Here is a 57671-nt window from a genome sequence, read left to right as displayed (position 1 = left end):
TGCGTCAGCTGGGCACGGCATGAGAGTCGACCGACACAGCGGTAGATGGATCCTTCACTGACCTGTTCGCGCCCCTTGCCTCGCTTGATCAGCCGAGTACGCTCCACATCCGACCCACATACCGGACAGGATGAAGGGATGCTGATGCTCTGTTCAGTGCCATCGCGACGCTCCTTCAATACCTGTACGATTTGCGGAATGACATCACCGGCACGGCGTACCGTGACCCAGTCACCGGCATGCACATCAAGCCGGGCGATCTCATCCATGTTATGCAGAGTTGCGTTGCTAACGGTGACCCCACCCACAAATACCGGCTCCAGTCTGGCGACCGGTGTGATTGCCCCGGTTCTGCCGACCTGAAACTCAACCGCCTTGAGGCGAGTAATCTCTTCCTGAGCCGGAAACTTGTGCGCAATGGCCCAGCGCGGGGCACGGGCGACATAGCCCAGTGCTTCCTGCTGATCAAGCCGATCCAGCTTGAATACAATGCCATCGATGTCGTAGGGCAGCCGGTCACGCTTATCCGCCAGTAAACGGTAACTTTCCCGGCACCCCTCCAGTCCATCCACACGCCGCATTTCCGGGTTGACCTTCAGTCCCCAGCGGTTGAGCTGTTTCAACCGCTCGATATGGCTGTCGGGCAATTCACCACCGTCAACCACACCGGTGCTGTAACAGCAGAACTCCAGCGGCCGCCGAGCCGTAACAGCCGGATCCAGCTGACGCAGACTGCCGGCGGCCGCATTACGCGGATTGACAAAGGTCTTTTCATCGGCGGCGCGCGCCTGTTCATTGAGTCGCTCGAAACCGGCTCTGGGCATGTAGATCTCGCCACGCACTTCAAGCCGTTGTGGCCAGCCTTCACCCAGCAACCGCAGAGGCACGCTGGGAAGGGTCCGTACATTGAGGGTGATATCCTCGCCTGTATAGCCATCGCCACGGGTAGCGGCGCGTACCAGCCGACCCTGTTCGTACAGCAGGCTGACCGCCAGACCATCCAGCTTCGGTTCACTGACAATGGCCAGCGGTGCATCGGCACTCAGCCCCAGACGCTCACGGGCACGGCGGACAAAGGCAGCCATCTCGTCATCACTGAAGGCGTTGTCCAGCGACAGCATGGGCTGCTCATGACGCACCTCGGCAAAGCCTGAGTCCGGCTTTTTCCCGACCCGCTGTGTCGGTGAGTCTTCACTGATCAGCTGCGGATACTCCGCTTCCAACTCCTTGAGCTCATTAAACAGCCGGTCATATTCCGCATCCGGAACACTCGGTTGGTCCAGCACGTAATAACGGTAGTTGTGTTGTTCGATCTCGGCGCGCAGCTGCTCAGCACGGGTCACAACGGATTCAGGCAGGGTCATGGAGTCTGGGTCTGGTCAGAGGTGAAACGAAAGCGGGTATCAGTGTACCCGCCGGGTGCGGTTGTGCATCTCGAACTCGCGAATGCGCTCGCGATAGTGTTCCTTGGTTTGCGGACGCATGACGGAACGATCTTCATCCAGCAGATCGCCGTCAAGGTGCTTGGCCAGCGTTTCGGCAGTCGCCAGCATGCATTCATAGGCGTTCATCGGATCATCCGGTTCGCTCATGGACATGAAAAAGGACACGGCCGGCGTTTGCAGTGATTCGAGATGAGCTGGATCGAAGGTGCCCGGCGCTACAGCATTGGCCATGCTGAATTGCACGGCGGCATCAGGCGTGTCGGTTTCACTGCGGTGATAGATCGACATTTCGCCCCACTCCATGCCACAGGCCGTTACGATCTTGTGCAGGGCTGGCCCCGGCAGCAACTGACGGTTACGGCCAACGACCGTGATCACCAGAACGTGCTCGGGATCGGGTGCACTGCGCAATCCGGGTCGTGGCTTTTCAGGGGCGGAAGCCTCTGATGCTGCAGCGGTGGAGTCCGCCGCAGTATCGGGTATCTCCTCATCCAGGCCCAGCTCAGTACTGCTGAACAGGGATTCATCCGGCTCCGCCGGCAGCTCAGTGGCTGTCAGCCCCTGCAGGGGGTCGTTGTCAACGCTGCGGCGGGCATCCGTTTCCGCCTGCTGGTCCAGTGAGCGTTTATAGGCCGCAAGGGTATCGTCCGGCAGATCGGCTGCATCAGGTGAGGGTACCTTATCGAACAGGATCGGAATCGGCTGCTCAAAATCCAGTTCCATGCGGCCATCCAGAGTGTTCTTGTCCCGGTTATGGCCCTCGTCATGCTCGCTGTCGCAATCAAGTGAGCCACCCTGCAACTCGCCCTGCTCGACGGCACGCAGCAGCTCCGGATCCTCGTCAATGGTTTGCTGTACCGGTACAGGTGTCGAGTCGTCCTCGGCCATTGATCTCTTTCTGTTGCGTACCTGACGGGCGCGGGCCGGCTCGGTATCGGCAGGGATATCATCAAACAGCGGATCCATCTCACTGAGTTCTGCCTGTACCGCCGTGGCAGCCGGTGGCTGTTGCGTATTTTTTGGTTGAGCAACCGGCTCGTTGAAGACCGGTTCGCGCCGCACCGGCTTCGATGCGTTGCGTGCCGTGGTTGTTTCAGGCTTCGCTGCTGTTGCCGTCTGCTCCGTGGTTTCCTGTGCAGCCTCCAGACTGCGCCGCCGGGCACCACCATTAGGCAGCTCAGGATTGTGCTGCTGCGACTCAGGTTCGCCCAGCTCTGAAAGAGTACGGTCAATTTCCAGACGCAAACGATTGCGGTTGGCACTCACACGGCGCCAGCCGTCAATCAGAATCAGCACTACGATCAGTATACCGCCGATGATGAGCCATTCGCGCAGACTGATATCCATACCCTTGCCTTTTACCCTGTTGGATTTTCGCCAGAAGGTTACTGTACCACCTGGTCGATGATCAGTGTAACTGCCTCGTCACCCTGACGAGTAGAAACCTGCAACGGACGGCTTTCGAGATCACCGCTGCTGGCCTGAGGTTGGCCGGAAAGACTGATCCGGGCCCCCACTTCAACCTGATCATGCAGTGACAAGCGCGCCTGGGGCATCATCGCCATGCTGTCATCCAGTACCACCTCCACTGGCAGGTCCGATACCGTATAGCGCGCGGCTGCCAACGGCATGCGACCGCCTACCGGCCGTGCGTAGATGAATACGACCTGATCCGGCTGCGCCTGTTCGGCCAGCTGGGTTGACAGAGAGACCCGCAGTTTTACTTCAGCCTGTGCAGCCTGCTCGATATCCGGAACCGGCTCACCTCGCGCCTCCAGCTCGGAGCGTGCACGCTCGATACCGCTGCGAAGAGAGTCAGCCGCCTGCCCTTCGGCACCGGCCAGAGCCTTGCTCCAGTGCTCAATGGCCGCATTGAAGTCCTGTTGTTCAAAGGCATCAATGCCGAGCAGCCCCAGCGCCGCAATTTCGGTCGGGTCAATGGCCAGAGTTGCATCGATCTGAGCACGCACCTCATCCGTCATCCGCGCCTCACCGGCAAAGTAAAGTGCCTGCGCCAGCTGTCCCATCACGCTGGCGTACTGCGGCGCATCCTGTGGCAGCACCTGAAGCAGTTCACGGAACGCTTCTGCACCACCGGCATAGTTGCCCATGCTCATGTAGGTATTGGCCAACAGGTACCAGCCTTGCGCGTTATCCGGATTTGCCGCCAGCTCACGCTCCAGCCCGGCAACAGCCTGCTCAAGAGTCATCTGTTCACCTTGAGAGCCTTGGCTGGCCGGCGCATTGAGCGCCAGAGCCAGGTCGTCGGCACGGCCAAGATGGTTGTAAAGCCCCAGGGCAGCAGCCGGGATCATCAACGCCAGCAAGGTGACGGTGACCAGCTGTGCCTGGCCAACCCGAGCCAGGGGCTTGCTCCGCTTTGGCATATCCTCTGCGTCGATCAGCAGGTTGCGCTCCAGCTCAAGCTTCAGGGTGGCAAACTCCTCCGCTGCCAACGTTCCCTGCTCGCGCTCGGACTCCAGCTCAGCCAGGCGTTCACGGAAAATGTCGATATTCTGCTGCTGACGGTGCGTAGCCTCTGATTTTGCCAACTGCTGGTGACGCACCAGCGGCCAGAATACACAGGCCAGGGCAATCAGTGTCAGGACAGCGATGCCGATCCACAATGTGCTCATTTATCTGAATCCTGTTGCAGTAACTTCTTCAGGCGCTCGGCTTCGTCCGGGTCAAGACCCGGCTCCGGCGTATACTCGCCCGTCCGGTTGGCTGACTGGCTGATTCGATCCGCTTCCTTTCCGGTGGTGGATCCAGCCTGCTGGCGACGATTGCGACTGATCAGCACAACCGCCAGCACACCGACGCCCAGCAGAATAAAGGGACCGTACCAGAGCAACCATGTCACCTCATTCACCCGCGGACGGTAGAGTACAAAATCACCGTAACGGGTCACCATGAAATCGATAATGCTCTCATTGGGTTCCCCCTGTTCCAGCATACGATACACTTCACGCCGCAAGTCTGCCGCCAGCGGCGCATCGGAATCAGCAATGTTCTGATTCTGACACTTGGGGCAACGCAGCTCTCCGGTCAATTCGTGAAACCGCTTCTCATGCTGTTCGTCACTGAATTCATAAGCGTCGATTGTCGCCTGAGACAGCCCCGGCAGCATCAGCAGCAGAGTCAGGAAGAATGCTCTCATGGGGTGTTCTCCTGCTCCACACTTGCCATCACCTGTTGCAGGGTCTGCCACACATCGGCATCAACGGCACCCACATGGCGGTAACGAATACGTCCAACCGCATCCAGCACATAGGTTTCAGGCGCACCATAGACACCCAGATCAAGTCCCAGTGAACCATCCTGGTCCAATACCACCGCTTTGTAAGGGTCCTTGTAGCGGCGCAGCCATTCACGGGCTTTCGCCGGATCATCCTTGTAGTTGATACCGTATATGGTCACACCCTGCTCAAGAGCGAGCATATTCAGAAAATCATGTTCCTCCTTGCAGGTCGGACACCAGGTCGCCCACACATTGAGCAGAGCGACTTCGCCCGTCAGATCCGCTTCTGTCAGGGTACGTTCGGGATCCGTCACCGACGGCAGACTGAACTGCGGCACCGGGCGCTTGTTTTTTGCCAGCTCGGAGGGCAGCTCCCGGGGATCAAGATAAAGACCGACCCAAAGAAACACCCCAAGCAGGATGAAAACCAGCAGCGGAACGAAAACCAGTATCTTGCGGTTGTTCATCTCAAACCCTCATGCGTCAGCCTGCGCCGCTGCCGGGCGCAAACGTTTACGGTAACGCGGATCGGAAGCGGCCAGCAGACCACCGGCGGTCATCAGCAACCCACCCAGCCAGAGCCAGCGCACATAGGGCTTGTACTGCATGCGAACAGCCCAGGCGCCATTCTCGAGCGGCTCGCCGAGGGCCACATACAGGTCACGGGTAAAGCCGGGATCAATCGCCGCTTCGGTCATCACATTGCCGCGTGCTGTGTAGAGTCGCTTCTCGGGCTGCATGAAGCCATAGGGCTCGCCCTTGTGCAACACCCTGATCTGCCCCTGGTCAGAGGTGAAATTAGGGCCTTCCACATGCTTGCTGCCTTCAAACACGAAGGTGTAATCACGGAAACTCAGGGTATCGCCCGGCTGCATGCGCAGATCTCGCTGTTCGGTATAGACCGATACCAGAGCGACGCCCACGACCGTAACGGCCACACCCACATGCGCAAGCACCATGCCGTAGTAGCTGCGTGTTTGCTTCAACAGACCTTTCAGCTTCTCGCTGCGGTGGCGCAAACGGTTGTACAGATCACGCATGCCAGCCAGTACCACCCACCAGGACAGCACCAGCCCCAGCACTACCCAGGGATTCAGCTCACCGGCATAGAGCCAGGCACTGCCTGCTCCCAGCACCAACGCCAGCACACCCGGTAGCCAGAGCTGTTGCACCATCAATAAAAACGGCGTTTGTTTCCAGCGGCTGACGGCACCAAACCCCATGGCCAGCATCAGGATCGCCATCAAGGGGTTGAACAGAGCGTTGAAATAGGGCGGCCCCACAGACAGCTTACCCAACCCCAGCGCATCAACAATCAGCGGATAGATGGTACCCAGCAGTACCATGGCGCAGACAACGACCAGCAGCACATTGTTCACCAGCAGCATGCTTTCACGGGACATCAGGCCAAAACTTGACTCACTTTTCATCTGGCCTGCACGCAGTGCATACAGCAAGAGGGAGCCACCAATGACAATCACCAACATGATCAGAATGAACAGACCACGCTCCGGGTCAGAGGCAAAAGCGTGTACCGATGTCAGTACGCCAGAGCGCACAAGGAAAGTACCCAGCAAACTCAGTGAGAAAGTGAAGATTGCCAGCAGTACCGTCCAGCTTTTGAACACCCCACGCTTCTCGGTCACGGCCAGACTGTGCATCAACGCTGTACCGACCAGCCAGGGCATGAGGGATGCGTTCTCAACCGGATCCCAGAACCACCAGCCGCCCCAGCCAAGTTCGTAATAGGCCCACCAGCTGCCCAGCGCAATGCCAAGGGTCAGGAAAGCCCAGGCAACGGACGTCCAGGGGCGTGACCAACGCGCCCATGCCGCATCAAGCCGGCCACTGAGCAGAGCCGCAATGGCGAATGCAAAGGAAACGGCAAAGCCCACATACCCCATATACAGCATGGGCGGGTGAACAATCAGGCCAAAGTCCTGCAGCAGTGGGTTGAGGTCTGCCCCCTCCTGCGGGAAACCGGGCAAATAGCGTTCAAACGGGCTGGAAGTAAACAGGATAAACAGATAGAAACCGACCGATATCAACCCCATCACCGCCAGCACGCGGGCAATGATGTCCTGTGGAAGATCGCGGCTTTTTACCGCTACCGCCACTGTCCAGCCCGAAAGAATCAGCGCCCACAACAGCAGGGAGCCTTCATGACCACCCCAGACCGCACTGAGACGGTAATACCAGGGCAGTGCCGTATTCGAGTTGCTGGCCACATAGACGACAGAGAAGTCGTTATCCAGAAAGGCCCAGCTCAGACACAAAAAGCTGAACAGCGTGAACAGAAACATACCCTTGCTCAGCGGACGTGCGAACCCCATCCAGAGGACATTACCTCGGCTTGCGCCGACCATCGGCACCACTGTCAGCAAGACGGACAGGCACAGCGCCAGAATCAGTGCATATTCACCCAGTTCGGGAAAGATCATTTATTGAACTCCTGTCCCTCAGGCATCGGCATCTTGCCTGCTTTGGCCAGTGCATCAGCCACTTCAGGCGGCATGTAGTTTTCGTCATGCTTGGCCAGTACTTCAGCCGCATTCAGTACGCCACGCTCATTCAGCGTGCCCTGAGCCACAATGCCCTGCCCTTCACGGAACAGATCCGGCAGAATGCCGACATACTCAACCGTCACGGTCTTGTCATAATCGGTTATATCAAACTGTACGAACAAAGAGTCGGGATCACGTTTGATACTGCCATCCACTACCATGCCACCGGCACGGATACGGGTATTCTGAGGCGCCTCACCCGATGCGATCTGGGTGGGTGAGTAGAACAGATTGATGTTCTGATTCAGTGCAAAAAGCGTCAGCCCTACGGCCACGCTTACACCTGCCAGAATGAAGATCACGATCATCAGGCGCTGTTTGCGTTTTGGGGTCATGCGGTTTCCTCCCGGCGCAGGCGGCGTTTTTGCTCCGCCAACAGACGGTTACGGCTCAATTTCGGCAGGATCAGGTTGGCTGCAATCACGCCAGCCCCCAAACCGTAGCTGAGCCAAACGTAGAGACCATGTCCACCCATGGCCAGAAACTCGGAGACACTGTTAAAACTCACCTGAACCTCACTGCTTATTCAGTAGTTCGCGAACCCAGCTGGCACGACGCTCGCGCCAGATTATTTCGTTACGCAGCCGCTGCATCAGGCTGACGGCAAAGAAGCAGTAAAAACCAATCACCATCACCAGTAGCGGCAGCCACATCTCCGGCGGCATGGCCGGCTTTTCTGTCAGCTTGAACGTGGCGGGCTGATGCAACGTGTTCCACCACTCCACCGAATACTTGATGATCGGAATATTGACTACCCCTACCAGCGCCAGTACGGCAGATGCCTGAGCAGCAGTGGACTCGTTTTCGATCGCAGAGTTCAGTGCCATCACGCCCAGATAGAGAAAAAGCAGAATCAGCATGGAGGTCAGACGTGCATCCCAGACCCACCAGGAGCCCCAAGTCGGCTTGCCCCAGATTGCGCCGGTGGCCAGCGCCAGTACAGCCATGGAAGCACCGATCGGCGCGGCCGACTTGAGCACCATATCGGCCACCTTCATTTTCCAGATCAGACCGATGGCCCCGGCAACCGCCATCAGCATATAGGCCGACTGCGCCAGAATGGCCGAGGGCACATGCAGATAGATGATGCGGAAACTGTTGCCCTGCTGATAGTCCGCCGGGGCAAACAGCAGTGACCAGACAGTCCCCCCTGCCAGCAGTATCAGGGTTGCCAGCAGAAACCAGGGCAACAGACGTCCGGTGATCTGGTAACACCACCGAGGTGAAGCAAGCTGGAAGAACCAGCGCGGCAACCATTTTTTGTCAGCCATAGTCTCTCTTCTTGTTAACTACTGATTGAGATCCGCAATGCGGCCGCAACAGCCAGTGGCGCAAGCGCAAGCGCAAGTGCCAGCAGCGCCCCCAAAAGCGCGAGGTACCCTCCCAGCGGCAACCCCGTTACGGCAGCCTGCACAGCACTGGAGCCAAAAATCAGTACCGGAATATACAGCGGCAAGACCAGCAGGGAGATCAGCACACCGCCCTTTTTCAATCCAACTGTCAAAGCGGCGCCAATGGCTCCCACCAGACTGAGCGTGGGTGTCCCCAGAAGCAGGCTCAGCATCAGCCCCGGCATCCCTTCCGCCGGCAAAAACAGCATCACGGCCAGCAGGGGCGCCATCACTGTCAGTGCCAGCCCGGTCATACACCAGTGAGCACTGACTTTCGCCAGCACCACCACAAACAGGGGTTGAGGGCTGAGCAGCAACTGCTCCAGCGAGCCATCCTCATAGTCCGACCGGAACAGGGCATCCATCGACAACAGGGTAGCCAGCAGGGCCGCCACCCATACAACCCCGGGTGCAAGCTGAGCCAGAAAACCGGGTTCAGGACTCACCCCCAGCGGGAACAGCGTTGCCACCATGAGAAAAAAGATCAGCGGGTTCGCCAGATCACTCTTGCGCCTGAACGAGAGTAGAAACTCACGCCGCATGGTGGCCATAAACAGCGCCAGCACTGACACCTTCTGCATATTCTCGGGGTTAGTCCCTGTGCTCATGCTGAAGTTCCCGCCAGCTGATCAAGATTGATTTTACGGACCGGCCCCTCGATGCCCAGCTCATGATGCGTCGTCAAAATCACGCTGCCACCTCGGCGGGCATGCTCAAGCAGCAGTTTTTCCTTGGCTGCCACCCCTTGCTTGTCGATCGCAGTAAAGGGTTCGTCCAGAATCCAAAGCGGCGCACGGCTGAGATACAATCTGGCCAGACTGACGCGCCGATTCTGTCCGGCCGAAAGCGAATGGCAGGGAACATCTTCGTAACCGCGCAGACCAACCTGCTCCAAAGCCGCCTGAATATCGGCTGCGGCAATACTGGGTTGCAGGGCCGCATACCAGCGCAGGTTTTCTTCAGGCGTCAGTACCGCCTTGACCCCTGCCTGGTGACCAAAATAGAGCATCTCACGGCAGAACTGTTCACGCACGTCCTGAACCGGGTCGCCCCGCCAGAGAATCTCGCCTTCATAACTGCGTGACAGGCCACAGAGAATACGCAGCAACGTGGTCTTGCCGCTGCCGTTCTGACCCTCGATCTGAACGATTTCGCCGGCAGACAGCGCAAAACCAAGCTGACTGAACAGTACCCGATCATCGCGTTCACAGTACAACTGACTTACTTTGAGCAGGGGTTCAGACAAGCCTCTATCCTTCAAAAATCGCCGAGCTGGCCGATAGCACATTAAGGCGCCATTATATACAGATAGAGACTTGATCGTCAGGTTCCAGATGCAATATCAGGGAGTCATGCGGTGTTAACACCCTCCACCAGTCCGTCCACACCTTCAGCCGGTACCAGCAAGGGCGGCGGGATCGACAGTCCGCTACCCGCTGCCGGGCGTGAGCTGGCTGCAACTGTTCGCAGCGTGGCCGCCAACGGCGGTAATGGTGATGTCTTCCGCATCCAGGTGGAGGTCAACAGCCGCCTGCTTGAACTGACTACCCGTGCCCCACTGGCACAGGGGGATCGTATCATTCTGCAACGGGGGAATACGGGGGAATTGCAGATTCGTCTGCCTGTGCCCACCCAGCCGACAGTACAGGGCAGCACCACCCCGCCTTCACCAAGCGGCATGCTACTGCAACTGGCCTCGACCGACAGTGCTCGCCTGCAACAACTGCTACCCCTGAACGTACCTCGAAATGCACAGGTAACCGGGTCAGAGCCCGTTACCGCGCGCCAGCCTGCCACTGCAGCCAGCCCTCAACCCGGAACAGGAGCGGCGCCAACCGAAGCGGCTGCCAGACCGACCACAGCATCCCCACAGCCACCACCCGGCGGCAAAGCCCCCCAAGGGACCGTTCAAGGCAATGCAGCTGCTGGGGGGAATAGCAACCCGGTGCAGGGTCAGACACCGCCGGCCAGCGGTGCGCCAACACCTGCACGCAGCGAAAGTACTGCCACGCAGGCAACCAGCGACTCACGTCAGCCGGTCGGCGCAGCGGCGCGACAACAGGCCTCCCCGGGCCAACCCTCTTCTGCGGCACCATCACCACTGGCCACTCAGACAAGTACCCCGGTGGCAGCAGGCCCTCAGGCTCAGGTCTATTCGGCTCAGCTGCAATCATCCGCGGCCGGCCAGGTCAGTGCCCAGCCCGCCACGGCCGCACCAGCCCCTCAACCCGCTGCACAGGCAGCGTCAGCTGCAGTTGATACTCGGCCAGTCCCTGCACCAACTGCGCAAACGGCCGCACCCAATACCGCGGCCAATACCCAGGCTGCCAATCCCCCATCAGTCGACAGCGCACCTCGCGCACCGGGTACCCCTGCTGCACCTGCCGCCGCAGCTGCACAGACTGCACAGACTGCCCAAACCGCCACTCAGCCCGGCGTCAGCCACACGGGACAGGCTCTGCTGCAGACACTTGGCAAGCAGGCCCCGGTGCAGGCAGAAAACCATATGATTCGGCTTAACCTCAACAGCCAGACGCTCAACCTGATCAGTCCCAAACCCATGCTCAGCGGTCAGCAGGTGATACTGACTCGAGTGGGTGAACAGCAGGTTAACCTGCAGCCGGCACCCTCCCCCTCAACCCCTGCCCAAGAGGTCACGGCACAGCAGCAGATGCAGCAGGCCCTGCGCGAAGCCCTGCCACGACAGATCCCCTTTGGAGATGCGCTGAACCAGCTGGTGCAGCTGAGCCAAAGTCCGGCGGGTCGAAGCCAGGGCGCCATTGGCCAGCTGGTGCAGTCGATGTTGAGCATGTTCTCTGTCAGCCCCGGCAGTGCCGATGCGGAGCAGGCGATTCAACGCAACCTGCAACAGGGCGGTCTGTTGACCGAATCAAGGCTGGCCCAGGGTGGAGGTGCCGAGCGCGGCACAACACCAGACCTGAAACAGCAGTTGGGCCAACTGCTTAAGGCGGCAGAGCAGCTGCCGCCGGATGCTCGCCAGCAAATGACACGTCTGGTTGATGCCCTGCAGGCGCGCAGTACCACTCAGCAGGTCAACAGCCTGCAGGCGTGGAAAGAACAACCGGACGGCACTCAGGAGCGTGTCTACCGCCTTGATCTGCCGATCCGTCAGGCTGATCAGCACGACAACGCGGAGCTGACCATTACGGAGCAGCGCAGACGCAGCAGCAGTGGTGAACCTGAGACCCTTTGGGGTGTCGCCCTGCATTTTGATCTTGAGCAACATGGCAGTGTCGATGCTCGCTTAAGTTTGAGTGAAGGCTGGCGTTTGCAGGTACAGCTCTGGGCCGAACAGGCCTCTACCCTGCGCCAGATTGAGCGCCGTCTGGATGAGTTCAGCGATGGTCTGCATCGCAAGGGGTTTCTGGTGGAGACATTGCAGGCACGACAAGGCCGCCCAAGCCAACCGGAGCTGACTGATGTTCAGCGCCGACTTGTGGATGTACACACATGAGTGAGCATGACCCGAAACGCAGTGCCGTAGCACTGCGCTATGACCAGGGAAAAGGGACCGCACCGAAGATAGTGGCCAAGGGCCGAGGCCTGATCGCCGAGCAGATACTGGCACTTGCCCAGGAGCATGATATCCATATCCATGAGAGCCCGGAGCTGATCGAGGTACTGATTCGTCTTGAGCTGGGTGAGGAGATCCCCGAAGCGCTGTATCGCGCCATCGCGGAAGTGATTGCCTTCGCCTATGGACTCAAGCAGTCGGGCAGCACCACCTAGTGACGCTGATGCTGCTCCGGCAACATTTGAGTGGAGTGGAGTTCGCGGTGCAGCAGGGCCATCAACTCCGCTTCAGGGCGACCGATACCGCAGTTGCGTACCAGATCATCCACCGATGCCCCCATCTCCATGAGTTTGGCGGCCTGATTGTAGGCCAACACGCCCGGATCACGGTTTTCCAGCTCCTGCTGTTTCTCAACAGTTATGTTGAGCGTTCGCTCGATCGCCAGCAGGCGTTTGCCCATGCCGATGGAACCGTTGGTCATGGCGCGAATCTCATTGCGCAGGACATTGATCAACGCCTGTTGCTGCCGCTCCTGGCGCTTGATGCGCACCAGCACATAGACGCAAATCATCGCTGACAGTACAGCTGTCAGTGTCAGCACAAGCAACAGTATCGACGTATATTCGGCCACACCCGGTCCCAGCCCAGTTAGCAATGTTCACGCACAGCCGGTCAGTCTACCCCATCTGTCTCAACGGTTCACGGCCTTCAGGCACTGCAGGCTTCAAACTCAAGCAACAGTTGATCAATATCCAGTATGGCACAACGCTCCGGCATGTAGGTGCCCAGCAACCATGAACGGTGGCTTTTGTCCTGATGCCAGTTGATCTGACGGGTATCGACGCGTACCGACTTGACCAGTTCATCACAGGCAATGGCCCAGCGGCGGCCCTTCAGAATAATCACCTCGGTATACTTGGAGTATTCCGGCTTGTAACGCTCCGGTATCAGCCAGCGAGCAGTGTCCACCACCCGAGTCCAAACCGGCTCTTCACCGAAACGGCCCAGCATCCAATCAGGCCCTTCCAGGCTCAGAGAGAGAGACTCCAGCTGCAGAGCGCCTTCCACATAGTCGAACGGCACTGCCAGCTTCAAGCCGTGCATATCAAGCAGTATGCAGTTCATCTCCCCGCCTGAAGCCACCTTCGGTATAACGGGTTCAGGTTCAGGTTCAGGTTCAGGTTCAGGTTCAGGTTCAGGTTCAGGTTCAGGTTCAGCAATGACAGTGACTTCAGACTCGACCTGGGGCAACGCTTCCTGAACAGGCTCTGGCTCTGGCTCTGGCTCTGGCTCTGGCTCTGGCTCTGGCTCTGGCATGATGCTGACCTCAGGCTCGGCCTGCGGCAACGCTTCCTGGACAGGTTCGGGTTCAGGCAATGTCTGCTCGCTGTCCTGCATAACAGGGTCAGTGGGTGTGGTGTCTGTCGTTGTCGGCGCAGCTTCAATCGCATCCTCTTCCGCTTCAACGACAGGTGCATGCGCCTCTGGCTGTTCCACTGGCTGTTCCGCTTCAGGCACCTGTGAATTCACGACGCCCGGCTCAACCCCAGGCTCTGTAGCCGGCTCGGCGGTTTCTTCTGTTTCAGCCGGGATTCGATCTTCCTCAGCTTGAGGGTCGTGCAACAATGCCTCAAGGTACTCGAATACGACTTTTTTCTGGTCTGCCATCAGCTCACCCCTGTTTACGCCGTTCCAGCAGGCTGCGCAGAAGGCGTGCATACGCGTGCACGCCACGGCTGCCTGCATCGAGTGACGACGGCACCAGCCCTTTCAGACTGGCATTTCTGAATTTGGTATCAACCGGTACGACCGCATTGGAAATATGATCAGGGTAGCGGTGGTGCAGCTCGCGCAGACTGCTCACGGATGCCTGAGTACGACGGTCGTAAAAAGTGGGCACGATGGTATAGGCAAGCTTGTTCTTGCGCGCACGGTTGATCATTTCAATGGTTCTGACCATCCGTTCCAGCCCCTTGAGGGCCAAAAACTCGGTCTGTACAGGCACCAGCAGGTGATTGCAGGCCGCCAGCGCATTGACCATCAACACCCCCAGCACAGGCGGGCTGTCCATGATCACAAAATCATATTCGGTTTTCAGATGACGCAACGCTTTCGCCACCTGCAGCCCCATGCCTTCCTGGGCAACAGCCTTGCGTTCAAGCGTGGCCAGCGCGGTGGAGGCCGGAATGAGCTTGATGCTTTCATGGGAGGTATCGAGAATCAGGCCGTGCACCCGCTCGGAATCCACCTGAATCTGTTCGAACAGGTCGTAAACGCTGTGCTCAAGCTCATCCGGATCATAGCGGAAATAGCTGGTCATCGAGCCGTGGGGGTCCAGATCCACCAGCAGAACCCGATATCCGACCTCTGCCAGCAAGCCTGCCAGGGTAATGGCGGTTGTCGTCTTGCCCACCCCGCCCTTCTGATTTGCGACTGCCCATACCTGCATCGTTATTGTTCCTGTTGTTGCTCCGGTCGTGCCTGCCGAAACAGAATGCCGGACTCAGTATCGACCTGTTCCAGTGTAGGCGGTTCGCCTGTCTCTTCGTTCTCGTCTGTGGTCAACAGTGCCCGCACTGCATCTTCACTGACACGCTGACTGCCAAAGGCCTGTACCAGGCGTCGGACACGCTCGTCACGTGCGATCACGATCACCAGACGCCGGTTGCGCTGCCGTCCCTCTTCGGTACGGTTGCTGTAGGCGGGCTGGTACTCACCGTAACCGACCGCCGCCATCCGCACAGGATCCACGCCCTGCAGCTGCAGCATGCGGACCACTGCCGCTGCGCGGGCCGCTGACAACTCCCAATTGGACGGGAAACGGTCGGTACTGATCGGCCGGTTATCCGTAAACCCTTCCACATGTACGGGATTATCCTTGCCGGCAGCAAGTGCAGCAACCTGCTGCAACAGCGGCTCCGCCTCGATTACCGGCAGCGAATCGCCACTTTCAAACAGCAGACTGGCATTGAGCTCAATGGCGACCCACAACGCGTTGCCGGTCACCTGCACACTGCCGTCCTCAATCCAGTCGCGAAACTGCTCCTGGGCCTGTCGCTGCAACTGCTCCAGTGCCTGCGTCTGCTCTGCGTCCGGCGACTGTACGGTTACCGGCGGTGCCTGCAGCTGCTGTCCGCGTTCAGGCAAAAGCCCCTCCCCTCCGTCCGGGGATACGACCCGGCCACTGCCCTCAGCCCGAAACACCTCGGACAGGGATTGGGCCAACTGTCGGTACTTCTCTTCGTGCACACTGGACAGACCATACATCACCACAAAAAAAGCAAACAGCAGAGTGACAAAATCCGCCCAGGATATCATCCAGCGATCCGTACGCAGGTCCGTCTCAGGCCGGCGACGTCTTGGCATCAGACCGCTCCAGGTAGCCCTGCAGGCGCAATTGTACGTTCTTTGGCCCCTGCCCTTCCGCGATGAACAAAAGCCCTTCGAGCATCATCTCCTGATATAGACTTCGACTGTCAATAATCTGGCGCATCTTGCCGGCAAGCGGCAGCAGCAGTAAATTGGCCAGCGCAATACCATAAATGGTTGCCACAAAAGCAGTGGCTATACCGGCGCCGAGCAGGGTCGGATCTTCCAGATTCACCATCACCTGAATCAACCCCAGCACTGCACCGATGATACCGAGAGTCGGGGCATACCCCCCCATGCTTTCAACGACCCGAGCGGCCTGATAGTCTCGCTGTTCCTGAGCCACCAGCTCTACCTCCAGCGTGGCACGGATCAGCTCAACCGACTTGCCGTCGGCCAGCAGCTGCAAACCGTTCCGTATCAGTGGATCCTCAACTCCGGCCAGCTCATGCTCAAGCGCCAGCAGCCCCTTGCGACGAGCCGTGATGCACCAGTGCACCAGTTGGCCGATACCGTCTGCATGGCGCGGCTGAGGATCGCGCAGGGCCAACTGCACCAAATGCAGAGTACGCAGCAGCAAGTTTTTGGGTGTTTGTACCAGCGCGGCGCCACAGGTCCCGCCCAGCACGATAAGCGCGGCTGGCAGATTGAGCAGCTCCTGCAGCTGGCCGCCTTCAAGGTAGTTGGCCCCCAGGATGGCGACCGTACTGAGCAACAGGCCCAGCAGCACCCACATCAGCGCGAACCTCGTCCCGCCAGCAACGGGCCGATATCATCCAGATCAAGGATCGCATCCGCCAGTCCAGCATTGATGACCGCCTGAGGCATTCCGTAGATGGTGCAGCTTTCACGGTTCTGCGCCCACTGGGTAGAGCCGGCCTGCTTCAGCAGGCGTGAACCATCACAGCCATCGGCCCCCATCCCGGTCAGAGTGATGCCCAGTACCTTTGCGCCATAGGTTTTGGCTGCCGAGGCATAGGTTACATCGGCGCTGGGTTTGTAGGTCAAACGTTCGTCACCCGGCAGGATACGCACCCGATCGGTTTGTTTGGAGTCAATGATCATCTGCAGCCCACCCGGTGCAAGCAATGCCTGCCCGGGCTGAAGCCGATCGCCGTCTTCCGCCTCCTTGACACTGATGTGACACTGCTGATTCAGCCGCTCGGCAAACACCTGAGTAAAGGTCTTTGGCATGTGTTGAACCAGCAGAATGGGGTAGGGGAAATTCGCCGGAAGGGCCGTCAGTACCTTCTGCAGGGCAGCCGGACCACCGGTGGAGGCCGCAATGACCACCAGTTTGCAGTCCGGAAAACGTACCCGTGCAGCCGGTGTCGTGGCGGCGCCCGCGGGCTCCCGGGCAGGTGCCGGAGCAGCCGTTGGCGCTGACACCGGACGCTCACGACGTGCATTCAGGCCATCCGATACCGAGGGACGAGCCGGCTCGGCTGCGGGTGTACGGCCAGATACGGCAGAGCGACGGGGTGGAGGTTCGGGGTCATCCGGACGGAACACCATGGTGGTGCCCGGCTTGGCCTTACCCGGGAAATCACGTTCAAAAACGGAACTGCGCTGAAAACGACGGCTGCGGCCCAGCGCAACCAAACGATCGATCAGCTGGCTGCGCACATTGCTGCCCTTGTCCATCCAGGCGCGAATATCCTTGGGCAGATAGTCGGCTGCACCGGCTTCGAGGGCCTGCAGGGTCACACGAGCCCCCTCGTGGGTAAGCGAAGACAGCATCAGCACATTGGTGGGTGCTTCGCGCATGATGATACGGACCGCTTCAATGCCGTTCATTTGCGGCATCTCCACATCCATGGTGACCACATCAGGACGCAGCTGCTTTACCTTTTCGACGGCCTCGCGTCCATTCACGGCCGTACCGACAACTTCCATCCTGGGGTCATCGCTCAACATCTCTTCGATGCGGTGGCGAAAGAAGCCCGAGTCATCGACAATCAACACTTTTACCGGCATAGCGCTCCCTCAGTCACACCTGCCGAATCAGGTCGATGCGTAGTGTTTCAGCAGATTCGGTATATCAATGATCAGTGCGATGCGACCATCGCCCGTGATGGTCGCACCCGACAGGCCCGGCGTTCCATGCAGAATACTGCCCAGCGGCTTGATCACGACCTCTTCCTGTCCTACCAGTTGATCGACAACAAAGCCCACTCTGGATGTACCGACACTGACGATTACGACGTGCCCCTGATCCGGCAGCCGCGCACTTTCATGCCCTGTAATCAACCAGCGCTTGAGATGGAACAGCGGCAACGCCTGATCTCGCACGATGATCACCTGCTGACCATCCACGATATTGGTTTTGGTCAAATCCAGGTTAAAGATCTCGTTCACGTTGACCAGCGGCAGTGCAAAGGCCTGACCTTCAAGTACTACCATCAGCGTTGGCATGATCGCCAACGTCAGCGGTACCTGAATCGCAATCCTGGTCCCCTGCCCCATCACCGAATCGATACTGAGTGTGCCGTTAAGCTGAGTAATCTTGGTCTTGACCACATCCATGCCGACGCCGCGGCCGGATACATCAGACACCTCAGTCTTGGTGGAGAAGCCGGCCTGGAAGATCAGGTTGAAACATTCCTGATCGGTCAGACGCCGGGCGGCTTCCACATCCATCATGCCGCGTTTGACCGCCAGGTTACGCAGCACCTCCGGGTCCATACCGGCACCGTCATCCTGAATGATCAGCAGGATGTGATCACCTTCCTGCTCGGCGGAGAGCAGCACGTTACCCTCGCGCGGCTTGCCTGATGCCGCACGTTTTTCAGGTGACTCGATACCATGGTCAACAGCGTTGCGCACCAAGTGAATCAGTGGATCCGCCAGTGCTTCCACCAGGTTCTTGTCCAGATCGGTTTCTTCACCGCGCAGCTCAAGCCGCACTTCTTTCTTGAGATTGCGTGACAGATCACGGATCAAACGCGGGAAACGGCCAAATACCTTTTTCACCGGCTGCATACGGGTCTTCATGACCGAGGTTTGCAGATCGGCGGTGACCATATCCAGCGTGCCGAGTGCCTTGCCCATCTCTTCGTCTTCACGGGCACCGCCCAGACGTACCAGACGGTTGCGCACCAGCACCAGCTCACCGACCATATTCATGATCTTGTCGAGCAGGCGGGTATCAACACGAACATTGCTCTCGGCGGCCGGTTTGTTGCCAGTAGCCGGTTTGCCTTTTGCCTCTTTTGCGTCATCTGCAGCAGCAACGGCTGGCGCAGCAGCAGGGGGTGGCGGTTCAGCCGGTGCGGGTGCGGGTGTAGGGGCAACAGGTGCAGCTGCCGGCTTGACCGGTTCAGCGTCCGGCATATGCGCAAAGGCACCCTGGCCGCTGGATTGAAGCTCATCCAGCAGCGCTTCAAACTCATCGTCGGTGATCAACTCACCATTGCTGTTGGTCGCTGGTGCAGCCGCGGCCGCTTCAATTTTCGGGGCCTTGCCGGGGCCATGCAGCTCGTCCAGCAACGCCTCGAATTCGTCTTCAGTGATCAGCTCATCGCCACCCGATTCAGATTCGCTCTGCTGATGGCTGCCCGCCAGATCACCCAGCAACATCTCAAATTCATCATTCGGTGTATTCGGATTGACCGGTGCCGCCTCCGGTTGAGGGGCAGGTGCTGCCGGTTTCGGTGCGGGTGCGGGTGCGGGTGCAGATGGCGCTACTTCACCACGCCCTTCGGCAAAGTCCTGCAAACGCTGCAGCAATGCGGCCGATGCATGTTGAGGCTCTTCGCCATTGCGTACCGCTTCAAACATGGCATTAACGGCATCAAGTGCCTGCAGCACCACATCCATCAGCTCGGAGCTGATACTCAGCTCGCCGTTGCGCAGCAGATCAAAGAGGTTCTCCGCCTTGTGGCAGCACTCCACCATCGCTTCCAGCTGCAGAAAGCCGGCACCACCCTTGACGGTATGAAAACCGCGGAAGATCGCGTTCAGCAGATCCTTGTCGTCGGGGCGCTGCTCCAGATCGACCAGCTGCTCAGACAGCTGCTCAAGTATCTCGCCGGCTTCGACGAGAAAGTCTTCCAGTATTTCCTGATCGACATCCAAACTCATAGGGAGCTCCTATCAAAATCCCAGGCTGGAAAGCAGGTCATCAACATCGTCCTGATCACACAGCGTATCTGTTTTCCCTGTCGGAAGCTGGGGCCCTTCCGCCCGGATAGGATCATGTTTTTGTTCTTGTTCAGCCGGTTGGCCCTTGCGCCGCACCGGCTTGTCATCAGAGGCTGCTATGTCCTCTGCACTTTCCAGGCTGCTCAGCCGTTCTACTCTGGCCGCCATATCCATCAGTTTAACCAGCTGGCCCTCGACTTGAGTCACCAGCGTGATCACCCGGCGGATCAGCTGACCGGTTATGTCCTGAACCCCCTGGGAGACGAGGATATCAGTCAACGTACTGCGCAGTTCATTAATGGTTTTTTCGGACTGATCCTTCAGGGTGCAGGTACGATCATAAACCCCGTTCAGTGCCTCGAACTCACCTTCAAGCTGCCCCACCAGCAACAGCAGATCCTTGAAACGTTCACTCTGCTGGTCCAGCTTGTCCACCAGACCGAGGGAGCGATCCACACGGTCCATGGTTTCATGGGCATTCTTTTCAGTCAGTTCAATTACGTAGTTGAGTCGATCTGAAGCATCACCGATGGCAGAGACTGTACTTTCCGCTTCGCTCGGCATTTTTTCACCGACATCGCTGGAAAATGACTTGATCGCCTCATGCAGCCCGCGTGTCAGATGACCGACCTCGTTGTAGAACACCTGGTGACGGGCAAACTGAAGCTCATTGATCAGCCCCATCGCCTCTGCCATGTTGCCGGCCTCAAGTTCGGAAACCAGTGCCTGGGCACGGCTGCGCAGAAACTCATCGAAGCCGTTGAAGTCCACTTTACTGGCCGTTTGCGCTGCCATCTGTCTTCCCCGCTTCCGGTTAACCCTCGATACGCTCGAAGATCTTGTCGATCTTTTCTTTCAACACGGCGGCCGTGAACGGCTTTACGACATAACCGTTCACACCGGCCTGTGCTGCCGCAATAATCTGCTCGCGCTTGGCCTCTGCCGTTACCATCAGTACCGGAATGGACGCCAGCGCAGGATCGGCCCGAACCGCCTTGAGCAGGTCGATGCCGGTCATTTCCGGCATGTTCCAGTCGGTAATGAGGAAGTCGATACCCCCCTGCTTGAGAATCGGCAACGCCGTCTTGCCGTCATCGGCTTCATCGACATTGGTAAATCCAAGGTCTCGCAGCAGGTTCTTTATGATGCGTCTCATGGTGGAGAAATCATCCACAACGAGAATTTTGATGTCTTTCTTCAAGACACTTCTCCCAGTTCAGAAAACACCTTCAAGAGTCGTCCTTTTCCAGACCGTAACCGGTCAGCGCCAATCCCTTAGCCGGCCCTTGAGCCTCAGCGCAGCCTGGCTATGGATCTGGCTCACGCGCGACTCACTCACCCCAAGAATCTGTCCTATCTCTTTAAGGTTCAGCTCTTCATCATAATACAGCGCCAGCACCAGCCGCTCGCGCTCCGGCAAGGCACCTATCGCCTGTGCCAGTGCATGCCTGAACCCTTCCCCCTCATGCGCATGCCCGGGGTCAGGGTCAGAGGCGACAAACTGCTCCGAGGGTGTTTCTTCGGAGCTGTCAGTCAACTGATCATAACTGAACAGACGGCTGTCGAGTGAATCCTGCAGCAGGGCATGGTACTCGGCAACCCCTATTCCCAATTCGGTCGCGACTTCTACGTCTGTCGCATCACGCCCGGTCCGGTTTTCAACCTGGGCAATCGCTTCGCTGACCCGGCGCCCATTACGGTGCACTGATCTTGGCGTCCAGTCACCCCGCCGCACTTCATCGATAATGGCACCGCGAATACGAATGCCGGCGTAGGTCTCAAAACTGGCGCCCTTGCTGGAGTCATATCGTTTGGCGGCTTCGAGCAGCCCCATCATGCCGGCCTGAAGCAGGTCATCCAGCACGACATGAGACGGCAGGCGTGCCATCAGATGATGCGCAATACGGCGCACCAGAGGGGTGTATTCCTCAATCAGCTCCTGCCCTGACTTAAACTCCAGCTCGTTGTACATATACGCTTCTTTTCAGTGTGCCCGCGCTCCCTGCACGAGCCGCTCGACAAAGAATTCAAGGTGCCCACGCGGGCTGGAACTCACAGGCCAGCTGTCCACCTTGTTCGCCAACTGGCGATAGGCCAACGCGGCCTTGTCCTTGGGAAAGGCTTTCAAAACAGCCTTTTGCCTCTGCACCGCTTTGCGCACCGTTTCATCATAAGGGATTGAGCCAACGTATTGAAGCGTAACATCCAGGAATCTGTCGGTCACCGTCAACAGTTTATTAAACATGTTACGCCCTTCGGATTCGGTTCTGACCATATTGGCCAGCACTCGAAAGCGCGTCATCTGGTAGTCACGATTCAAAAGCTTGATCAGCGCATAGGCATCGGTAATTGAGGTCGGCTCATCACAGACCACCACCAGCACTTCCTGAGCGGCGCGTACAAAACTGACCACCGAGTCGGAGATACCCGCTGCGGTGTCAATTACCAGCACATCCAGCTCGTCCGCAATATCGTTGAAAGCGTGGATCAATTCGGCATGTTCATGGGCACTGAGCGCAGTCATTTCCTGAGTACCCGAGGCCGCGGGCACTATCCAGAAGTTGTCCCCGGCCGGCACCATGACCTCCTTGAGACTGCAGCTGCCGGCAAGCACATCCGATATATTGCGCTGCGCCCTGAGACCGAGCATCACGTCGACATTGGCAAGGCCCAGGTCGGCGTCCATCAGTACCACTCGCTGCCCCATCTCACTGAGAGCCGTGGCCAGATTGACGGACACGTTGGTCTTGCCAACACCGCCCTTGCCGCCTGTTACTGCAATCACCTTGACCGGGTGGGTCTGCTTCATCAAATGACTCCTCAACCCGCCCTGAATAATGAACCGTCGGCAGCTTGATCTGTATCATGCTCCCCCGACTTTTGTGCAATCACCACCGCACGACTGACCAGATCATGCCGTTTGGCGATACCGATATCATCCGGAATTTTCTGTCCGTCTGTCACATAGGCGATCGGCAGCTGCTTTTCAATCGCCAGCGTAAGCGCTTCGCCCAGACTTCCCGACTCATCTGTTTTGCTGAGTACACAACCGTTCAAGCCCAGCTCTCGATAGTTGTCAAACGCACTGCGCATCAACTGACGCTGACTGGAGCAGGACAGCACCAGCAACTTTTTCAGGCGTACAGTGACACTGGAAAGCATCTGCATCTGCACCAGACCCTGCGGATCGGATGCACTCATGCCTGCGGTATCGATCAGCACCAGACGCTTGTTGCGCAGACTCTGCAACACCTCCTCCAGGCTGTGGTTTTCATCCACCACCCGAACAGGCACATCCAGAATACGGCCAAAGGTTTTCAGCTGCTCATGGGCCGCGATGCGGAAACAGTCCGTCGTGACCAATGCCACACTGGAACTGCCGTGCTGCAGCACATGACGAGCAGCCAGCTTGCCGATGGTAGTGGTTTTGCCGACACCTGTCGGGCCGACAAATGCGATCATGCCGCCTCGCTCCACCAGCTCTTCCCCCAGCACCGGCAGAGCATCGGAGAGGCGGGCCAGTGCATTGCGCCAGGCCTTGTCAGCGGCAAGCTCAGGCTCAACGCCACTCATCAGCTGCTGCACCAACTGCGAACCGAGGCCCAGCTGCTCCAGGCGGGCGTGTACAGCTGATCTTTCCTGCACCGGAGAAGTGGCGGGAGCAGTAAACACGGGCGCAGCAGGTTCGGGACGTGCCACCTGCTGCTGCAGCATGTTGCGCAGCTCCTGGATCTCCTGCTGCATGCTCAGCAGCGCGTCGTCATCTGCAGGCAGGGCATCGTTATCAACAGGGCGGACTTTAGGCCGGGCTGCCTCGACCTGACGGGAAGACGGAGAGGAGACCTCACGCTGGCGGTTGCGGGCACGAAGCGATTCAAGAATGGAACGCAGATCCTCGTCATCTTCGTCATCAATTTGACGATTGGCGCTGCGATCTGCCACCGGCGTCGGCTCCGTGATGCGCCGACTGGCTTCAGCAATACGGGCACGGGTACGGTTCAACTCCTCTTCAAGCACGGCATTGCGACTGGCCTGTTCCGACTGGTGCGAATGCCCGCCCGTCAGAATCCGTATTTGCTCATCCCGGTTCTGTGGCTGACGACTGCGGCTGCGACTGCGCTTGAGTTCAGCCTGAGCGGCCTCGTACTCATCTTCACGAGCGGCCACAACCTCAACCCCACCCGCCACGCGGTGGTTGGAGATGATCACGGCATCAGGGCCGATTTCGTCACGCACCCGGCGCATTGCCTGGCGCATATCCGGTGCAAATATGCGTTTTACCTTCATACCCGTCCCTTATCGGCCGCCAGCCGCCAAACCCTAGCCATTTTGTCCACCTACAGTGGCCACAATCGTGACTTTCTTGTTCTCCGGGATCTCCTGATAGGAGAGTACATGAATCTGGTGTTCTCCATAACGTACAAATTTGGCCATCAGAGGCCGAACAGGGGCCGCTACCAGCAGAATGGATGGCTTGCCGGACATCTCCTGCTTCTGTGCGGTCTCGCCCAGCGAACGTTGTAGCCGCTCAGCCATTCCCGGCTCCAGTACCATCCCCTCTTCCTGCCCCTGCTGCATGGACCCCAGCAACATCTGCTCCAGTGACGGGTCCAGTGTAATGACGGCAAGCTCCGGTTCCGAGCCGTTGACCGTCTGCACAATCAGGCGCGACAGCGCTACCCTTACGGCTGCGGTCAGTGCCAGAGGGTCCTGCGTCCGGTTGACCGCTTCAGCCAGCGCCTCGGCAATGGAGCGAAAGTCCTTCAACGGCACCTGTTCCATCAACAGATTCTGCAACACCTTCAGCAATGCACTGATCGACAGCTTCTTCGGTACCAGCTCCTCTACCAGTTTGGGCGATGACTTGCCCAGCAGATCCAGCAGCTGCTGCACCTCTTCATGCCCCAGCAGCTCATGGGCGTGAGTCTGCAGTACCTGGTTGATGTGGGTTGCCACCACCGTACTGGCGTCTACCACGGTATAGCCCAAAGTCTGCGCATGCTCCTTGTGGCTTTTTTCGATCCAGACCGCCTCCAGACCAAACGCCGGGTCACGCACACTGACCCCTTTCAGTTCACCGAACACCTGGCCAGGGTTGATCGCCAGCTCGCGGTCGGGGTAGATTTCAGCCTCACCGGCGATAACCCCCATCAATGTAATGCGGTAGGCGCCGGGCAACAGGTCCAGGTTATCCCGGATATGCACAGACGGCACCAGAAAGCCCAGATCCTGAGACAGCTTCTTGCGCACCCCCTTGATCCGTCCCAGCAACTGCCCACCCTGCATTTTGTCCACCATCGGAATCAACCGGTAGCCAACTTCCAGTCCTATCATGTCCACCGGCATCACATCATCCCAGCCCAGCTCCTTCTGCTCCTCCGTGGCCGGCTTGCTGTCCACTGGCGTCTCGGCTTCTTCCGCCTTGGCCTGCTCAAGCTTCTGCAGCTCCTGACGCCGAATCCACCAGGCAATACCGGCTGCTGCCATCGCCAACATCAGGAAAGCAAAGTGCGGCATGCCAGGCACTATACCCATGATAAAGAGTATGGCAGCTGCCACAGTCAACGCACGCGGTGAGGCGAACATCTGACGGAACACCTGCGACCCCATCGCCTCCGAGGAGTTGGCACGGGTCACCATCACCGCAGCCGCCGTAGACAGCAGCAGCGACGGGATCTGAGCCACCAGCCCATCACCAATGGTCAGCAGTGAGTAGTATTGCAGGGCCAGGCTGAAATCCAGACCGTGCTGCACCATACCGATCCCCAGACCACCCAACAGGTTGATCACCAGAATCATGATGCCGGCGACCGCATCCCCGCGCACAAACTTCGAGGCACCGTCCATTGCACCGTAGAAATCGGCTTCCTGCGTCACTTCTCGGCGCCGGTCACGCGCTTCATCCTGACCGATCAGACCCGCGTTCAAGTCAGCATCGATGGCCATCTGCTTGCCCGGCATCGCGTCCAGGGTAAAGCGGGCACTCACTTCGGAGATACGGCCGGCACCCTTGGTGACCACCACAAAGTTGATGATCACAAGAATCAGGAACACGATGATACCGACGACATAGTTACCCCCGACCATCACGTCGCCGAAGGCTTCGATCACCTTACCGGCGGCATCTCCCCCCTCATGGCCGTACAGCAGCACCACTCGGGTTGACGCCACATTGAGTGCCAGTCGCAACAGGGTGGCGGCCAGCAGAATGGTCGGAAACACACCGAAATCAAGCGGCCGCAGGGCGTAGATCGCCACCAGCAGCACCACTATCGAAAGGGCAATATTGAAGGTAAAGAACACGTCGAGCATGAACGGAGGAACAGGCAACGCCACCATGCCCAGCACGACAAGCAACAGCAGCGGAATCCCCAGATTCCCCTGTGACAGGCTGCGCATGTTGCTCAGGACGGCTTGGCGTTCCACTCTTCCTCCGGATTCGTCAAAAAAACGTCAATCCACAACATTAACGCCGCAACCCGGATCAATCCGACTGCAGACAGAGAAAAAACGCTGCTTTTCTGACGCTTAACGTACTTCAAGAGGGGATATATGCAAGAATCTGGCCAAATCCTTACTCGTCCGGATCCTTGCGATACTCTTCAGGGATATCAATATCCTCATCCCGCAACGGCTCCGGCGCTTCCTCCAACCGCTTGCGATAGCGCTTGAGCTGAAACACATAGGCCAGCACCTGGGCAACCGACTGGTAGAGCCCCGCAGGAATCTCGTCACCGATCTCGGTGGCGTGATATAGCGCACGCGCCAGTGGCGGAGCCGACAACAGCGGCACATCATGCTCCTGTGCGATCTCGCGGATCTTGAGGGCAACAAAGTCCCCCCCCTTGGCAACAACACGCGGAGCACCACTGCCACCCTGATCATACTTCAGCGCGACCGCATAGTGGGTCGGGTTTGTGATCACCACATCGGCCTCAGGCACTTCAGACATCATTTTGCGTTGTGAAATTTCACGCTGCAGCTGGCGGATACGCCCCTTGACCTCGGGCTTGCCCTCGGTGTTCTTCATCTCATCCTTGACTTCCTGCAGCGTCATTTTCAGCTTCTTGTTGTAGTCGTAGAGCTGAAACGGCACGTCAATCAACGAGATGATGATCAGCGACAGGCTCATTACCAGAAAGGACCAGCCGAGGATCTGCAACGAATGGGCGATGGCCGGCTCCACGGCCTCTCTCGCCAACGCAAACAGGTCAGGCCGATCCAGCCACAGCACCATGATTGCAAAGGCCCCCACCAGCAAAAACTTGGCCAGCGCCTTGAACAGTTCAATCAGCGCCTTGAGCGAAAACATTCGCTTGAGCCCACTGAGCGGGTTAATACGACTGCCCTTGGGCTGAATGGCCTGGCCGCTGAAGTTCCAGCCCCCCAGGGCGATGGGGCTCAGCAGCGCCGCCAGCAACGTCAGCAGATAAAAACCCCACAGGCTCAAAAAGCCCTCATACAGCGCCTCACCCAGATGCGTGAACATGAGCGCCGTATCGAAAGCGTCCCGCCGATCAAGGGTAAAACTTTCCTGCATGATGCCTATCATGGTGGCGGCCACATTACCGCCAAACAGAATGGCTGACGCGGCAGCGGCCAGCAGTAACGCCGTGGAAGCAAGCTCGCGTGAGCGGGGAATATCGCCTTTTTGACGCGCATCCTTGATGCGCTTCTCCGTGGGTTGTTCTGACTTTTCCTGACCTGTCTCTTCAGCCATTTCAGCGCCCTGCCTTCAGCAGCTGGCTGACATTTTCCAGCGCCTCAGCCGAGAATGTCTGATAGTGACTGAAGAAGCCCGACAGGCTGACCCAGACAATGAAAACCCCCATCAGCATGGTGAAGGGGAAGCCAATCGCGAAGATGTTCAGCTGGGGCGCCGCTTTGGTCATGATGCCGAACGCAAAGTTGATCACCAGAAGCGCGGTCACGGCTGGCAGCGCCATCATCAGAGCGGCCATGAACAACCAACCTCCCCAATGGGCGATCTCCCACAGCGTCATTTTACTGACACCTTCCAGCCCCACCGGAATGACATCAAAACTGTCCACCATGATTTCGATCAGCACCAGGTGCCCGTTCATACCCAGAAACAGCATCATCACCAGCATCAGGTAAATTTGAGACAGGATCACCGTACTGACACCATTGGCAGGATCGGTCATGGAGGCAAAGCCAAGCCCCATCTGCATCGCCATCATCTGGCCACCGGCGACAAAACTCTGCAGCAGAATATTGGCGGAGAACCCAAGCAGTGAGCCGATCAGCACCTGCTGTGCCACCACTATCCAGTTCTGCAGCGACAGTCCATCGAACTCAGGCATGGGAGGCAGCACCGGCACGATCAGGACCGTCACGGCCAGTGCCAGCCCAAGGCGCAACCGCATCGGCAGCATCTGGGTACCGATGATCGGCATCGCCATGAAGAAGGAAGAAACCCGAAACAGCGGCCAGAGAAAACTGCTGACCATTTGTTCGACCTGCAGCAGGGTAATTTCCATGGCCTAGGAGATCAGTCTGGGAATGTTCATGAACAGGTAATTGAACAGGTCCGATATGTTGGTGACAATCCATGGACCTGCCCACATGACCGCCAGCAACGTCACGATCAGGCGGGGCAAAAAGCTGAGGGTCTGCTCGTTGATCTGGGTTGCGGCCTGAAACACCGATATGATCAAACCAACAGCCAGTGCCGGGCCAACGATCACGGCGACGATGATCACCACCAGCCAAAGGGCCCGACCAAAGAGGTCAAGCGTCATGCCCGGATCCATAACACCTCCCTAAACACCAAAGCTTGCCGCCAGTGTACCGATCACCATGGCCCAGCCATCCACCAGCACAAACAGCATGATCTTGAACGGCAGCGAGATGATGACCGGAGACAGCATCATCATACCCATGGCCATCAACACACTGGCAACCACCAGATCGATCACAAGAAAGGGGATAAACAGCATGAAGCCGATCTGAAAAGCGGTTTTCAGCTCACTGGTGACAAACGCAGGTATCAGTATAGTAAAGGGAATCTCTTCTGCCGTTTCCACCGCCGGCGTTTCCGAGATCCGCATGAACAGCTGCAGATCGCTCTCGCGCGTCTGGTTCAGCATGAACTCATGAAAGGGGACGCCGGCCGCCTCGAAGGCCTCCATCGGCCCCAGCTCTTCCGCCATATACGGCTGCACGGCGCGGACATTCACTTCCTCCAGCACCGGTGACATGATAAACAGCGTCAGAAACAGCGATAGGCCGATGATGATCTGGTTGGAAGGCGTCTGCTGCAAGCCCAGCGCCTGTCGCAGAATGGCAAATACGATGATGATGCGCGCAAACGAGGTCATCATCATCAGCATGGCCGGCAGGAACGTCAGCAGCGTCATCAATGCCAGGATCTGGATGGTGACGCTGTAGTTGCTGGTACCGTCCTCGCCGGTGACCAGCGTTACCGCCGGAATGCCGGTTTCCGCCAGTGCGGCCATGGAGGGCAGCATCAGCAGGGGCAACAGCAACAAGGGCAGCATCCTGCGCTTCATGGCTCGCCTTGCCCCCGCCCCAGCACCTGCTGCAAACGATCGGCAAATGCGGCACCACGCAGCTCTGCCGAATCCAGCACCGGCTCATCAAAACGTGCCAGCAGGCTGACCCGACCAGGCGCCACACCGAGGAGCATCTGCTCCTGTCCGATCTGAACCAGCACGGCACGTTCACGCTGACCCAATGGCAGCGCAGCCAGCACTTTCATGCCTCGGCCTTGAGCCGGCGCACCATTCACTCGGCGCATGAGCCAGGCCAGCACCAGAATGAGACCCACCACCAGCGCCAGCCCGAGCAGCAGCTGACCAATAGCCCCCAACGACAGCGGATCAGGCAGATCGACACGTGCACCGGCCTTGCCGCTCTCTTCAGCAGCCGATGCCAGTGTCGGCAGCAGCACCAGAGCGAGCAGCGCCCTCATTTGAGCCGCCGGATGCGTTCCTGCGGACTGATCACGTCGGTCAGGCGAATACCGTAACGGTCGTTAACCACGACCACTTCACCGTGCGCGATCAGGGTACCATTTATCTTCACGTCCAGCGGTTCACCCGCCACACGGTCGAGTTCAATGACCGATCCCTGACTCAACTGCAGCAGGTTGCGAATGGCGATCTCCGTGCCACCCACCTCCATGGTCAGGTGTACCGGAATGTCCAGGATCACATCCAGCTTGGGATCCGCAATCGGCGTAGATTCATCCCTCAGTTCGTCGAGTTCGACGCCCTGAGCACCACCCCCGGACTGTGCCTGAACGTCATCCAGCAGCGCATCCGTATCCACACCGGCATCACCGGTCTGTTGCTCCAGCGCTGCGGCCCATTCGTCCGCCAGTGCCTGTTGATCCTGATCGTTGTTCTCGTCACTCACCTTGGTCACTCTCCGCCGGCCGGTTTACTCACTACCCGGCCGCTTGATGGGATCCTTGATTTTAACCGCCAGATTACCACGCGAGGTCCCCAGCTGGCACTCAAACATGGGAATGCCGTTGGCTCTCAGTTCAAGATTTTCCGGCATTTCCACCGGGATAACATCGCCCGCTTCCAGCTGCATCACATCACGCAACGTCAGCTCCCGCTCGGCGACCGTCAGATCAAGCTCCAGCGTGGCCATCATAATGTCACGCCGCAATGCCGTCAGCCAGCGCTCGTCGCCCTTCTCTTCATTGGCCTGTACACCGGACACCAGCTGCTCACGGATCGGCTCCAGCATCGAATAGGGCATGGTAATATGCAGCTCGCCGGTGCCGCCCTCAAGGTCGATCTGAAACGAGCTGACCACCACAACCTCGGTCGGGTTGATTGCGTTCGCCATGGCCGGGTTCACTTCATGGCCTATATGCTCAAACTCCAGCTCGGCCACTGAGCGCCAGGCATCTTTCAAATCCTGAAACAGCTGCTGCAGTGTTTTGTGCACAATGCGCGTTTCGGTGGGGGTGAACTCTCGTCCCTCGATCTTCGCATGCCGACCGTCACCACCGAAGAACTGGTCTACCAGCTTGAATACCAGCCGCGCATCCATGATGAACAGGGCCGTACCCCGCAACGGATGCACCTTGACCAGACTCATGCTGGTAGGAACATAGAGGGTATGAATATAGTCGCCGTACTTCATTACCTGAATGCCGCCGACCGTCACATCGGCGGTACGGCGCAACAGGTTGAACAGGCTGATACGGGTATGACGGGCAAAACGCTCGTTGATCATTTCGAGCGTTGGCATCCGGCCACGCACGATACGCTCGTGGCTGGCCAGATCGTAAGGCCTTATGCCATCAGCATCCTCGCCGGCATCGTCTTCGGTCTCGACATCTCCGTCATCGACGCCGTGCAGCAACGCATCTATTTCATCCTGTGAAAGCAGGTCCTTGACCGACATGGATAACCCTACTGCATCACAAAGTTGGTAAAGAGGATGGTTTCAACCCCGGGCTGGCCGATTTTTTCCTGCATGATCGACTGTACCAGCGCCGTGGCTTCTGTTCGCAGTGCCTGTTTGCCTTCCAGCGTTTGCAACTCCTCGAACGCCTGGGTGGCGAACAGGGCGTTGAGCCGCGCCACGATCAGTGGCATGTGCAGTTTCAATGCATCATCCACAGCCGAGTCCCGGCTTTTCGCCTCAATAAAGGCCTGCATGTAATGCCGCTTGCCATCAGATGACTGCAGCGTAACCACAAAGGATGGCTTGCCTTCCAGCGTGCGGATTTTGGTGTAGATCGCCTCTCGCTTGACCGCCTCAACCTGCTGATCCTCGCCACCGGAACCGCCACCCGACAGAAGGAAAAACGCAGCAGCCCCGCCGCCGCCCAACAGCAGGACTATTACGGCCACGAGTATGATGATTAGCTTCTTTTTGGAACCTTTGGCTCCCTGTTCGCCATCTGCTGCTTCTTTATCTGCCATCAGTGCCTCCGCTGGTCGAGCGTTAATGCGCTTGGGTGGAGACTAATATAACACACTGTTTTTGGGGCTGAAGCCTCAGGCGTAATAGTCCACCAGACCGACCTTGACCGAATGCAGTGCCAGCCCCTCGTTCGGAACCGCGTCACCCTGCCCATAACTGCCACCGGGCTGGCCCTGTCGCGCCTGTTCGTGCTGCCCGGATTGCTGCTGGGAGGACTGGTCCGCCACTGAAGAATCCTGCAGATTGAGTCCCTGTTCGGCAAACATTTCGCGCAGCCGCGGCATCTGCTGTTCCAGCGCCTCACGTACCATGGGATTGGGACTGGTGAAGCTGACACTGACCTGATCGCCACCCTGCATGTGGATACGGATCTGCATGGCGCCCAACTCCGGCGGATCAAGCTGAATTTGGGCGGTACGCGGACCGTGCTGCGCCATCATGATCGCGCGCTCACCCATCGCCTGCCCCCAATTGGGCGAGAGCAACTGCTGCTGGGCCAGTGAGAAAGGTTGTTGTGGCAGGGCTACCCCTGGCGCGGCGCTCTGGCTACGGTTCCCGGCGGCAGCCTGAGCCTGGGCCTGCTGAGAATCCTGCCGCTGAGACGGCTGCTCTCCCCCCCCTTCGTCACTCATGTTACTGCCGCTGCCGCCCTGTACCACCTGATCTGCACGGCTGGCCATCGCTTCGACTTGAACACGACCGCCAGCCGTATCAGGACCTGTACGCGGCGCGTTGTTGGCCGTTACAGCCGCTTCCAGTGCACCATCGGACTGTGTTGATGCAGTGGCACTGATTGCTGACTGAGCAGGACCGTTCTGCGGCTGCAGATTGATTGGCTGACGCGTTTCATCAGCGGTCGACTCACTGCTCACAAGCGGCTGCCCCTGTACCGATGGGTCGCCATCGGGTTGCACACCGGCTGCAGGCTGTCCGGCTTCGGTCAAGCGCAACGAATCTGTGTCCGTATTAACACCCGGGGCCGCCTCAACGCCCCCTTCTACTCCCACCATGGCACCCGTTGCCTGGGCTTGCTCACGCGTTACCGATGCGGGTATGGCGGGCTGTGCCGGCTTACCCTCCCCCGGGAACGGTTGTGCCGGTGTGGCACGCACAGTACCTGCCGCTTCATTCTGGCGAACGGATTCACTTTGTCGCACCGTTTCAGCCCTGCTGGCTGGCTGTCCCTCTGACCGCATGGCGGCGCGCTGCTGATCGGCACTGGCTGCCTGCTGTGACTGTGCTGTTTGCTGCTGTGTTTGTGCAGCCTGTTGCTGTATCTGTTGCTCACGGTTCTGCTGGCCGGCTTGCTGCTGGCGAGCGGCTTCGGCGGCAACCTGCTGATCCCTGAGTTGCATCTGCGCCGATTGCTCGGCTGTTTTCTGCTCTCGTGTCAGTTGCTCGACATTACGTTCAACGTGAACCGCTTCAGCCTGGCGCCGCTGATCGCCCTGCCGCTCAGCCTCAACCTGCCGAGCCGCGCCAGTCTGTTGCCGTGCAGCCAACGCCTCGCCGTTTGCCATGGTTTGTGCCGATTTATCAGCTGCTTCTGCCTGAGTCTGCGCTGCCTGTGCCTGCAGTTTTTCCGTTGGCAACTGCTCAGCGGCTTCAGAAGCCGTTTCAAGCAACAAGCCCTGCTGTCCCAGCTCCGGGTCAACAGTGCCATCCGGCTGCTCTGACTCGATGTCCGGCGCATCCGGCAAGCTCTCGCCTGTGGGTGGCAAAACCGTGCCCGCACCGGCTCCAGCTCTTGCCTCTTGATAGGCCTGCAACGAACCGTTGAAATGGAAATGGAAACCGCCCCCCTGCATCGGAGCGACCGGGGCCGCCGCCGCACTGGCTGTCGGGTTCAGCGATTGTCCGCCTCCGCCCAGACCCAGCAACAGAGGAGATGAAGGTGATGGTTGTGTGATTGCCATGACAGGTTCCTGCAAACAAGGTTACAGGTAGTAAGCAATTTGGATGCCAGATTCAGATAAAGCGAGGACGGATGTGCTGTGAGCGCTCATCAATATCCTGCTGCAGTTTGCGCTCCTGCTCCTGCTGCTCCTCGTCCCGGGCCTTGCGAATCAGACGCTCGATCCCTTTCTGGCGAGCATAGATCTGCTGCCAGTAGGCACGCACCTGCTGCAGCTGTTCTCGCGCCTGTTTCAGCGCATACTCCTGCTCGAAGATGGTGGTGTTGATCTTGTGCATGAACGCCTGCTGAGTATGCAATGCACCGATACTCAGGCCCTGCTGGCCACTGGTCGTAAACTGCTGCTGATATTCACGTAGATAGGTTTGCAGCTGCGCAATACCGGCTTCCCCCTGACTCACCCGTTTCTGTGCATCTGCCAGAAAGCGGTCGGCCTCCTTGCGCTTGCGTTCGGCAACCGAAAGTACCACCTGTAACCGATCAGACCGTTTGGCCGCCATGTGTCACTGCCTCCTATGGGGTACGCCGCAGCGTTTGCGGCTGGCCAGGCTGATTCTTGGGCTGCGGCGGAGGGGACATGACCATCGCCAGTTCCTGTACGCTGCGCTGCATCGGCATCGGCTCATCCATCCCCTGCTGCAGGTAGGCACGAATGGCAGGCAGCATATCAACCGCACGGTCGGTTTCAGGATCACTGCCGCGCGCATAGGCCCCGACCGAGATCAGGTCCGCGTTCTGCTGATAGCGCGAGTACAGCCGCTTGAACTGCAACGCCAGATTCAACTGACTGCTGTCCACGATCTGTGGCATGGCACGGCTGATCGAGGCCTCAATATCCAGCGCGGGATAATGCCCCTGCTCTGCCAGCGTACGAGACAGCACAAAGTGCCCGTCCAGTATGGCGCGTGCCGAGTCAGCCACCGGGTCCTGCTGATCATCGCCCTCCGTCAGTACGGTATAGAAGGCGGTGATGGAGCCCCCTCCGGTTTCACCGTTGCCCGCACGCTCCACCAGCTTGGGCAGCTTGGCAAATACGGATGGTGGATACCCCTTGGTGGCGGGAGGCTCACCCACGGCCAGCGCGATCTCTCGCTGCGCCTGAGCATAGCGGGTCAACGAGTCCATCAGCAGCAATACGTTGCACCCTTGTGCACGGAAATACTCGGCAATCCGGGTGGTCAGCTGGGCCGCACGCAGGCGCATCAGTGGCGAGTCATCCGCCGGCGAGGCGACCACCACCGAACGCGCCATGCCTTCGGCACCCAGACTGTGATCAATGAATTCACGCACCTCACGGCCACGTTCGCCGATCAGGCCCACCACGGTAATTTCCGCCTCGGTGAACCGGGTCATCATGCCGAGCAGCACCGACTTGCCTACCCCGCTGCCGGCAAACAGCCCCAGGCGCTGACCTCGGCCCACCGTCAGCAGGCCATTGATGGCCCGTATGCCGACATCAAGAGTTTGCTCAATCGGGTGTCGATGCAACGGATTGATGCTTTCGCCGGCCAGCGTCACCATGTCATCGGGCTTGAGCGGCCCTTTTCCGTCCAGCGGGCGGCCAATACCGTCAATCACGCGCCCGAGCAGGCCAAACCCCACCGGCACCAGGCTGGCACCCACGCGCGGACGCACCGCAGCGCCGGGCGCCAGCCCGTCCACGCTGTCCAGCGGCATCAGATAGATGCGGTCACCGGCAAAGCCAACCACCTCAGCCTCGACACTGCCATCTCCCTGCAGATCCACCATGCAGTAGTCGCCCAGCGCCACTTTCAGCCCTACGGCTTCCAGCGTAAGGCCGATCAACCGCGTAACCTGCCCCTCCACTCCGGGACGGGGCGGTTCATAGTCAACCTGCAGATAGCGTTCAAGACGGTGATTCAGATCCGGCAAGGCGGGCTCCGATGATCAGTTGGAATTGGCTTCAGATGTACTGATAAGGCGGGCCAGCAGTTGCTCCGCCACCTGGGCAAAACGTTCTTCAGTATGATAATCAACGCGACAGCTGCCACTTTCGACGATACAGCTGCCCGCTGCAAGACTCTCGTCCGGCTTGAGTTGAAGCCGACTGTCATCCAGCAGCGGCTCAAGCGCAGCCTGCTGATCAGGATGAACCCGCAGCAGAACCTCACCACTGGCCTTGGGCAGTTGATCCAGTGCTTCATGGACACTGCGCGCAAGCAGCTCCACACGCTGACTCAGCTCGGCCTTGACGGCCGCTTCGGACAGGGACACCACCAGCTTGATCAGGGTGGACTCAAGCTCTTCACGCTGTTGTTCGATCGGCTGCTGCAGCTGCTCAAGCAGAGCATCGAGCCGTTCCAGTCGAGCCTTAATCTCGGCCTGCCCCGCTTCCAGCCCCTGAGCCAATCCCTGTTCGTAACCTTCCTTGCGGCCCTGCTCACGCCCCTCGTTCAGCCCCTCGGCATGACCTTCACGGCGCGCTTCCTCACAGATCTCTTCCCACTGTGACAGCGTCAATTTTTCGGCAAATATCTCCTCTTCAACCACGGAGACATCGACCTCTTCGAGCGGGGTTTTCGGCTTGCGTGCCAGCGCCTGCACCACCGGCGCTTCAACACCCACATCGGGCGGCAGCCAGCGCTCGGCGCTGGCCACATCAGCGGCACGAATACGGACAGGAGCATCCTGTTTCATCAGATCATCTCTTCGCCGGAGCCACCCAGCATGATTTCACCCTCATCGGCCAGGCGACGGGCCACATTGAGGATCTCTTTCTGAGCGTCCTCAACTTCGGATACACGCACCGGACCCTTGGCCTCAAGGTCGTCACGCAACAGCTCAGAGGCGCGCTTGGACATGTTCTTGAATATCTTTTCCTGCAGGGCAGTATCGGCGCCCTTGAGCGCCAATACCAGACTGTCGGTGGAAATTTCGCGCAGTATCACCTGAATGCCTCGATCGTCGACATCGATCAGATTCTCGAACACGAACATGAGATCCGAAATCTCGCTCGCCAGCCCCTCATCATTTTCCTTGATCCCTTCCATTAGCTCGGCTTCAAGGCTGGTTTCAATGTAGTTCATGATGTTGGCGGCCGAACGCACACCGCCCAGTGTGCGCGACTGGCTGGCCTTGCTGCCGGCGAACTGAGTTTCGAACATATCATTCAGTTCCTGCAGTGCCTGAGGCTGAATGCGGTCCAGCGCTGCAATGCGCATGAGAATATCCAGCCGTACCTTTTCATCGAAGTAGGTCAGCACAACCGCCGCCTGATCCGGATCAAGGTAGGCGATCACAACCGCCTGAATCTGGGGGTGCTCATAGCGCAGCACTTCAGCAACCTGACGCGGATCCATCCAGCGCAGGGTATCGAGTCCCGAGGTATTGGTACTGAACAGGATACGGTCGATCAGTGTCTTGGCTTTCTCTTCGCCCAGGGCCTGATTCAGCATGGCACGGATATAGCGGTCGTTATTGATGCCGATGCCGGTCTGGTCACTGACAACGTGCATGAAATCGGCGACGACCGACTCGACGCGCGACTGCGGCACATTATCCAGCTGCGTCATCGCCTCGCCGATACGCTGCACCTCCTTGGGGCCAAGGTGCTTCAGAATCTCGGCAGCATCGGACTCGCCCAGGCTGATCAGTAGAATCGCCGCCTTCTGAATATCCGTGAGATCACTGTCATCGCTCATGATCGATCACCCACTGCCGAACTGCCTGCGCCACTTTTTCCGGATCCTCGGCGACCATGCTTCTGATCGCATTGAGCTGATAGTCAAAACTTTCATTGGGCGTCGGCATGACACCACGATCGGAACCACCGAGTGTCACCTTGTCATCCGCCACCCCGGCGCCGTCCAGCCCTTCAAGATCTGCCGATATCTCACCGGCAGGCCCCAGTGTTGCCACCTCACGCCCCTTACCGGCATCCGCCAGACTGCGCAGAATCGGGCGCAATACACCCATAATCAGCAACAGTACAAACAGCCCCGCCATCAGCTGTTTCATCAGATCCCAGAACCAGTCCTCCTGCCAGAAGGAAGACTCTTCCACTTCAAACTGCTCAGGGGGCACGAAGGGTGAGTTGACCACGGTGACGCTGTCGCCGCGCAGGGCCGAGAAGCCCACAGCGTTACGTACCAGCACCTGCAGCCGCTCAAGCTCGCTTTCGGTCCAGGGCGTGCGTACGGCCTCACCGGATTCAGGGTTGATGGTCTGAAGATCATCCACAACCACCGCAACACTCAGGCGCTTCACCACACCGGTCTGATGCCGGGTATAGCTCAGGGTACGGTCAAGCTCATAGTTGCGCACGGCCTGCTCACGACTGGAGCCTGAACGTGCAGCGCCACCCCGCGCGGCAACATCACCTGTCATCTCTTCAGGAACCGAGTTGGGTCCGGGCGGCTGATTGGACAAGGCACCCGGGACCCCTTGGGCAAGGTCACCGCTTGCGCGGTTTTCTTCCAGTGTCTGCTCACTGCGCAGCGCCGGCAGATCCGGGTTGTACATTTCATCGGCCTGCTCGACCTCGGTAAAGTCAATATCGGTCGATACCTCGGCCCGGAAGTTGCCCAGCCCAACCACCGGCTGCAGGATGCTGTTGACACGGTTGAGCAGGGTTTCTTCAATGCTGCGGGTATACTCAAGCTGCTTGGCCGCCAGCACCACATCCTTGTCCTGACTGCGGGTATTGAGCAGGCGCCCTTTCTGGTCTACGACTGTGACATCATCCACCGCCAGCTCAGGAATACTGGACGCCACCAGATTGGCGATGGCCGCCACCTGATCCCGCTCCAGAGTGCGCCCGGAAAACATTTCAATGAACACGGAAGCACGCGGCTTGCGCTGATCGCGGACAAACACGGATTCTTTCGGCAGAGCAAGGTGAACTCGGGCAGAACGTACCGCAAGCAGGCTGCTGATGGTGCGCGCCAGCTCGCCTTCAAGGCCGCGACGGAAGCGAGCATTTTCCATGAACTGACTGGTCCCCAGCCCCTGTTCCTGCTCCAGCAGCTCGAAGCCAACCGTCTTGTCAGCGGTAAAGCCTTCGGCGGCCAGCTTCAGCCTCGCCTGATGCACATGCTCCTGCGGCACCAGAATTGCGCGACCATCGGCATCAAACTTGTACGGCATGTTATACAGCCGCAGTTGTTCGATCACCTCATTGGCATCGGAAAAGTTGAGATTGGAAAACAGCACACGATAATCCGGCTTCTGTGACCAGAGCACAACGGCAAAGCCAATGGCGATGCTGGCAGCCAGCCCCACCATCAGGCCCAGCTGACGCAGGATGCCCAGGCTGTTAAAGCCGGTCATCAAACTGCCCTTGCTGTTAAATTGTGCCGGTGTGTTATCCATTCAGCCCTGACCGTGTAAAACCTGAAAACATTAAATCGGCATCTTCATGACATCTTCATACGCCGTTACCAGACGGTTACGCACCTGGGTCATGGCCTGAAACGAAACCGATGCCTTTTGCGCCTGAATCATGACCTGCGGCAGATCCACACTGGGATCACCCCGTTCATAAGCGTCACGCAGTCGTGATGCATCCGACTGGTGTTCATTGACCTTATCCACAGCCCCTTTGAGCAGCGTCGCAAAACTGTTGCTTTCGGTCTTGCTGATCCCCGGCGCACCAATACCTTCGGCTCTGAGGTCCTGCATCTCGACCGGACGCGGCCCTTGCTGTACCTCTGACTTGATCGCGCGCATCTGTGACAGAAGGCTGTTGATATCAGCACGTTCAATCATGCAGAGCTTCCTCCCGGACGGCAATATTTTGACATTATAGAGACTAACCCTCCCGCTTCAAGCCGCAATCATGTCGGAGTTGACAATATCCTGACGCCAATTGGGCCTGACAAGGGTCAAGCTGTTACTGCTCAACGCTATAATGCAAAAAGCGGGCCATATAGCCCGCCAGGAAGATTGACGCTGGTATAACCGCCTAGTATCGGCCGTCAGGCGACTCACCGTAGCGCAGGCGCACATACATCAGCGCTACCGTGATGGCGTCCCCCAGCGCCGTGTGCCGCTCAATGATGGGGATATCCAGCTTGCCGGCTATGGTGTCAAAGCGCAGGTCGATATTACCACCCACGTGCTTCCACTTGATGATGTCGTGATAGACATGGGAAAGTTCGATAGCCTTGTTGGGCAGGCCGAAACCGTACTTGGGGCGAATGAACTTGTCCAGCATGCGAATATCAAAATTGACGTAGTAACCGAGAATGGGGCGGTTACCGACAAACTCCAGCACCTTTTCCAGCGCTTCGTCCAGCTCTATGCCATCAGCCAGATCGCTGGCTCTGATCTTGTGGATCTTGATTGAATCGCCACTGAGACTGGCCGGCGGCTTCAGTTTCAGGTCGAGCCGCTCACTGGTAATGACCTTGCGCCCCTTGATGCGTACAGCCCCGATGGACAGTATTTCAGCCTTTTTCACATCAAGACTGGTGGTTTCACAGTCCAGTGACACAACCTCATCACCCTTGCAAGCCTCGAACAGATGCGCCCAGGGCCCCTCCCGGTGCTCACGCTTCTCTTTCAAACGCCGTATTGAGCGCGGAATGATCATCTATATCAGCCTCCCAGGTGGTAACGCATTGTCAGGTGCTTTTTAAACCCCTTCACCACATGCAATGCGTCACGCAGCAGTTCCCGCTCGAGCTTGTTCAGCTGTTGCAGGTCGATCATGTTCGGGGTTGGGTCAGTGCCGTCCGGGCTTTCTTCAGCACGATGAATCTGCTGCCGCAGGCGCAGCTGAATAAACAATGCCAATGCTTCAGACAGGTCACGGCCATGCTGCTCCTGCATCTGCCCACTCTCCATCAGCGCCTCAATACGCTGGAAGGTATTGGTCTTGAGGATCCGCTGCTCCAACGCGATGGTGCGGATACCGTGCACAATGGGGAAGATCCCGCCCTTCTTGATATCCAGCTGCCCCTTGTCCTTGAGGTTGCCAAAGAAGGTCAGTGGTGTATCAAACTCGATCGCAGCACGGGCAAAATGCGAGAAGAATACGTCATTGTTTCGCAGATGGCGCAGGAACCAGTTGCGAGCCACCTTGAACAGCGCCTCGTTACCCGCCACCGGTTTGGCATCAACCGCAATGGCCAGGCTCATCTGCGCGCTGCCTTCACAGGTATCGGCCCAGTCACTGAGCCGCTGGGTCCAGTCGCCCACCGAGTTGACCCATTCGGGATTGGACACCATGATGTTGCCCGGGCAAGGCGGGAAACCGAATGAAATCAGTGTTTCGCTGAATTGCTGCATGCATTGCTGCATTTCAGGCCAGGCCAGATTGTCACGAAAAATAAGAGCGTTGTCCTGATCGGTTTTCATGATCTGCTCGGCACGCCCTTCCGATCCCATCACAATCAGACAGACATGGGGCTGCATGTCCACAGGCACGATCAAATCAAACAGCTTGGCAATAATGCGCCCGTTCATGGCCGCCAGCAGATCCATGGTAAAACGAATCTTGACCCCGGTAGAGATCAGCGCCTTGATCAACTCATTCAGGCCCTGCGCAGCTTCACGCAGCTGATCAATACTGGCCGCACGTTCAATACGCAGCCCAATCACATGAGAGTGGCTGGAGAAGTAACTGAGCACATCGGTCAGCTCGACGATACCCACCATCTCCTGACCGTCCATCACCACCACACGCTCAATCTGTTGCTGGGTCATCATCACCAGGGCATTGAACAGATAATCTTCATGGTCGATGGCGATCAGACGGTAACTGGCGATCTCGGACACATCCGTTTCCAGCGGCAACTGCTTCAGCACCACTGCATCCAGCAGATCGGTTCCGGTCACCATGCCATAGCGTCCACCCTTTCGCGCCAGTACACAGTCGGCCTTATGGGCACGCATCAACTCGGTTGCGGCATGAATGCTGGTACCCTGCTCAACTACCAGCGGCTCGCGAACGGTGGCATCGGTGATTTTGGCCAGCATGAACTCGGCCATGTCCTGATTGCTGCCATGCTGAGCAACAATTTCTCGCTTTACCGCTAGGTTCTGCTGGAAGTAGTCGGCAAATTGGGCATTGGTGGCCATCAACTCCAGCAGCGTTCGTGTCGGCAGGATATGACAGATGGTTTCCTCTTCCGCCACAAAATTATGGATCGCCTTGCCTCTCAGAGCCGACCAGCCGCCGAAGTAGTCTTCGTTCTCGTAGTGAACAAACACATGCTGAGTTCTTTTTTCACCATTCTCGGCAACGGCTTCACTCTCGCTGACCCGACCCTTGAGCACTACATGCAGACCGTCAGGCACTTCACCTGCCTTGATCACGGTTTCGCCTTTCTGGAAATAGCCGATATCCAGATTGGCGCGCAACAGCGCCTGCTCCTCTTCATTCAGCAAACTGAAAGGGATGTTGTCGATCTTGAATGAGTTGGGCATGTTCTACTCCTGCAGTTCGAGATCAGGGCGTGGCTGGCTCATGCCAAACACATAGGCCCACACAAGTACAATAAAGAGATGGACGGAGCCTTCCTGATCAAACCGGAAGTCAGGGTGGACGTTTGAAAGGCGAATGTGATGCGGCTCAGCAATAAAAACGGCGCCACACCCATACAAGACAGCAAAGCAGATGACCAGACAGGTCAGAATAACTCGAAGGTTCTCGCGCCGGTAAGCCTTGGCGCCTCCCGTACCTGAAGACATGACACCATCCTGTTGTTGTTATTTCCGGTGAAAGCATGGGGGCTTATGCACTGAATCTAACAAACACAGGTGGCTAAATATGCCCCGACTTTAGTCGGAGCGGTTTCATCGTGTCGCACGCCAGCTCAGGGCCGGCACAACAGTTGATGTACCTGATCTCCTTTGGCCAGCGCTTCTGCAGGCGAAGCCATCGGCCGCCCTTCCTCATCCAGCTTGACCACCTCACGCTGGTCACAGTTGAGCAGATAACCCTGTGGGCGTGCCTGAGTCACATGGTGTTTTTCGAACCGATACAGCACAAACCTGACCACCTGATCACCCGTTTCGAGAGTGCGGCTGTCGGCGTTTTTAACATCCAGTGCGGTAAAGGCGGTTTCCAGCGGAACCAGATAGGTCCACGGGCGCCACACCATACTGTCCGTTTCGGTTTCGATCACGACTGTACCTTCAGGCAGCCTGGACTTGATCAGATCCAGTGCGCTGTATTCAATATAGATCTGGTAGGCCAGCATACCGGCACCTGCAAACGCAGGAATGATCCACTTGGGGAGTTTCTTTCGGCTCAGCATACGCAGGATGAGCGCCACCCCAGCGGCACCGAGACCCGCAAACGCTGTTGCAACCAGATTCCAGATCATACTTCTCACTTCCTGAAAAAAGTCGGGCTTCCAGTTGGAAGCCCGATTTGGATCAACCCTTGTCAGACATCAGCTGTCTGTACTCAGGCAGTATTATGCTCAGTGGTCGACTGCAGCGCCAGCACCTTTCGGGTAACGCACGCTTTCTACCAGTTCCTGAATCTCAACCGGCGGCTCTTCAGTCATGTAAGACACAGCGAAGGCAACCGCGAAGTTGATCATCGCACCCACTGCACCGAAGGACAGCGGAGAGATGCCCAGAATCCAGTTATCCGGAGTGTTGGCCAGAGTATTGGTTTCCGGGATGAAGAACCAGCCCAGGAAGGTGAAGATGTATACCAGAGTGCTCAGCAGACCTGCCAGCATGCCGGCAACCGCACCCTTGTTGTTCACCCGCTTGGAGAAGATACCCATCATCAGCGCCGGGAAGATGGACGCAGCCGCGATACCGAACGCCAGTGCCACCGTCTGTGCCGCAAACCCTGGCGGGTTCAGACCCAGATAGGTTGCCACCAGAATCGCCACAGCCATGGAGATTCGGGCCGCCATCAACTCACCCTTATCGGTGATGCTCGGATTGATCATGGTTTTGATCAGGTCGTGCGATACGGCAGAGGAGATCGCCAGCAGCAGACCTGCTGCAGTCGACAGCGCCGCTGCAATACCACCGGCCGCAATCAGACCGATAACCCAACCCGGCAGCTGTGCAATTTCAGGGTTTGCCAGTACCAGGATGTCATTGTTTACGGTCAGCTCGTTACCGCTCCAACCACGTGCCTGCTCAACGGGTGCAAAGTCATCGCCCGCTTTGGCATTGTAGAACTGGATGCGACCGTCACTGTTCTTGTCTTCAAACTTGATCAGACCGGTTTCTTCCCAGGTTTTCACCCAGTCAGGACGCTCGGCGTACTCGATGGCCGGTTCAGTCGGACCATTCGGGTAAACGGTGTTGATCAGGTTCAGACGCGCCATGGAAGCAACCGCCGGAGCTGTCAGGTACAGCAGCGCGATGAAGATCAGCGCCCAGCCGGCAGACCAGCGCGCATCAGCCACCTTCGGTACAGTGAAGAAGCGGATGATAACGTGCGGCAGACCTGCAGTACCGATCATCAGGGACAGCGTGAACAGCACCATGTTCAGCTTGTTGTCCACATCAGCGGTGTAATCACGGAAGCCCAGCTCACGAACCACTTCGTCCAGCTTGGTCAGCAGTGGCAGACCGGATTCAGTGTGATCACCGAACATGCCGAACATCGGGATCGGGTTACCGGTCAGCTGCAGCGAGATAAACACAGCCGGAATGGTGTAAGCGATGATCAGCACCACGTACTGAGCCACCTGGGTATAGGTGATACCCTTCATGCCACCGAATACGGCGTAGAAGAATACAACCGCCGCCGCAATCCAGATACCGGCAGTGCTGCTCACTTCCAGGAAGCGGGAGAAAGCAACACCGGCACCGGTCATCTGACCGATTACGTAGGTAACAGACGCCACGATCAGGCAGATTACCGCCACCAGACGTGCACCACGGCTGTAGAAGCGGTCGCCGATGAAGTCAGGTACGGTGAACTTGCCGAATTTGCGCAGGTACGGCGCCAGCAGCATCGCCAGCAGTACATAACCGCCCGTCCAACCCATCAGGAAGGAGGAGTTGACGTAACCAGCAGACAGCAGACCTGCCATGGAGATGAAGGATGCAGCTGACATCCAGTCCGCAGCGGTCGCCATACCGTTGGCAACCGGGTGTACACCCCCGCCTGCAACGTAGAATTCCTTGGTGGAACCGGCACGCGCCCAGATGGCGATACCGAAGTAGAGCGCGAAGGACGCACCTACGAAAATCAAGTTGATTGCAAACTGACTCATACCGGCTTACTCCTCCAGACCCATCTCTTTATCAAGCTTGTTCATTCTCCAGGCGTAGTGGAAGATGATGCCGATAAAGGTAAGGATAGAGCCCTGCTGGGCGAACCAGAAGCCGAGGTCAGCACCACCGACCGGAATGCCGGACAGCATGCCGCGGAACAGGATGCCGCAGCCGTAGGACACAAATGCCCACACGACCAGACTTCCCAGGATCAGACGAAGGTTCGTCGACCAGTATTGAGCAGCTTGGGATTTATCATCTGCCATGGTTGTTTCTCCGTTTTCTTGTTATTGGAGCCGAGATTAATTCCAGACTGATCTTGCAGAAAGAACGCTCGGAATAAAAGCCCCGACTTTAGTAGAACACTGCCTTGCCAGCAGCACACGATCAAAAATAACACCAAAGAATCAGTATGTTACAAAAAAATTCAGAAAACATGATCCGTGGCATGTAATACAATGGTCACAGGCTCTTGGCCTGCTCCGGCGTCTGCAACGGTGCCGGCGCCACACTTAGGCGCTACACTAGCGGCCTGATCCACTTGCAAGCGAGATTCAACATGCTATCCGGCTGGACCATCATCCTGATTTCACTGGCCTATCTGGGCCTGCTGTTTGCCATCGCCTATTTTGGTGACAAGAGCAGTGCCGGCAAGCAGTGGGCCAGCAACCCGGTCATCTACTCGCTGTCACTGGCCGTGTACTGCTCAAGTTGGACCTTCTACGGCGCGGTCGGTCGCGCCGTTTCCACCGGCTGGGAGTTCATGGCCACTTATCTGGGTCCGATTCTCGTCTTTCTGCTGGCCATTCGGGTCATCGAAAAAATATTCACCGTCAGCAAACAGCAGAACATCACCACCATCGCCGACTTCATCTCTTCACGCTACGGCAAAAGCCAGAGCCTGGCGGTACTGGTTACGCTGATCGCGGTTATGGGTACCATCCCCTATATCGCACTGCAGCTCAAGGCAGTCGCGATCAGCTATAACGCACTGGCACCCGGTGCCACTGAAGCAATGAGCAAGGGCAGTGATACCGCTCTGTTCGTGGCCCTTTTGATGGCCGTCTTTGCCATCCTGTTCGGCACCCGTCATATCGACGCCACCGAACACCATGAAGGGCTTGTCCTGGCTGTGGCCTTCGAGTCGCTGGTCAAGCTCACGGCTTTTGTGGCGGTGGGGCTGTTCGTGATTTTTGGCATTTTTGACGGCTTCCAGGATCTCGCCTGGCAAGTCCAGACACAGCTTCGGGACAATCAAAACTTCAACAACCCGCTGACGACGGGGTTCCTGACGGAAGTGGTACTGGCCTGTGCGGCGGCGATCTGTCTGCCGCGTCAATTTCATGTCAGCATTGTGGAAAACACCCGTCGCCGCAATTTGTACACCGCTCGCTGGCTGTTCCCACTTTATCTTCTGATTCTCGGTCTGTTTGTGCTGCCCATTGCAACCGGCGGGATGATTTTCTTCGATGGCAGCGGCGTCGATGCCGACACCTATGTGCTGATGCTCCCGCTGGCTGAAGGTTCGGGCTACCTGGCCACATTTGCCTTTATTGGTGGACTCTCGGCCGCCACCAGTATGGTCATCGTCGCCAGCATCACCCTTGCCACCATGGTGTGCAACGATATCGTGATGCCGCTGCTGTTCCGCATCTCCTGGCTGCGCCTGTCTCAGTCCCATGACCTGGGTGCGCTGCTGCTGCGCGTACGGCGCATCACCATTATCTGCCTGCTGCTGATGGGCTACTTCTATTACCGCATTCTGGGTGAACAGGGCCCGCTGGCTTCCTTCGGCCTGCTGGCTTTCGTCGCGGCCATCCAGTTCCTCCCGGCCATCATCGGCGGCATCTACTGGCGCGAAGGCAACCGTTATGGCGTGCTGGCAGGGCTCAGCGCCGGTTTTCTGCTCTGGGTGTACACACTGGTTCTGCCCACGCTCAACTCCGCTCGCCTGATTCCGGTTGACTGGCTGCCGCAAATAAGCGGCGGCAACGGACTGCTCAACCCAACCGCCCTGTTTGGGCTGGGCGGGCTTGATCCTCTCACACACGGCGTCATCTGGAGCCTCGGGGTCAACCTTCTGCTGTTCGTGCTGATTTCACGCTTCACCAGCATTCGGCTGGTGGACCGGATTCAGGCCAGCGCTTTTGTGAACACCTCTGCCAAGGGCATTGCCGACCCCTCTCGGCATTTTGGTCAGGTCACCGTCGGTGATCTGCAGATGCTGAGTGAGCGTTTTCTGGGCATGAGCCGTACTCGACAGGCGTTCAGCAGCTTTGGCCAAAACCGTGGGGAAGGCCCTCCGATGGCGGCCGAAAAGGCCAGCCCTGAGTTGATCCAGCACGCCGAACGCCTGCTGTCCGGTGCCATCGGCGCTTCATCAGCCCGTATCGTGATGGACTCCACCCTGCGTGGTCGCGAGATGGAGATCGGCGATGTGGTCACCATCGTGGATGAAGCCTCTCAGGCACTGAGATTCAACCGCTCGCTGCTGCAGTCCACCATCGAAAACATCAGCCTCGGCATCAGCGTAGTGGACCAGCAGATGCGACTGGTGGCCTGGAACCGCCCCTACGTGGAGATGTTCAGCTATCCGGAAGGGCTGATCTGTGTTGGCCGTCCGATTGAAGAGGTGTTCCGTTACAACGCCATCAAGGGTGAATACGGACTGGGGGACGTAGAGCATCAGGTCAGAATGCGACTGGACTCGATCCGCTCCGGCGCCCCCCATAGCTACGAGCGCTATCGCCCGGACGGTACGGTGCTGGAAGTGCGTGGCAACCCGATGCCAAACGGCGGCTATGTGAACACCTACATGGATATCACCGAGCACAAGCGCATTGAGGAAGCACTGCGCGAGAGCGAACAGAACATCCGCATCTACACCGATAATGTGCCGGTGCTCATCGCGTACCTCGACCCAGAATGCCGCTTCCTGTTTATCAACAAGGCCTATGCCGATGCCTTTGGCCTCGACCGGCACAACATTGCCGGCGTGCATTGCCTGCAGGCACTGCCGGAAGAAGAGTATCTCAATCGGCGTCATTATATTGACGCTGCCCTGCGTGGCGAGCGTCAGCGCTTTGAAACCCGCCTGCCCACACAGGGCGACAGCATCCGCTTTGCCGAAGTGACCTATATCCCCCATATCGGCGAGTACGGCGATGTACTGGGTTACTTCACCCTGTATCAGGACATCACGGAGCGGCGCAAGGCGGAGCAGGCGCTGCAGGAAACCAACGAAAACCTGGAGCAGCGCGTGCGCGAGCGTACCCATGCACTGTCAGTGGTTAACAAGGAGTTACGCAAGGAAAACACCATTCGCGCCCTGATGGAGGATGAACTGCGACAGGCGAAGTCCGATGCCGAAGCCGCCAACCTGGGCAAGACCCGTTTCCTTGCCGCGGCCAGCCACGACCTGCTGCAGCCGCTCAATGCCGCGCGTCTGTTCAGTTCGGCCCTTGCGCAGCAGAGCCACAGCCGAGAAACCAGTCAGCTGGTGGAGAATCTTGACGGCTCCCTCAAGGCAGCAGAAGAGCTGATCACCGCCATTCTGGATATTTCCAAGCTTGATGCCGGTGCACTGGAACCGACACTGACCCACTTCTCACTGGAGTACCTGTTCCAGACTCTGAATACCGAGTTCAGCGTGCTGGCACAGGAGAAGGGGCTGGCGTTCCACAGCGTCAATTGCCATCAGGTAGTGTATTCCGACCAGACTCTGCTGCGCCGCATCATGCAGAACTTTCTGTCCAACGCCATGCGCTACACCGCCAGCGGCAAGGTGCTGATGGGGGCACGGCGCGTGGGCCAGCAGCTGCGACTGGAGGTCTGGGATACCGGTGTCGGCATTCCCGAAAGCAAGTTGCGCGAAGTGTTTGAAGAGTTCAAGCGGATCGACAACCCCAAGCACAGTCAGGTCAAGGGGCTGGGGCTGGGGCTGGCGATCACCGATCGTATTGCCCGCATGCTGGGTCACCAGCTCAAGGTTCGCTCATGGCCAGGGCAGGGTACGGTTTTCAGCATCACACTGCCGCTGGGCGACCCGGCACAGGCGCAGAAACCCAAACCGGAACAGCGTGGCTGGATTCGCAGCAAGGGACTGAACGGCATTAAGGTACTGGTGATCGATAACGAACCCAAGATTCTGGAAGGGATGAGTGCACTCTTGCAGGGCTGGTCCTGCGAGGTTGTGACCGCCCTGTCCGGTGATGAAGCCGTTGCCGTCACACTGGAGCGCAACTGGGTGCCGGATATCGTACTGGCGGACTATCACCTGGGCGAGACCGAGACTGGTATCATGGCCTTGCGTCAGCTGGCATCACTTGAAGGTCAGACAGTGGGGGCCGAGTACTTCTCGCCCGCCATCGTGATCACGGCGGATCGTACCGATGAGGTCAAGGATGAAATCAATGCGGCCCAGGCACAGTTGCTGACCAAGCCGATCAAGCCCGCGGCACTGCGGGCGATGATCAACAAGATCATTGCCAACTTAAGGGCGGAAAAGGAGTAAAAAAGAGGGGCTGCCCGGGCGGTGTTGCGACCCGGGCGGGGATTGGATCAGACTTCGGTTTTGGGCGGCTCGACACCCAGACGCTGGGCCGCAATCACCGCCTGAGTGCGGCTGTGGACACCAAGCTTGCGCAGAATGGCGGTTACGTGGGCCTTGATGGTCGCTTCGGACACGCTCAGCTCGTAGGCGATCTGCTTGTTCAGCAGCCCTTCGGTCAACATGGTCAGGACGCGGAACTGCTGTGGTGTCAGGGAGGCCAGCGCGGCGGCAAACTGCTGGTCCTCTTCACTGACATCCCCCATATTCTCGGTCAGCTCCTGCGGCAGCCACTCTTCACCTTCCAGTACGGCGGTAATCGCTTCGGAGATGGTTTCCAGCGGAGCAGACTTGGGGATAAAACCGGATGCACCGTAATCGATGGCACGCTTCATCACATGCGGCTGCTCACTGCCGGACACCACCACCACCGGCACACCCGGATGCTGCCCACGCAGGAAGACCAATCCGGAAAAGCCATGCGTACCCGGCATGTGGATATCCAGCAACACCAGATCAGCATCGCCGTGTTGTTCGACCTTTTCCTGCACCGCCGCCAGACTGTCGGCCTCGACAATCTCGACACCGGGCACCGCCTGGGTCACCGCTTGTCGCAGCGCAGCGCGAAACAGAGGATGGTCGTCAGCAATAATGATCTTTTGTGCCAGTTGCATGCATCATCTCCCTCGTTCTTCGGCATGATGGAAGGATAGCCGAAGTTATCGAACTTGTGCCTGTCAAACAGGGTGTCGGTGGTCGGGCGCAATAATACCACCTCTTTGTCGACAACGCCGCACCACGAGCCCAGATTGTCGCCAATCCCCAAACAAAAACGCCCGCCGGGTGAGCGGCGGGCGTTTCATTGGTCATTGACCTGTCGGGCGTTGATCAGCCCTTGCGGTTCATGCGATGCTCAATCAGATCATCCACCACGGTCGGGTCGGCCAGCGTGGAGGTGTCACCCAGCGCACCGAAATCGTCCTCGGCGATCTTGCGCAGAATACGGCGCATGATTTTGCCTGAACGGGTCTTCGGCATGCCCGGCGCGAACTGGATCAGGTCCGGCGACGCGATCGGGCCGATCTCGGAGCGAACCCAGTTGCGCAGTTCTTTCATCAGCTCGTCACTGGCATCGAAGCCGCTCTGCAGGGTGACATATACATAGATGCCCTGACCTTTCAGATCATGCGGGTAGCCGACAACAGCGGCCTCGGCAACAGCCGGGTGCGCCACCAATGCGGACTCCACTTCGGCGGTGCCCATGCGGTGACCGGATACGTTGATTACGTCATCCACACGACCGGTGATCCAATAGTAGCCGTCTTCATCACGACGGGCACCGTCACCGGTGGTATACACGCCCTTGAAGGTGCTGAAGTAGGTCTGGATGAAGCGCTCGTGATCACCCCAGATGGAGCGACTCTGGCCCGGCCAGGAATCCTTGATCACCAGGTTGCCTTCACCGGCACCTTCGATCTCCTTGCCTTCTGCATCCAGCAGCGCCGGCTGTACGCCGAAGAACGGACGCGTGGCTGAGCCCGGCTTGGTGGCCGTTGCACCCGGCAGCGGCACGATCATGATGCCGCCGGTTTCAGTCTGCCACCAGGTATCCACGATTGGGCACTTGCCCTTGCCGAAGATGCGGTGGTACCAGGTCCAGGCTTCAGGGTTGATCGGCTCGCCCACGGAACCCAGCAGCTTGAGGCTGGACAGGTCGGAGTCACCCAGCACATCTTCACCCTGCTGCATCAGTGCACGGATGGCGGTCGGGGCGGTGTAGAACTGATTGACCTTGTGCTTCTCGATCACGCGGCCGAAACGGCTGTTGTCCGGATAGCTCGGCACGCCTTCAAACATCAGTGTCGTGGCGCCGTTGGCCAGCGGGCCGTAAACGATGTAGCTGTGACCGGTCACCCAGCCCACGTCAGCGGTACACCAGTACACATCACCTTCATGGTAATCGAATACGTACTGATGGGTCATGGAGGCGTATACCATGTAACCACCGGTAGTGTGTTCCAGCCCCTTGGGTGCGCCGGTAGAACCGGAGGTGTACAGAATGAACAGCGGTGCTTCGGCGTTCATCGGCTCGGCCGGGCAGTCGTCGGACTGTTCAGCAACGGCGCCTTCGTACCAGACATCGCGGCTGTCGTTCCAGGCCACATCCTTATCGACACGCTTGACCACAAATACAGTCTCGATCAGGTTGCCGGCTTCATGATGATCCAGCGCCTTGTCCACGTTCTCTTTCAGCGGTACAACCTTGCCACCGCGCAGCGAGTAGTTGGAGGTGATCACCACCTTCGACTTCGCGCCTTCGATACGGGCTGCCAGTGCTTCCGGCGAGAAGCCACCAAATACGATGGAGTGCACCGCACCCACGCGGGCACAGGCCAGCATGGCAACAGCGGCTTCCGGGATCATCGGCATGTAGAGGGTGACCACATCGCCCTTCTTAACGCCCTTGGCTTTCAGCGCGTTGGCAAAGCGACACACGCGTGCGTGCAGGTCACGGTAGGTAATTTTTTCGTCTTCGCTCGGGTCGTCGCCTTCCCAGATGATCGCGACCTGATCGCCACGGGTTTCCAGGTGGCGGTCAAGGCAGTTGTAGGAGGCGTTCAGTTCGCCGTCTTCGTACCATTTGATATCGACAGTGTGCGGATCAAACGTGGTGTTCTTGACCTTGGTGTACGGCTTGAACCAGTCCAGGCGCTTGCCCTGCTCGCCCCAGAAGGCTTCCGGGTCGTTGATCGACTGTTCATACATCGCCTGATATTTGTCGTCATCGGCATGTGCCTTGGCAGCAAAAGCCGGATCGACCGGATATACGTTCTGTTCACTCATCGTGATGCCCTTAGCTTGCGTTTTGTTTTTATAACGTGGAACGCCGCACTTATTTATAGTCGCTATTGTCGGCGCGATCGAGTTGATTAATGAGAGGTTATACCGAAGCCACTCGGGTCCCCTGAATTAGACATTGGTCTACTCGGATACCGACAAAAGTCATATACTGCAGAGTAAGCGTGCACTTACTTACCTGACAACAATGACTCCAGATCAATTCCCTCTTCCCGCATTCGCGCCAGCTTGTATCGGAGCGTGCGTGGACTGATGCCCAATTTTTCAGCAGCATCCTTGCGACTGCCGGAAGTGGCACGCAGGGCTTCAACGATCAATTGATACTCATGCTGCTTCAGATCCTTGCCCAGCAGTCCTTCGGCCAGATCCATTTCAGGCTCGTCAGTCTCCGCTGTCAGGCTGTCTGGCGGGGCCGGCTGTGCTGCCCCCGTACGCAGCGGTATGGCGGCACTGCCCAGATGCAGATCAGCGGCCGTAATCCGGTTGCCGGCCTGAAGAATCAGCGCACGCTGGATCACATTATCCAGCTCACGCACATTGCCCGGCCAGTGATGCTCACACAGGCTGCTGGTGGCGGCGGCGTCCAGCGCTGCCAGGTTGCGGCCCATCTTGCGGCAGTGATGTTTGAGCAGGCGCTCGGCCAGCGGGCGGATATCTTCCGGGCGCTCGCGCAGCGGCTGCCACTGCAGCGGGAACACGTTCAGGCGGTAGTAGAGATCTTCACGGAACTTGCCCTCCGCCACGGTCTGCTCCAGCTGGCGGTTACTGGTGGCCAGCAGACGCACATCCAGCGGGATCACCTTGCGTCCACCAATACGCTCCACCTCCTGCTCCTGCAACACCCGCAACAGCTTGGCCTGCAGCCCCAGATCCATCTCGCTGATCTCATCCAGCAGCAGCGTACCGCCGTTGGCCTGTTCGAACTTGCCGGGCTGGCTGCTGATGGCGCCGGTGAAGGCGCCCTTTTCATGGCCGAACAGGGTCGCTTCCAGCATACTTTCGGGAATGGCGGCACAGTTGATGGCGATGAACGGCTTGTCGGCACGGGGCGAGTGATTGTGGATATATCGTGCCAGCACCTCCTTGCCGGTACCGGACTCGCCGGTGATCAGTACGGTTGAATCGGTGGCGGCCACCCGCTGAGCCAGCTGCAGCAGCTGACGGCTACCCGGCGCCTCGGCCACAGGCTCGTCGTGCTGCGCCGTCAGCAAACCCTGCGCATGGGTGCGGATCAGGTCGATCAGCTGTTGCGGCTCAAAGGGCTTCATCAGGTAGTCAGCGGCACCGTTGCGGATCGCGTCCACCGCCCGCTCCACCTGTCCATAGGCAGTGATCAGGGCCACCGGCAACGAAGGGTTCTGCTGCTTCAGATGGGCCAGCAGCTGATGGCCGTCCATCCCCGGCATGTTCACATCGGAGATCACCATATCCACGCTATCCCGCTTCAGCAGCGCCAGCGCGTCCTCGCCACTGCCGGCTTCCAGATAGCGGATATCCGCCAGTGCCAGCGTATCGGTGATCGCCTCGCGCAGGTCAATGTCATCCTCAACAATCAAGACTTTTACGCTCATGCCGACTCCTGTGCGGTGGGATTGATCAGAGGCAGACGGAAGCTCGCACGGGTGCCCACACCCGGTGTCGAGACCAGAACAAACTCGCCATGATGCGCTCTTGCCATCACCTGAGCGATGGCAAGGCCAAGCCCCGTGCCATGTGATTTGGTAGTGTAGAAGGGTTCCTGCGCCCGCTTCAGTGTAGCGGCATCCATACCCGGGCCATCATCGATCACTTCAAGCAGCAGTCTGTCCCCCTCTTGGGCCAGACGAAGCGTGAGCTCAGTGCCCTCTTCGCAGGCCTGCAGGGCATTGTTGACCAGATTGAGCACCGCCCCAAGCAGGGCTTCGAGATTGCACTGGATCACCGCATCAGGCGCTTCGTTGATACAGTCACAGTCTGCATCGTGCTGGCTCAGAGGTTGATCCAGCAGATCTTCCAGCCGTGCCATCAGGGTACGGCCATCAACACGGTCTTCCAATCGGGTTTCACCGCGGGCGAAGATCAACATGTCACGCACCTGCTGTTCAAGGTGGGTCAGGCGCGATTTGACCTTGCCGGCGAAACGGATACGCTTGTCGTCATCCAGCTGCGGAGCCATCAGATGGCTGGCGTAGAGCAGTGCCGCCGACAGCGGTGTGCGCACCTGATGCGCCAGCGAGGCCATCATCCGCCCCATTTCCGACAGCCGCTGGTAATGGTGCAGCTGCTCCTGCAGCGTACGTGTGTGGGTCTGGTCGGTGATGAATACCAGCTGTCCCGGCTCGCCATCCAATGCCTGTGTCGACAGGCTGACGCGGCGGCCGTTTTTCAGCGACACCTCATGGCCATCGTCCGGCCTTGGTGCAAAACACTGGTTGATCACCTCCAGCCAGGTCTTGTCGGCCAGCTCGATCCCCAGCAACGATACCGCCGCCGGGTTGAATTCGGTCACACGGCCGGTCTGGCCGATTACCAGCACCCCGCCGGGCATACGGTCAATCAGGCGGCGCAGGCGCTCAAGGGCCGTCCGGTCGGTCTGCAGGGCAGCCACCTGACTTTCAAGTTCAGTGATCCGTTGTTGCAGCTGTTGGTGTTCAGTCACTGGCGTTCAATCCCGTATTTGCGCATCTTTTCCACCAGCGTGGTGCGCCGAATCTGCAGCAGGCGTGCCGCTTTCGATACCACCTGATCGGTCGCATCAAGTGCCTGATGGATCAAGCGTTGCTCATGGGATTCCAGCCAGGCCTTGAGATCAAGGCCCTCAACCGGCAGGGTGTCAGCTTCAACCGGTACGGTGGGGCCGTTCGCAATGGCCTCCGGGAATGGCTCCGGCTGTACATAGCGGGCCGGGTCCGGCTCTTCAATATGACGAAATTTGGGCGGCAGCTCCGATACCCCGATCACGCCACCGGGGTGAATGATGCTGAGCCGCTCAACCAGATTGGCCAGCTCACGCACGTTGCCCGGCCAGGGGTGCAGGCGCAGGGATTCCAGCGCGGCCGGGTGAAACTGCAAACGGCCGGAGCCGGTCTCATCCAGCTGCTGGCTCAGGTTATTGATCAGCAGCGGCAGGTCTTCCAGCCGGTCCCGCAGTGCCGGCATCTCGATGGGGAATACATTGAGGCGGTAATAGAGATCTTCACGGAACTGACCATCCTGAATCATCAGCTCCAGGTTCTTGTGGGTCGCGGTAACAATGCGCACATCCACTTCCAGGGTCTTGCTGCCGCCCACGCGCTCAAACTGCCGTTCCTGCAGCACTCGCAGCAGTTTGACCTGCATCGGCAGCGGCATATCGCCGATTTCGTCCAAAAACAGGGTGCCGCCGTTGGCCAGCTCGAACCGACCGGGCCGGCTGGAGATGGCGCCGGTGAAGGCCCCTTTCTCATGGCCGAACAGCTCACTTTCAAGCAGCTCTGAGGGGATCGCGCCACAGTTGACCGGCACAAAAGGTCCGTCACGGCGCGGCGAATGCTCATGCAAGCAACGCGCCACCACTTCCTTGCCTGTACCGGACTCGCCGGTGATCAGGACACTGATGTCACGCGGTGCCACCTGCGCAATCAGGTGTCGAATCTCGCGAATGGGCGCACTCTGCCCGACAAAGCCGGGCATATCCGGCAGCGCACGCGGCTCGGTTATGCCACGCTCACGCAGCAGGGCACATTGATGCAGCCAGTCCAGCAGCTGTGGATAACGATAGGGTTGCTCCAGCACGCCAAGAATACCGGACTGCGCAAACGCGGCCTGATCCAGCTCCGGCCAGTCGCAGGTCAGCAGTTTGGGGATTACCGGACCACGGTCCAGCTCGGCGACGAGCTTGTTCAGCGCAATCGGCAAACTGCTTTCACCAATCAGCACCACCCCGACCGCATCCAGCGCAAACGCCTTGCTCTGCTGCAGCCAGCTGACGAAGTCAAAAACATGACACTCTAGCTCGATAAACTGTAGACAGGCACGTAAGGTCTCACGCCTGTCGGCGTCATCATCGATTATGAGGGCCTGGAAAGGCAGCTGGTCAGAAACTCCGCTGTTGGTTGTACGCATGGGTGTGTCCGGGCTTGTCAGGATTCTGACAATCTACCGGATGGAGAGAGGATGTCAATGGATTGACAGGCATGATCTGCCTAAGTGGTACGCTGGCGAATCTCAATCGATACCGTACAGGACTAATACTCCGTCAGCCACAGCAGCACTCGGACTTATTATCACAGGCAAAAATCACGATACCTACCCGGTCAATATGGCCCTTCAAACGAGCATTCTTGAGGGTGTCGTAGTGAAGCAAATCCTCCATCCAGCCGAAGTAACGATTTTCCAGCACCGGAAGGTATCGGGTACGGATAGTGTCGATCACCGCTTCAAACTTGGCAAAGTCATAGGTATGGCTCATCAGATTGCGATCACCGATCATATCCAGCCAAGCTTCAGCATCATCGACATAGCCAGACGCGTAGGCCTAGCGCACCACCGCCTTGGGCGAAATCTGATCCAGCATCAGGCCATCGGCCTGCATCCTGTCTTTCAGCACCTTCCACGCCAGCTCAAATGTGTATTCAAAGCGCTGAATAATGCCTTCCTTTTCCAGCTGGCTCAAACCAGCCGGATCAAGCTCCATCGCTTCACGTAACAAACTGAATGCGCGTGAAAAGTTCTGAAAACGCTGTTTCCAGCGCACATCAACGTCGTTGCTCATGCAGCACCTCTTCCGGGCTGTTGGCGGTGAGAATACGCTCTGACCACTCCAGCAGACGCTCCTCATTTATTTATCCGATAATTCAACACTTCTCAAGAGCGAGGCAAACTCATCGTTGAAGTCCCCAGGTTCGGCGTTTAGCTTCAGTTCATTCTTACAAATTTCGCCCAAATAACCTGCTGTCACAAGCAACATCGGGGTAAGCTCAGAGAGCACATTGAAATGTTCGGCAATCAGACTGTAGTCCGTCTCATAATCATGCGCTGCCATATTCCGAGCCATACGCCCTTGTTGCCACAGCTCAACCGATGGCACTACTCCACGCTTCTCAAAGTACACAAGAATTTTCAGAAAGTTATCCGTGTTTTCACTCATCAATAGCGCACTGTGGCGCATGGTTGAAGCAAGAGTATCCTGCAGTTTTGCAAAGCGCTCATTGATGGCAGCCAAGGTTTCGAATAACTCTGCATCCTTGCGCCGGTGCCAAAGAGATTCACCACTCAGTGGCCACTCCAACTTGGAACTTGATTCATACAGAAAATAGGAGCACCGCTGCACAGCCTCCAGTAGCTGTGACAGATATCGTTTTTCATTCTGCAGAAGGTCAACCATTATGCAGCCTCTTTAAGACACATGGAGCTCTTACGCGCTATCAGCTGAAAAGGTGTGTACGCTGTACTCGCCACATGCACCAGCAAGTCAACGGGCAAACCCAGTTGCTTTTCCAGCTCCAGAACCCCCTCTGTCAGGATAGTTGTCGCGTCCTTTGTTAAACTCTCTTATTCACTCAGGGGCGTTTGGAGATCTGTATGCCTCGTTACTCCGATGAGC

Annotated in this window: 54 protein-coding genes and 1 pseudogene (1 of these 55 running past the window's edge); 3 read left to right on the top strand and 52 right to left on the bottom strand. The window is 58.1% G+C overall.

The window, feature by feature from the left end:
• The 11 genes in view from ligA to ccmA are tightly spaced (at most 39 nt apart) and all read right to left on the bottom strand, a layout consistent with a single transcriptional unit that may run on beyond the window.
• Positions 1 to 1364, bottom strand: the 5' portion of a protein-coding gene (ligA, locus tag ABIE60_RS14000) for an NAD-dependent DNA ligase LigA (protein WP_354470140.1). The gene continues 997 nt to the left of window position 1, outside the view; only the first 1364 of its 2361 coding nucleotides appear in the window; it begins with the start codon at positions 1362 to 1364; its stop codon lies beyond the left edge, outside the window.
• A 39-nt stretch (positions 1365 to 1403) separates the two neighbouring features.
• Positions 1404 to 2792: a cell division protein ZipA gene (gene zipA / locus ABIE60_RS13995; protein WP_354470139.1), complete on the bottom strand. Its 1389-nt coding sequence runs from the start codon at positions 2790 to 2792 to the stop codon at positions 1404 to 1406.
• Positions 2793 to 2830: 38 nt separating this feature from the next.
• Positions 2831 to 4081 (bottom strand): c-type cytochrome biogenesis protein CcmI, encoded by a 1251-nt coding sequence (gene ccmI / locus ABIE60_RS13990; RefSeq protein ID WP_354470138.1) that lies wholly within the window; start codon positions 4079 to 4081, stop codon positions 2831 to 2833.
• Positions 4078 to 4605, bottom strand: coding sequence for a cytochrome c-type biogenesis protein (locus tag ABIE60_RS13985; protein ID WP_354470137.1), 528 nt, complete (start codon positions 4603 to 4605; stop codon positions 4078 to 4080). The genes ccmI and ABIE60_RS13985 overlap by 4 nt, the downstream gene beginning before the upstream one ends.
• Positions 4602 to 5153 (bottom strand): DsbE family thiol:disulfide interchange protein, encoded by a 552-nt coding sequence (locus ABIE60_RS13980; protein ID WP_354470136.1) that lies wholly within the window; start codon positions 5151 to 5153, stop codon positions 4602 to 4604. Before ABIE60_RS13980 ends, ABIE60_RS13985 begins: the two co-directional genes overlap by 4 nt.
• A 9-nt stretch (positions 5154 to 5162) precedes the next feature.
• Positions 5163 to 7124 carry a heme lyase CcmF/NrfE family subunit gene (locus ABIE60_RS13975; protein ID WP_502914967.1) on the bottom strand — a complete coding sequence of 654 codons (1962 nt, stop codon included), beginning with the start codon at positions 7122 to 7124 and terminating at the stop codon, positions 5163 to 5165.
• A complete protein-coding gene (ccmE, locus tag ABIE60_RS13970; RefSeq protein ID WP_354470134.1) occupies positions 7124 to 7585 on the bottom strand; it encodes a cytochrome c maturation protein CcmE in 462 nt (153 codons plus the stop codon). The genes ABIE60_RS13975 and ccmE overlap by 1 nt, the downstream gene beginning before the upstream one ends.
• Positions 7582 to 7758, bottom strand: coding sequence for a heme exporter protein CcmD (ccmD, locus tag ABIE60_RS13965; RefSeq protein ID WP_354470133.1), 177 nt, complete (start codon positions 7756 to 7758; stop codon positions 7582 to 7584). Before ccmD ends, ccmE begins: the two co-directional genes overlap by 4 nt.
• A 7-nt stretch (positions 7759 to 7765) precedes the next feature.
• Positions 7766 to 8521: a heme ABC transporter permease gene (locus tag ABIE60_RS13960; RefSeq protein ID WP_354470132.1), complete on the bottom strand. Its 756-nt coding sequence runs from the start codon at positions 8519 to 8521 to the stop codon at positions 7766 to 7768.
• A gap of 14 nt (positions 8522 to 8535) precedes the next feature.
• Entirely contained in the window at positions 8536 to 9222 is a 687-nt protein-coding gene (ccmB, locus tag ABIE60_RS13955; RefSeq protein WP_502914966.1) for a heme exporter protein CcmB, read from the bottom strand.
• Between the two features lie 23 nt (positions 9223 to 9245).
• Positions 9246 to 9887: a cytochrome c biogenesis heme-transporting ATPase CcmA gene (gene ccmA / locus ABIE60_RS13950; RefSeq protein WP_354470130.1), complete on the bottom strand. Its 642-nt coding sequence runs from the start codon at positions 9885 to 9887 to the stop codon at positions 9246 to 9248.
• Positions 9888 to 9998: 111 nt separating this feature from the next.
• Here ccmA and fliK point away from each other — a divergent pair, with 111 nt between their 5' ends.
• Complete coding sequence (gene fliK, locus ABIE60_RS13945) at positions 9999 to 12116, top strand: flagellar hook-length control protein FliK (protein WP_354470129.1); 2118 nt, start codon at positions 9999 to 10001, stop codon at positions 12114 to 12116.
• Positions 12113 to 12391: an EscU/YscU/HrcU family type III secretion system export apparatus switch protein gene (locus ABIE60_RS13940; RefSeq protein ID WP_354470128.1), complete on the top strand. Its 279-nt coding sequence runs from the start codon at positions 12113 to 12115 to the stop codon at positions 12389 to 12391. The genes fliK and ABIE60_RS13940 overlap by 4 nt, the downstream gene beginning before the upstream one ends.
• Here the strand turns inward: ABIE60_RS13940 and ABIE60_RS13935 are convergent.
• The 34 genes from ABIE60_RS13935 to ABIE60_RS13770 all read right to left on the bottom strand — a co-directional run bounded on the left by ABIE60_RS13935 (position 12388) and on the right by ABIE60_RS13770 (position 44966).
• Positions 12388 to 12807, bottom strand: a complete 420-nt coding sequence (locus tag ABIE60_RS13935) for a DUF2802 domain-containing protein (RefSeq protein ID WP_354470127.1) — start codon at positions 12805 to 12807, stop codon at positions 12388 to 12390. The genes ABIE60_RS13940 and ABIE60_RS13935 overlap by 4 nt on opposite strands.
• A 77-nt stretch (positions 12808 to 12884) precedes the next feature.
• Positions 12885 to 13844 carry a chemotaxis protein CheW gene (locus ABIE60_RS13930; RefSeq protein ID WP_354470126.1) on the bottom strand — a complete coding sequence of 320 codons (960 nt, stop codon included), beginning with the start codon at positions 13842 to 13844 and terminating at the stop codon, positions 12885 to 12887.
• A gap of 4 nt (positions 13845 to 13848) precedes the next feature.
• Positions 13849 to 14625 (bottom strand): ParA family protein, encoded by a 777-nt coding sequence (locus ABIE60_RS13925; RefSeq protein ID WP_354470125.1) that lies wholly within the window; start codon positions 14623 to 14625, stop codon positions 13849 to 13851.
• A 2-nt stretch (positions 14626 to 14627) separates the two neighbouring features.
• The gene (locus ABIE60_RS13920; protein ID WP_354470124.1) at positions 14628 to 15542 is read right to left on the bottom strand and encodes an OmpA family protein; all 915 of its coding nucleotides are present in this window, start codon (positions 15540 to 15542) and stop codon (positions 14628 to 14630) included.
• Complete coding sequence (locus ABIE60_RS13915) at positions 15520 to 16281, bottom strand: flagellar motor protein (protein ID WP_354470123.1); 762 nt, start codon at positions 16279 to 16281, stop codon at positions 15520 to 15522. Before ABIE60_RS13915 ends, ABIE60_RS13920 begins: the two co-directional genes overlap by 23 nt.
• Positions 16281 to 17522, bottom strand: a complete 1242-nt coding sequence (locus ABIE60_RS13910) for a protein-glutamate methylesterase/protein-glutamine glutaminase (RefSeq protein WP_354470122.1) — start codon at positions 17520 to 17522, stop codon at positions 16281 to 16283. Before ABIE60_RS13910 ends, ABIE60_RS13915 begins: the two co-directional genes overlap by 1 nt.
• Before the next feature lie 27 nt (positions 17523 to 17549).
• Positions 17550 to 19628 carry a chemotaxis protein CheA gene (locus ABIE60_RS13905; RefSeq protein WP_354470121.1) on the bottom strand — a complete coding sequence of 693 codons (2079 nt, stop codon included), beginning with the start codon at positions 19626 to 19628 and terminating at the stop codon, positions 17550 to 17552.
• 12 nt (positions 19629 to 19640) lie between these two features.
• A complete protein-coding gene (locus ABIE60_RS13900; RefSeq protein WP_354470120.1) occupies positions 19641 to 20483 on the bottom strand; it encodes a protein phosphatase CheZ in 843 nt (280 codons plus the stop codon).
• A 19-nt stretch (positions 20484 to 20502) separates the two neighbouring features.
• Complete coding sequence (cheY, locus tag ABIE60_RS13895) at positions 20503 to 20877, bottom strand: chemotaxis response regulator CheY (RefSeq protein WP_502914965.1); 375 nt, start codon at positions 20875 to 20877, stop codon at positions 20503 to 20505.
• Positions 20878 to 20949: 72 nt separating this feature from the next.
• Positions 20950 to 21660: an RNA polymerase sigma factor FliA gene (locus tag ABIE60_RS13890; protein WP_354470119.1), complete on the bottom strand. Its 711-nt coding sequence runs from the start codon at positions 21658 to 21660 to the stop codon at positions 20950 to 20952.
• A gap of 12 nt (positions 21661 to 21672) precedes the next feature.
• Positions 21673 to 22497 (bottom strand): MinD/ParA family protein, encoded by an 825-nt coding sequence (locus ABIE60_RS13885; protein WP_354470118.1) that lies wholly within the window; start codon positions 22495 to 22497, stop codon positions 21673 to 21675.
• A gap of 11 nt (positions 22498 to 22508) precedes the next feature.
• Positions 22509 to 23975: a flagellar biosynthesis GTPase FlhF gene (flhF, locus tag ABIE60_RS13880; RefSeq protein WP_354470117.1), complete on the bottom strand. Its 1467-nt coding sequence runs from the start codon at positions 23973 to 23975 to the stop codon at positions 22509 to 22511.
• Between the two features lie 33 nt (positions 23976 to 24008).
• On the bottom strand, positions 24009 to 26087 hold the full coding sequence (gene flhA, locus ABIE60_RS13875; protein ID WP_502914964.1) for a flagellar biosynthesis protein FlhA: 2079 nt from the start codon (positions 26085 to 26087) through the stop codon (positions 24009 to 24011).
• Positions 26088 to 26262: 175 nt separating this feature from the next.
• Complete coding sequence (flhB, locus tag ABIE60_RS13870; RefSeq protein ID WP_354470115.1) at positions 26263 to 27408, bottom strand: flagellar biosynthesis protein FlhB; 1146 nt, start codon at positions 27406 to 27408, stop codon at positions 26263 to 26265.
• 1 nt (position 27409) lies between these two features.
• The gene (fliR, locus tag ABIE60_RS13865) at positions 27410 to 28189 is read right to left on the bottom strand and encodes a flagellar biosynthetic protein FliR (protein WP_354470114.1); all 780 of its coding nucleotides are present in this window, start codon (positions 28187 to 28189) and stop codon (positions 27410 to 27412) included.
• Between the two features lie 3 nt (positions 28190 to 28192).
• The gene (fliQ, locus tag ABIE60_RS13860) at positions 28193 to 28462 is read right to left on the bottom strand and encodes a flagellar biosynthesis protein FliQ (RefSeq protein WP_091822419.1); all 270 of its coding nucleotides are present in this window, start codon (positions 28460 to 28462) and stop codon (positions 28193 to 28195) included.
• A 9-nt stretch (positions 28463 to 28471) separates the two neighbouring features.
• The gene (gene fliP / locus ABIE60_RS13855) at positions 28472 to 29209 is read right to left on the bottom strand and encodes a flagellar type III secretion system pore protein FliP (RefSeq protein ID WP_354470187.1); all 738 of its coding nucleotides are present in this window, start codon (positions 29207 to 29209) and stop codon (positions 28472 to 28474) included.
• 8 nt (positions 29210 to 29217) lie between these two features.
• The gene (gene fliO, locus ABIE60_RS13850) at positions 29218 to 29643 is read right to left on the bottom strand and encodes a flagellar biosynthetic protein FliO (RefSeq protein WP_354470113.1); all 426 of its coding nucleotides are present in this window, start codon (positions 29641 to 29643) and stop codon (positions 29218 to 29220) included.
• On the bottom strand, positions 29640 to 30089 hold the full coding sequence (gene fliN, locus ABIE60_RS13845) for a flagellar motor switch protein FliN (protein WP_354470112.1): 450 nt from the start codon (positions 30087 to 30089) through the stop codon (positions 29640 to 29642). The genes fliO and fliN overlap by 4 nt, the downstream gene beginning before the upstream one ends.
• Positions 30090 to 30113: 24 nt before the next feature.
• On the bottom strand, positions 30114 to 31097 hold the full coding sequence (gene fliM / locus ABIE60_RS13840; protein ID WP_354470111.1) for a flagellar motor switch protein FliM: 984 nt from the start codon (positions 31095 to 31097) through the stop codon (positions 30114 to 30116).
• Positions 31098 to 31105: 8 nt separating this feature from the next.
• A complete protein-coding gene (locus ABIE60_RS13835; RefSeq protein ID WP_354470110.1) occupies positions 31106 to 31621 on the bottom strand; it encodes a flagellar basal body-associated FliL family protein in 516 nt (171 codons plus the stop codon).
• 75 nt (positions 31622 to 31696) lie between these two features.
• Positions 31697 to 33538 (bottom strand): flagellar hook-length control protein FliK, encoded by a 1842-nt coding sequence (locus tag ABIE60_RS13830; protein ID WP_354470109.1) that lies wholly within the window; start codon positions 33536 to 33538, stop codon positions 31697 to 31699.
• A 52-nt stretch (positions 33539 to 33590) separates the two neighbouring features.
• A complete protein-coding gene (fliJ, locus tag ABIE60_RS13825; RefSeq protein WP_354470108.1) occupies positions 33591 to 34037 on the bottom strand; it encodes a flagellar export protein FliJ in 447 nt (148 codons plus the stop codon).
• Between the two features lie 13 nt (positions 34038 to 34050).
• Positions 34051 to 35430 (bottom strand): flagellar protein export ATPase FliI, encoded by a 1380-nt coding sequence (gene fliI / locus ABIE60_RS13820; RefSeq protein ID WP_354470107.1) that lies wholly within the window; start codon positions 35428 to 35430, stop codon positions 34051 to 34053.
• A gap of 15 nt (positions 35431 to 35445) precedes the next feature.
• Positions 35446 to 36195: a FliH/SctL family protein gene (locus ABIE60_RS13815; protein ID WP_354470106.1), complete on the bottom strand. Its 750-nt coding sequence runs from the start codon at positions 36193 to 36195 to the stop codon at positions 35446 to 35448.
• Entirely contained in the window at positions 36195 to 37199 is a 1005-nt protein-coding gene (gene fliG, locus ABIE60_RS13810) for a flagellar motor switch protein FliG (RefSeq protein ID WP_354470105.1), read from the bottom strand. The genes ABIE60_RS13815 and fliG overlap by 1 nt, the downstream gene beginning before the upstream one ends.
• Positions 37189 to 38868, bottom strand: coding sequence for a flagellar basal-body MS-ring/collar protein FliF (gene fliF / locus ABIE60_RS13805; protein ID WP_354470104.1), 1680 nt, complete (start codon positions 38866 to 38868; stop codon positions 37189 to 37191). Before fliF ends, fliG begins: the two co-directional genes overlap by 11 nt.
• 30 nt (positions 38869 to 38898) lie before the next feature.
• Positions 38899 to 39264 carry a flagellar hook-basal body complex protein FliE gene (gene fliE / locus ABIE60_RS13800; protein ID WP_354470103.1) on the bottom strand — a complete coding sequence of 122 codons (366 nt, stop codon included), beginning with the start codon at positions 39262 to 39264 and terminating at the stop codon, positions 38899 to 38901.
• Positions 39265 to 39460: 196 nt separating this feature from the next.
• The gene (locus ABIE60_RS13795; RefSeq protein WP_354470102.1) at positions 39461 to 40090 is read right to left on the bottom strand and encodes a 3'-5' exonuclease; all 630 of its coding nucleotides are present in this window, start codon (positions 40088 to 40090) and stop codon (positions 39461 to 39463) included.
• 5 nt (positions 40091 to 40095) lie between these two features.
• Positions 40096 to 41928, bottom strand: coding sequence for a DUF294 nucleotidyltransferase-like domain-containing protein (locus ABIE60_RS13790; protein ID WP_354470101.1), 1833 nt, complete (start codon positions 41926 to 41928; stop codon positions 40096 to 40098).
• Between the two features lie 3 nt (positions 41929 to 41931).
• Positions 41932 to 42192 (bottom strand): sodium/substrate symporter small subunit, encoded by a 261-nt coding sequence (locus ABIE60_RS13785; RefSeq protein WP_354470100.1) that lies wholly within the window; start codon positions 42190 to 42192, stop codon positions 41932 to 41934.
• A 125-nt stretch (positions 42193 to 42317) separates the two neighbouring features.
• On the bottom strand, positions 42318 to 42830 hold the full coding sequence (locus ABIE60_RS13780; RefSeq protein WP_354470099.1) for a hypothetical protein: 513 nt from the start codon (positions 42828 to 42830) through the stop codon (positions 42318 to 42320).
• A gap of 99 nt (positions 42831 to 42929) precedes the next feature.
• Entirely contained in the window at positions 42930 to 44699 is a 1770-nt protein-coding gene (locus ABIE60_RS13775; RefSeq protein ID WP_354470098.1) for a sodium:solute symporter family protein, read from the bottom strand.
• Between the two features lie 6 nt (positions 44700 to 44705).
• Positions 44706 to 44966, bottom strand: a complete 261-nt coding sequence (locus ABIE60_RS13770) for a DUF4212 domain-containing protein (protein WP_354470097.1) — start codon at positions 44964 to 44966, stop codon at positions 44706 to 44708.
• Between the two features lie 293 nt (positions 44967 to 45259).
• On the opposite strand from ABIE60_RS13770, the gene ABIE60_RS13765 reads away from it, so the two are divergent.
• On the top strand, positions 45260 to 49213 hold the full coding sequence (locus tag ABIE60_RS13765) for a hybrid sensor histidine kinase/response regulator (protein ID WP_354470096.1): 3954 nt from the start codon (positions 45260 to 45262) through the stop codon (positions 49211 to 49213).
• 47 nt (positions 49214 to 49260) lie between these two features.
• Here the strand turns inward: ABIE60_RS13765 and ABIE60_RS13760 are convergent, their stop codons facing one another.
• The 7 genes and pseudogenes from ABIE60_RS13760 to ABIE60_RS13730 form a co-directional block, all read right to left on the bottom strand.
• A complete protein-coding gene (locus tag ABIE60_RS13760) occupies positions 49261 to 49923 on the bottom strand; it encodes a response regulator (protein ID WP_354410501.1) in 663 nt (220 codons plus the stop codon).
• Positions 49924 to 50137: 214 nt separating this feature from the next.
• Positions 50138 to 52093, bottom strand: coding sequence for an acetate--CoA ligase (gene acs / locus ABIE60_RS13755; protein WP_354470095.1), 1956 nt, complete (start codon positions 52091 to 52093; stop codon positions 50138 to 50140).
• A 185-nt stretch (positions 52094 to 52278) separates the two neighbouring features.
• Complete coding sequence (locus tag ABIE60_RS13750; protein WP_354470094.1) at positions 52279 to 53679, bottom strand: sigma-54-dependent transcriptional regulator; 1401 nt, start codon at positions 53677 to 53679, stop codon at positions 52279 to 52281.
• Positions 53676 to 54746, bottom strand: coding sequence for a sensor histidine kinase (locus tag ABIE60_RS13745; protein WP_354470093.1), 1071 nt, complete (start codon positions 54744 to 54746; stop codon positions 53676 to 53678). Before ABIE60_RS13745 ends, ABIE60_RS13750 begins: the two co-directional genes overlap by 4 nt.
• Positions 54743 to 56191, bottom strand: a complete 1449-nt coding sequence (locus ABIE60_RS13740) for a sigma-54 dependent transcriptional regulator (protein WP_354470092.1) — start codon at positions 56189 to 56191, stop codon at positions 54743 to 54745. The genes ABIE60_RS13745 and ABIE60_RS13740 overlap by 4 nt, the downstream gene beginning before the upstream one ends.
• Before the next feature lie 133 nt (positions 56192 to 56324).
• Positions 56325 to 56840, bottom strand: a pseudogene (locus ABIE60_RS13735) (nucleotidyltransferase substrate binding protein).
• A 66-nt stretch (positions 56841 to 56906) separates the two neighbouring features.
• Entirely contained in the window at positions 56907 to 57452 is a 546-nt protein-coding gene (locus ABIE60_RS13730; protein WP_354470091.1) for a hypothetical protein, read from the bottom strand.
• Between the last annotated feature and the right edge of the window lie 219 nt (positions 57453 to 57671).

The organism is Marinobacterium sp. MBR-109, assembly GCF_040547565.1.
Lineage (GTDB): Bacteria > Pseudomonadota > Gammaproteobacteria > Pseudomonadales > Balneatricaceae > Marinobacterium.
Note: the sequence above shows the minus strand (reverse complement) of the source record. Positions and strands in the feature narration are given on the sequence as shown.

Coding starts and splice junctions, on each gene's coding strand:
- fliF (WP_354470104.1), bottom strand. CDS start 38,868: ATGGATAACACACCGGCACAATTTAACAGCAAGGGCAGTTTGATGACC.
- ABIE60_RS13750 (WP_354470094.1), bottom strand. CDS start 53,679: ATGAGCGTAAAAGTCTTGATTGTTGAGGATGACATTGACCTGCGCGAG.
- ABIE60_RS13920 (WP_354470124.1), bottom strand. CDS start 15,542: ATGCCAAGACGTCGCCGGCCTGAGACGGACCTGCGTACGGATCGCTGG.
- flhA (WP_502914964.1), bottom strand. CDS start 26,087: ATGCGCAGCCTGTCACAGGGGAATCTGGGGATTCCGCTGCTGTTGCTT.
- ABIE60_RS13915 (WP_354470123.1), bottom strand. CDS start 16,281: ATGTGGGTGCTGCTGGGCCTGTTGCTCAGTACGGTCGCCATCCTGGGG.
- ABIE60_RS13960 (WP_354470132.1), bottom strand. CDS start 8,521: ATGGCTGACAAAAAATGGTTGCCGCGCTGGTTCTTCCAGCTTGCTTCA.
- ABIE60_RS13980 (WP_354470136.1), bottom strand. CDS start 5,153: ATGAACAACCGCAAGATACTGGTTTTCGTTCCGCTGCTGGTTTTCATC.
- ABIE60_RS13795 (WP_354470102.1), bottom strand. CDS start 40,090: ATGATCATTCCGCGCTCAATACGGCGTTTGAAAGAGAAGCGTGAGCAC.
- ABIE60_RS13815 (WP_354470106.1), bottom strand. CDS start 36,195: ATGAAACAGGATGCTCCTGTCCGTATTCGTGCCGCTGATGTGGCCAGC.
- fliM (WP_354470111.1), bottom strand. CDS start 31,097: ATGTCGGTCAAGGACCTGCTTTCACAGGATGAAATAGATGCGTTGCTG.
- ABIE60_RS13775 (WP_354470098.1), bottom strand. CDS start 44,699: ATGAGTCAGTTTGCAATCAACTTGATTTTCGTAGGTGCGTCCTTCGCG.
- ABIE60_RS13780 (WP_354470099.1), bottom strand. CDS start 42,830: ATGATCTGGAATCTGGTTGCAACAGCGTTTGCGGGTCTCGGTGCCGCT.
- fliP (WP_354470187.1), bottom strand. CDS start 29,209: ATGCTGCCCTTGTTGCTGTTGCCCCTGCTGATGCTGCCCTCCATGGCC.
- flhF (WP_354470117.1), bottom strand. CDS start 23,975: ATGAAGGTAAAACGCATATTTGCACCGGATATGCGCCAGGCAATGCGC.
- ABIE60_RS13790 (WP_354470101.1), bottom strand. CDS start 41,928: ATGCCCAACTCATTCAAGATCGACAACATCCCTTTCAGTTTGCTGAAT.
- ABIE60_RS13905 (WP_354470121.1), bottom strand. CDS start 19,628: ATGAGTTTGGATGTCGATCAGGAAATACTGGAAGACTTTCTCGTCGAA.
- ccmI (WP_354470138.1), bottom strand. CDS start 4,081: ATGAGCACATTGTGGATCGGCATCGCTGTCCTGACACTGATTGCCCTG.
- fliE (WP_354470103.1), bottom strand. CDS start 39,264: ATGATTGAACGTGCTGATATCAACAGCCTTCTGTCACAGATGCGCGCG.
- acs (WP_354470095.1), bottom strand. CDS start 52,093: ATGAGTGAACAGAACGTATATCCGGTCGATCCGGCTTTTGCTGCCAAG.
- fliQ (WP_091822419.1), bottom strand. CDS start 28,462: ATGGATCCGGGCATGACGCTTGACCTCTTTGGTCGGGCCCTTTGGCTG.
- fliO (WP_354470113.1), bottom strand. CDS start 29,643: ATGAGGGCGCTGCTCGCTCTGGTGCTGCTGCCGACACTGGCATCGGCT.
- ABIE60_RS13930 (WP_354470126.1), bottom strand. CDS start 13,844: ATGGCAGACCAGAAAAAAGTCGTATTCGAGTACCTTGAGGCATTGTTG.
- flhB (WP_354470115.1), bottom strand. CDS start 27,408: ATGGCTGAAGAGACAGGTCAGGAAAAGTCAGAACAACCCACGGAGAAG.
- ABIE60_RS13835 (WP_354470110.1), bottom strand. CDS start 31,621: ATGGCAGATAAAGAAGCAGCAGATGGCGAACAGGGAGCCAAAGGTTCC.
- ABIE60_RS13985 (WP_354470137.1), bottom strand. CDS start 4,605: ATGAGAGCATTCTTCCTGACTCTGCTGCTGATGCTGCCGGGGCTGTCT.
- ABIE60_RS13760 (WP_354410501.1), bottom strand. CDS start 49,923: ATGCAACTGGCACAAAAGATCATTATTGCTGACGACCATCCTCTGTTT.
- ABIE60_RS13900 (WP_354470120.1), bottom strand. CDS start 20,483: ATGGCAGCGCAAACGGCCAGTAAAGTGGACTTCAACGGCTTCGATGAG.
- ABIE60_RS13940 (WP_354470128.1), top strand. CDS start 12,113: ATGAGTGAGCATGACCCGAAACGCAGTGCCGTAGCACTGCGCTATGAC.
- fliG (WP_354470105.1), bottom strand. CDS start 37,199: ATGAGCGATGACAGTGATCTCACGGATATTCAGAAGGCGGCGATTCTA.
- ABIE60_RS13925 (WP_354470125.1), bottom strand. CDS start 14,625: ATGCAGGTATGGGCAGTCGCAAATCAGAAGGGCGGGGTGGGCAAGACG.
- fliR (WP_354470114.1), bottom strand. CDS start 28,189: ATGGAAATTACCCTGCTGCAGGTCGAACAAATGGTCAGCAGTTTTCTC.
- ABIE60_RS13730 (WP_354470091.1), bottom strand. CDS start 57,452: ATGGTTGACCTTCTGCAGAATGAAAAACGATATCTGTCACAGCTACTG.
- fliJ (WP_354470108.1), bottom strand. CDS start 34,037: ATGGCGGCCAAACGGTCTGATCGGTTACAGGTGGTACTTTCGGTTGCC.
- ccmB (WP_502914966.1), bottom strand. CDS start 9,222: ATGCAGAAGGTGTCAGTGCTGGCGCTGTTTATGGCCACCATGCGGCGT.
- ABIE60_RS13830 (WP_354470109.1), bottom strand. CDS start 33,538: ATGGCAATCACACAACCATCACCTTCATCTCCTCTGTTGCTGGGTCTG.
- ABIE60_RS13765 (WP_354470096.1), top strand. CDS start 45,260: ATGCTATCCGGCTGGACCATCATCCTGATTTCACTGGCCTATCTGGGC.
- ABIE60_RS13890 (WP_354470119.1), bottom strand. CDS start 21,660: ATGTACAACGAGCTGGAGTTTAAGTCAGGGCAGGAGCTGATTGAGGAA.
- zipA (WP_354470139.1), bottom strand. CDS start 2,792: ATGGATATCAGTCTGCGCGAATGGCTCATCATCGGCGGTATACTGATC.
- ABIE60_RS13785 (WP_354470100.1), bottom strand. CDS start 42,192: ATGTCTTCAGGTACGGGAGGCGCCAAGGCTTACCGGCGCGAGAACCTT.
- ABIE60_RS13740 (WP_354470092.1), bottom strand. CDS start 56,191: ATGCGTACAACCAACAGCGGAGTTTCTGACCAGCTGCCTTTCCAGGCC.
- ABIE60_RS13770 (WP_354470097.1), bottom strand. CDS start 44,966: ATGGCAGATGATAAATCCCAAGCTGCTCAATACTGGTCGACGAACCTT.
- ABIE60_RS13885 (WP_354470118.1), bottom strand. CDS start 22,497: ATGAAGCAGACCCACCCGGTCAAGGTGATTGCAGTAACAGGCGGCAAG.
- ABIE60_RS13910 (WP_354470122.1), bottom strand. CDS start 17,522: ATGCCGGTAAAAGTGTTGATTGTCGATGACTCGGGCTTCTTTCGCCAC.
- ccmE (WP_354470134.1), bottom strand. CDS start 7,585: ATGACCCCAAAACGCAAACAGCGCCTGATGATCGTGATCTTCATTCTG.